This window comes from Lentzea sp., assembly GCF_035525475.1.
Taxonomy (GTDB): domain Bacteria; phylum Actinomycetota; class Actinomycetes; order Mycobacteriales; family Pseudonocardiaceae; genus Lentzea.
This window is the reverse complement of the sequence record NZ_DATLEC010000244.1, coordinates 1-53605: the sequence shown is the minus strand read 5'-3', so window position 1 is coordinate 53605 and position 53605 is coordinate 1. Positions and strand designations below refer to the sequence as shown.

The 53605-nt window shown below is 69.6% G+C and carries 50 protein-coding genes; 22 read left to right on the top strand and 28 right to left on the bottom strand.

The genetic code is table 11. The features are described 5' to 3' along the window. The 7 genes from VM306_RS36890 to dnaA form a co-directional block, all read right to left on the bottom strand. The coding region (locus VM306_RS36890; RefSeq protein WP_325523340.1) for a DNA gyrase subunit A at window positions 1-576 on the bottom strand (576 nt) is incomplete at its 3' end. Between the two features lie 54 nt (window positions 577-630). Next, window positions 631-2601 (bottom strand): DNA topoisomerase (ATP-hydrolyzing) subunit B, encoded by a 1971-nt coding sequence (gyrB, locus tag VM306_RS36885; protein WP_325523338.1) that lies wholly within the window; start codon window positions 2599-2601, stop codon window positions 631-633. 228 nt (window positions 2602-2829) lie between these two features. Continuing rightward, window positions 2830-3363 carry a DciA family protein gene (locus tag VM306_RS36880; RefSeq protein ID WP_325523336.1) on the bottom strand — a complete coding sequence of 178 codons (534 nt, stop codon included), beginning with the start codon at window positions 3361-3363 and terminating at the stop codon, window positions 2830-2832. A 118-nt stretch (window positions 3364-3481) separates the two neighbouring features. Next, window positions 3482-4588: a DNA replication/repair protein RecF gene (gene recF, locus VM306_RS36875; protein ID WP_325523334.1), complete on the bottom strand. Its 1107-nt coding sequence runs from the start codon at window positions 4586-4588 to the stop codon at window positions 3482-3484. A gap of 5 nt (window positions 4589-4593) precedes the next feature. After that, complete coding sequence (gnd, locus tag VM306_RS36870; RefSeq protein ID WP_325523332.1) at window positions 4594-5508, bottom strand: phosphogluconate dehydrogenase (NAD(+)-dependent, decarboxylating); 915 nt, start codon at window positions 5506-5508, stop codon at window positions 4594-4596. Between the two features lie 41 nt (window positions 5509-5549). Beyond that, on the bottom strand, window positions 5550-6674 hold the full coding sequence (gene dnaN / locus VM306_RS36865; protein ID WP_325523330.1) for a DNA polymerase III subunit beta: 1125 nt from the start codon (window positions 6672-6674) through the stop codon (window positions 5550-5552). A 691-nt stretch (window positions 6675-7365) separates the two neighbouring features. Further along, entirely contained in the window at window positions 7366-8952 is a 1587-nt protein-coding gene (gene dnaA / locus VM306_RS36860) for a chromosomal replication initiator protein DnaA (RefSeq protein ID WP_325523328.1), read from the bottom strand. Window positions 8953-9302: 350 nt separating this feature from the next. Here dnaA and rpmH point away from each other — a divergent pair, with 350 nt between their 5' ends. The 8 genes from rpmH (at window position 9303) to VM306_RS36820 (ending at window position 15201) form a co-directional block, all read left to right on the top strand. Beyond that, entirely contained in the window at window positions 9303-9446 is a 144-nt protein-coding gene (gene rpmH / locus VM306_RS36855) for a 50S ribosomal protein L34 (protein ID WP_030465619.1), read from the top strand. Between the two features lie 25 nt (window positions 9447-9471). Further along, window positions 9472-9813, top strand: a complete 342-nt coding sequence (rnpA, locus tag VM306_RS36850) for a ribonuclease P protein component (RefSeq protein WP_325523325.1) — start codon at window positions 9472-9474, stop codon at window positions 9811-9813. Beyond that, window positions 9810-10067, top strand: a complete 258-nt coding sequence (gene yidD / locus VM306_RS36845; protein ID WP_325523323.1) for a membrane protein insertion efficiency factor YidD — start codon at window positions 9810-9812, stop codon at window positions 10065-10067. Before rnpA ends, yidD begins: the two co-directional genes overlap by 4 nt. Window positions 10068-10070: 3 nt before the next feature. Further along, window positions 10071-11102, top strand: a complete 1032-nt coding sequence (yidC, locus tag VM306_RS36840; RefSeq protein WP_325523321.1) for a membrane protein insertase YidC — start codon at window positions 10071-10073, stop codon at window positions 11100-11102. A 30-nt stretch (window positions 11103-11132) separates the two neighbouring features. Beyond that, a complete protein-coding gene (locus VM306_RS36835) occupies window positions 11133-11690 on the top strand; it encodes a protein jag (RefSeq protein ID WP_325523319.1) in 558 nt (185 codons plus the stop codon). 936 nt (window positions 11691-12626) lie between these two features. Continuing rightward, on the top strand, window positions 12627-13274 hold the full coding sequence (gene rsmG / locus VM306_RS36830) for a 16S rRNA (guanine(527)-N(7))-methyltransferase RsmG (RefSeq protein WP_325523317.1): 648 nt from the start codon (window positions 12627-12629) through the stop codon (window positions 13272-13274). Between the two features lie 95 nt (window positions 13275-13369). Further along, entirely contained in the window at window positions 13370-14245 is an 876-nt protein-coding gene (locus tag VM306_RS36825) for a ParA family protein (RefSeq protein WP_325523348.1), read from the top strand. Then, a complete protein-coding gene (locus tag VM306_RS36820) occupies window positions 14242-15201 on the top strand; it encodes a ParB/RepB/Spo0J family partition protein (protein ID WP_325523315.1) in 960 nt (319 codons plus the stop codon). Before VM306_RS36825 ends, VM306_RS36820 begins: the two co-directional genes overlap by 4 nt. Window positions 15202-15289: 88 nt before the next feature. On the opposite strand, the gene VM306_RS36815 is transcribed toward VM306_RS36820, so the two are convergent. Continuing rightward, complete coding sequence (locus VM306_RS36815; RefSeq protein WP_325523313.1) at window positions 15290-16234, bottom strand: D-alanine--D-alanine ligase; 945 nt, start codon at window positions 16232-16234, stop codon at window positions 15290-15292. 16 nt (window positions 16235-16250) lie between these two features. Next, the gene (locus VM306_RS36810; protein ID WP_325523311.1) at window positions 16251-17567 is read right to left on the bottom strand and encodes a PLP-dependent aminotransferase family protein; all 1317 of its coding nucleotides are present in this window, start codon (window positions 17565-17567) and stop codon (window positions 16251-16253) included. Between the two features lie 134 nt (window positions 17568-17701). On the opposite strand from VM306_RS36810, the gene VM306_RS36805 reads away from it, so the two are divergent. Beyond that, the gene (locus VM306_RS36805; RefSeq protein WP_325523309.1) at window positions 17702-18334 is read left to right on the top strand and encodes a GNAT family N-acetyltransferase; all 633 of its coding nucleotides are present in this window, start codon (window positions 17702-17704) and stop codon (window positions 18332-18334) included. Between the two features lie 58 nt (window positions 18335-18392). On the opposite strand, the gene VM306_RS36800 is transcribed toward VM306_RS36805, so the two are convergent. From VM306_RS36800 to VM306_RS36760, 9 genes are all read right to left on the bottom strand, one after another. Next, on the bottom strand, window positions 18393-19532 hold the full coding sequence (locus VM306_RS36800; protein ID WP_325523307.1) for an N-acetylmuramoyl-L-alanine amidase: 1140 nt from the start codon (window positions 19530-19532) through the stop codon (window positions 18393-18395). A gap of 217 nt (window positions 19533-19749) precedes the next feature. After that, window positions 19750-20079, bottom strand: coding sequence for a thioredoxin (gene trxA / locus VM306_RS36795; RefSeq protein WP_325523305.1), 330 nt, complete (start codon window positions 20077-20079; stop codon window positions 19750-19752). 32 nt (window positions 20080-20111) lie between these two features. Further along, window positions 20112-21092 carry a thioredoxin-disulfide reductase gene (trxB, locus tag VM306_RS36790; protein ID WP_325523303.1) on the bottom strand — a complete coding sequence of 327 codons (981 nt, stop codon included), beginning with the start codon at window positions 21090-21092 and terminating at the stop codon, window positions 20112-20114. A gap of 78 nt (window positions 21093-21170) precedes the next feature. Next, window positions 21171-21914 carry a hypothetical protein gene (locus VM306_RS36785; protein ID WP_325523301.1) on the bottom strand — a complete coding sequence of 248 codons (744 nt, stop codon included), beginning with the start codon at window positions 21912-21914 and terminating at the stop codon, window positions 21171-21173. Then, window positions 21911-22528, bottom strand: coding sequence for an RNA polymerase sigma factor SigM (gene sigM, locus VM306_RS36780; RefSeq protein ID WP_089927514.1), 618 nt, complete (start codon window positions 22526-22528; stop codon window positions 21911-21913). The genes VM306_RS36785 and sigM overlap by 4 nt, the downstream gene beginning before the upstream one ends. A gap of 67 nt (window positions 22529-22595) precedes the next feature. Next, on the bottom strand, window positions 22596-24113 hold the full coding sequence (locus tag VM306_RS36775; protein ID WP_325523299.1) for a protein kinase family protein: 1518 nt from the start codon (window positions 24111-24113) through the stop codon (window positions 22596-22598). Between the two features lie 37 nt (window positions 24114-24150). Then, entirely contained in the window at window positions 24151-25791 is a 1641-nt protein-coding gene (murJ, locus tag VM306_RS36770; RefSeq protein WP_325523297.1) for a murein biosynthesis integral membrane protein MurJ, read from the bottom strand. Next, complete coding sequence (locus VM306_RS36765) at window positions 25788-28088, bottom strand: DUF6049 family protein (protein ID WP_325523296.1); 2301 nt, start codon at window positions 28086-28088, stop codon at window positions 25788-25790. Before VM306_RS36765 ends, murJ begins: the two co-directional genes overlap by 4 nt. Next, window positions 28085-28600, bottom strand: coding sequence for an NUDIX hydrolase (locus tag VM306_RS36760; protein ID WP_325523294.1), 516 nt, complete (start codon window positions 28598-28600; stop codon window positions 28085-28087). Before VM306_RS36760 ends, VM306_RS36765 begins: the two co-directional genes overlap by 4 nt. Window positions 28601-28669: 69 nt before the next feature. On the opposite strand from VM306_RS36760, the gene VM306_RS36755 reads away from it, so the two are divergent. Together VM306_RS36755 and VM306_RS36750 are read left to right on the top strand one after the other, a co-directional pair. Next, window positions 28670-30076, top strand: coding sequence for a CCA tRNA nucleotidyltransferase (locus VM306_RS36755; RefSeq protein ID WP_325523292.1), 1407 nt, complete (start codon window positions 28670-28672; stop codon window positions 30074-30076). A gap of 70 nt (window positions 30077-30146) precedes the next feature. Continuing rightward, entirely contained in the window at window positions 30147-30416 is a 270-nt protein-coding gene (locus tag VM306_RS36750) for a LuxR C-terminal-related transcriptional regulator (RefSeq protein ID WP_325523290.1), read from the top strand. Here the strand turns inward: VM306_RS36750 and VM306_RS36745 are convergent. Next, the gene (locus VM306_RS36745) at window positions 30345-31685 is read right to left on the bottom strand and encodes an MFS transporter (RefSeq protein ID WP_325523288.1); all 1341 of its coding nucleotides are present in this window, start codon (window positions 31683-31685) and stop codon (window positions 30345-30347) included. The two genes, VM306_RS36750 and VM306_RS36745, sit on opposite strands and share 72 nt — an antisense overlap. A 236-nt stretch (window positions 31686-31921) precedes the next feature. On the opposite strand from VM306_RS36745, the gene VM306_RS36740 reads away from it, so the two are divergent. Next, complete coding sequence (locus tag VM306_RS36740; RefSeq protein WP_325523286.1) at window positions 31922-32500, top strand: YqgE/AlgH family protein; 579 nt, start codon at window positions 31922-31924, stop codon at window positions 32498-32500. Window positions 32501-32519: 19 nt separating this feature from the next. Here the strand turns inward: VM306_RS36740 and VM306_RS36735 are convergent, their stop codons facing one another. Beyond that, a complete protein-coding gene (locus tag VM306_RS36735) occupies window positions 32520-32924 on the bottom strand; it encodes an SdpI family protein (RefSeq protein ID WP_325523284.1) in 405 nt (134 codons plus the stop codon). 249 nt (window positions 32925-33173) lie between these two features. Here VM306_RS36735 and leuS point away from each other — a divergent pair, with 249 nt between their 5' ends. Beyond that, a complete protein-coding gene (gene leuS / locus VM306_RS36730) occupies window positions 33174-35951 on the top strand; it encodes a leucine--tRNA ligase (RefSeq protein ID WP_325523282.1) in 2778 nt (925 codons plus the stop codon). A 21-nt stretch (window positions 35952-35972) separates the two neighbouring features. On the opposite strand, the gene VM306_RS36725 is transcribed toward leuS, so the two are convergent. Together VM306_RS36725 and VM306_RS36720 are read right to left on the bottom strand one after the other, a co-directional pair. After that, window positions 35973-36647, bottom strand: a complete 675-nt coding sequence (locus VM306_RS36725) for a hypothetical protein (protein ID WP_325523280.1) — start codon at window positions 36645-36647, stop codon at window positions 35973-35975. A gap of 93 nt (window positions 36648-36740) precedes the next feature. Beyond that, window positions 36741-37469, bottom strand: coding sequence for a TetR/AcrR family transcriptional regulator (locus VM306_RS36720; RefSeq protein WP_325523278.1), 729 nt, complete (start codon window positions 37467-37469; stop codon window positions 36741-36743). Window positions 37470-37580: 111 nt separating this feature from the next. Between VM306_RS36720 and VM306_RS36715 the strand changes: the two genes are divergently transcribed. Further along, entirely contained in the window at window positions 37581-39698 is a 2118-nt protein-coding gene (locus tag VM306_RS36715) for an MMPL family transporter (protein WP_325523276.1), read from the top strand. On the opposite strand, the gene VM306_RS36710 is transcribed toward VM306_RS36715, so the two are convergent. Both VM306_RS36710 and VM306_RS36705 read right to left on the bottom strand, forming a co-directional pair. Beyond that, window positions 39635-40708: a cytochrome D1 domain-containing protein gene (locus tag VM306_RS36710; RefSeq protein ID WP_325523274.1), complete on the bottom strand. Its 1074-nt coding sequence runs from the start codon at window positions 40706-40708 to the stop codon at window positions 39635-39637. The two genes, VM306_RS36715 and VM306_RS36710, sit on opposite strands and share 64 nt — an antisense overlap. An 81-nt stretch (window positions 40709-40789) precedes the next feature. Beyond that, window positions 40790-42739 carry a DUF2339 domain-containing protein gene (locus VM306_RS36705; protein WP_325523273.1) on the bottom strand — a complete coding sequence of 650 codons (1950 nt, stop codon included), beginning with the start codon at window positions 42737-42739 and terminating at the stop codon, window positions 40790-40792. Between the two features lie 112 nt (window positions 42740-42851). Here VM306_RS36705 and VM306_RS36700 point away from each other — a divergent pair, with 112 nt between their 5' ends. From VM306_RS36700 to ptsP, 6 genes are read left to right on the top strand one after another with little or no spacing between them, the layout of a single operon-like run. Beyond that, entirely contained in the window at window positions 42852-43817 is a 966-nt protein-coding gene (locus tag VM306_RS36700; RefSeq protein ID WP_325523344.1) for a LacI family DNA-binding transcriptional regulator, read from the top strand. Beyond that, window positions 43814-45223, top strand: coding sequence for a sugar ABC transporter ATP-binding protein (locus VM306_RS36695; RefSeq protein ID WP_325523271.1), 1410 nt, complete (start codon window positions 43814-43816; stop codon window positions 45221-45223). Before VM306_RS36700 ends, VM306_RS36695 begins: the two co-directional genes overlap by 4 nt. Next, a complete protein-coding gene (locus VM306_RS36690) occupies window positions 45220-46125 on the top strand; it encodes an ABC transporter permease (protein ID WP_325523269.1) in 906 nt (301 codons plus the stop codon). Before VM306_RS36695 ends, VM306_RS36690 begins: the two co-directional genes overlap by 4 nt. Before the next feature lie 31 nt (window positions 46126-46156). Next, a complete protein-coding gene (locus tag VM306_RS36685) occupies window positions 46157-47074 on the top strand; it encodes a substrate-binding domain-containing protein (protein ID WP_325523267.1) in 918 nt (305 codons plus the stop codon). After that, window positions 47071-47943 (top strand): ribokinase, encoded by an 873-nt coding sequence (locus VM306_RS36680; RefSeq protein ID WP_325523266.1) that lies wholly within the window; start codon window positions 47071-47073, stop codon window positions 47941-47943. Before VM306_RS36685 ends, VM306_RS36680 begins: the two co-directional genes overlap by 4 nt. A gap of 47 nt (window positions 47944-47990) precedes the next feature. Then, window positions 47991-49622 carry a phosphoenolpyruvate--protein phosphotransferase gene (gene ptsP / locus VM306_RS36675; protein ID WP_325523264.1) on the top strand — a complete coding sequence of 544 codons (1632 nt, stop codon included), beginning with the start codon at window positions 47991-47993 and terminating at the stop codon, window positions 49620-49622. Here the strand turns inward: ptsP and VM306_RS36670 are convergent. Next, window positions 49619-50038, bottom strand: coding sequence for a Rid family hydrolase (locus VM306_RS36670; RefSeq protein ID WP_325523262.1), 420 nt, complete (start codon window positions 50036-50038; stop codon window positions 49619-49621). The genes ptsP and VM306_RS36670 overlap by 4 nt on opposite strands. Before the next feature lie 49 nt (window positions 50039-50087). On the opposite strand from VM306_RS36670, the gene VM306_RS36665 reads away from it, so the two are divergent. Together VM306_RS36665 and VM306_RS36660 are read left to right on the top strand one after the other, a co-directional pair. Then, a complete protein-coding gene (locus VM306_RS36665; protein ID WP_414672499.1) occupies window positions 50088-50534 on the top strand; it encodes a MarR family winged helix-turn-helix transcriptional regulator in 447 nt (148 codons plus the stop codon). Window positions 50535-50589: 55 nt separating this feature from the next. Then, window positions 50590-51255: a hypothetical protein gene (locus tag VM306_RS36660; RefSeq protein WP_325523260.1), complete on the top strand. Its 666-nt coding sequence runs from the start codon at window positions 50590-50592 to the stop codon at window positions 51253-51255. Here VM306_RS36660 and VM306_RS36655 read toward each other — a convergent pair. The 3 genes from VM306_RS36655 to VM306_RS36645 are packed head-to-tail and all read right to left on the bottom strand — an operon-like array spanning window position 51252 to window position 53568. Beyond that, complete coding sequence (locus tag VM306_RS36655; RefSeq protein ID WP_325523258.1) at window positions 51252-52097, bottom strand: LysR family transcriptional regulator; 846 nt, start codon at window positions 52095-52097, stop codon at window positions 51252-51254. The two genes, VM306_RS36660 and VM306_RS36655, sit on opposite strands and share 4 nt — an antisense overlap. After that, on the bottom strand, window positions 52094-53110 hold the full coding sequence (locus tag VM306_RS36650) for a hypothetical protein (RefSeq protein ID WP_325523256.1): 1017 nt from the start codon (window positions 53108-53110) through the stop codon (window positions 52094-52096). The genes VM306_RS36655 and VM306_RS36650 overlap by 4 nt, the downstream gene beginning before the upstream one ends. After that, complete coding sequence (locus tag VM306_RS36645) at window positions 53095-53568, bottom strand: sigma-70 family RNA polymerase sigma factor (protein WP_325523254.1); 474 nt, start codon at window positions 53566-53568, stop codon at window positions 53095-53097. Before VM306_RS36645 ends, VM306_RS36650 begins: the two co-directional genes overlap by 16 nt. Window positions 53569-53605 lie beyond the last annotated feature (37 nt).

The window sequence follows — 53605 nt, the reverse complement described above, 5'->3', positions numbered from 1 at the left end:
GCACGTGGTGAGCCGAAGGGTCGGGTGGTCACCGGAGTGGAACAGCACCGACGCCGCAACCGGCTCACCGAGACGGTCCAGGAGCTTGACGTCGGTGAGCGCGTTATCGCTGTTCGGGAGCGCGTCGGGAACGACGTCACCGATACGGATCGTCGATCCATCCGCGGCACGGATGTGACTCTCCGCTGTCACGCAGTAACGCATTGCGGCTGCAGGGTCGTTTCCTGGTGACCCAAAGTTACCGTTGCCGTCGATCAGCGGATACCGCAGCGACCACGGCTGGGCGAGCCGCACAAGTGTGTCGTAGATGGCCGAGTCGCCGTGCGGGTGGTAGTTGCCCATCACGTCGCCGACGACGCGGGCGCACTTGTTGAAGCCGCGGTCGGGACGGAAGCCGGAGTCGAACATCGAGTACAGCACCCGCACGTGCACGGGCTTCAACCCGTCGCGCACGTCGGGCAGCGCACGACCCACGATGACGGACATCGCGTAGTTGATGTACGAGTTCTGCATCTCCTGCTGGATCTCGACCGGCTCGATGCGGTCGTGCTGCGGGGGCAGAGTCGTATCGGTCACTGTTCTCTTTCCTTCTCGCCGGAAACGCCAGGGTGCCCAGAAACCAAGACCGGACTAGATGTCCAGGAACTTGATGCTCTTGGCGTTGCGGGTGATGAACGAACGGCGTGCCTCGACGTCCTCGCCCATGAGCACGCTGAACAGCTCGTCGGCGGTGGCCGCGTCGTCCATGGTGACCTGTCGCAGGATCCGGTTGGCCGGGTCCATCGTGGTCTCCCACAGCTCCTCGGCGTTCATCTCACCGAGACCCTTGTACCGCTGGATGTTGTCTTCCTTGCCGAGGCGCTTGCCGCCGGCGAGGCCGTCCTTGATCACGGCGTCGCGCTCGCGGTCGGAGTAGGCGTACTCCGGCTCCGCGCGCTGCCACTTGATCTTGTAGAGCGGCGGCTGCGCGAGGTAGACGTGGTTGTGCTCGATGAGCGGCTGCATGAAGCGGAACAGCAGCGTGAGCAGCAGGGTGCGGATGTGCTGGCCGTCGACGTCGGCGTCGGCCATCAGCACGATCTTGTGGTAGCGCAGCTTCGAGAGGTCGAACTCGTCGTGGATGCCGGTGCCCAGCGCCGTGATGAGCGACTGGACCTCGGTGTTCTTGAGGACGCGGTCGATTCGGGCCTTCTCGACGTTGATGATCTTGCCGCGGATCGGCAGGATCGCCTGGTACATCGAGTCGCGCCCCTCCTTGGCCGAGCCGCCCGCGGAGTCGCCCTCGACGATGTAGAGCTCGCAGCGCTCCGGTTCGGTCGAGCGGCAGTCCTTGAGCTTGCCGGGCAGGCCGCCGATGTCGAGCGCGCCCTTGCGGCGCACCAGCTCGCGGGCCTTGCGGGCGGCGATGCGGGCCTGGGCGGACGACACCGACTTGGTGACGATCGTCCTCGCCTCGTTGGGGTGCCGCTCGAACCAGTCGGCGAGGTGCTCGTTCGTCGACTTCTGCACGAACGACTTGGCCTCGCTGTTGCCCAGCTTGGTCTTCGTCTGGCCCTCGAACTGGGGCTCCTTGAGCTTCACCGAGATGATCGCGGCGAGGCCCTCGCGGATGTCGTCACCGGTGAGGTTGGTGTCCTTCTCCTTGAGGAGCTTCTTCTCGCGCGCGTACTCGTTGACGACGCGCGTCAACGCGGCGCGGAAGCCCTCCTCGTGGGTGCCGCCCTCGTGCGTGTTGATCGTGTTCGCGAAGGTGTAGACCGACGGCGTGTAGCCCGTGTTCCACTGCATCGCGACCTCGACCTGGAGGTCCTCGCCCAGCGCCTCGAAGCCGATGACCTTCTGGTGCACGGCCTCGCGCGTGTGGTTGATGTGGCGGACGAAGTCCTCCAGCCCACCGGGGTAGTGGTAGACGCGTTCCTTCACCGCGGCCTTGTGGCCCTCGGCGTCGGCCTCCTCGTCCGCCTCCGAGACGCGCTCGTCGCGCAGGACGATCGTGATCCCCTTGTTGAGGAACGCCATCTCCTGCAGGCGGCGGGCGATCGTCTCGACGTTGTACTCGGTGGTCTCGAAGATGTCCGGGTCGGCCCAGAAGGTGATCGTGGTGCCGGTCTCGTCGGTGGCCTCGCCCTGGCGCAGCTCGTACGCGGGCTTGGAGTTCTCGAAGCGCTGGGTCCAGACGTACCCCTGGCGCTTGATCTCGACGTCGACGGCGGTGGACAGCGCGTTCACCACGGAGATGCCGACGCCGTGCAGACCGCCGGACACCGCGTAGGAGTCGCTGTCGAACTTGCCGCCCGCGTGCAGCGTGGTGAGCACGACCTCGACGGTGGGCTTGCCCTCGACCGGGTGGACGTCGATCGGGATGCCGCGACCGTCGTCGATCACGCGGACGCCACCGTTGGCCAGCAGAGTGACGTCGACTGTCGTCGCGTAACCGGCCATCGCCTCGTCGACCGAGTTGTCCACGACCTCCTGGACCAGGTGGTGCAGACCGCGCTCGCCGGTCGAGCCGATGTACATGCCCGGCCTCTTGCGCACTGCCTCGAGGCCTTCGAGGACGGTGATCGAGGACGCGCCGTACTCATTCTTCTTAGCTGACACGGGCCTGGAGTCTCCTCGCTGATGCGGGCGGGGCCCGCACGGTGATGGGTGACGCTCCCTGTGATTCTACCGGCCCACCCCGACAGAACGGGGTCAAGGACACCTTTGATTCGGTCACAGAAGCCCTCAAGAACCCCAGGACGGGTCAGGACGGCCGAAACGGGGGTTCAAATCCGCAGGTGAACGCTCATTGAGCCACAGAACGGCCGCTGAGCCCTTGCCAGGACCTCACCCGTAGGTGTCACGCGGACCGCGCCCAGGCGCGTGCCTGGGGCCGTGTCGCCAGCTGGGAGCGTCCGGACCCTTGATCTTGAGCTTCTTGACGACGCCGTTGCCGACGCCCGCGGCGATGCGCTTGATCAGCTCGCGCTGCAGGAGGCGCAGCTGGGTGGCCCACGCCGTCGACGACGCCTGGACCGTCAGTTCCCCGTCACTGAGCGCGATCGGTTTCGCGTGCTCGGCGACTTCCTCTCCCACCAGTTTCGCCCACCGGCCGAAGACCTGGCCACCCTGGAGCTGCTCGACCCAGCCGCGGTCCGCCGCGAGCCTGGACGCGATCCGCCCGAGCGGCTGGGGGTCGCGGTCGTCGGGGCCGGGGCCGGACCAGCGGCGACGCCGGCGGTTGACCGGACGGCCCTTCGACCTGCTCCCCGGCACCCGTCCGCGGGCCTTCGCGCTGGCCTTCGCGGCCTCCAGCGCTGCTCGCGCGAGGTCGGAACCACGGAGTTGTTCACCCTCGGGTGTGAACGAACCTGTGGACAAGTCCGCATTTGTGACGGAGTTATCCACACCATCCACAGACTTGTCCCCAGATGTGTGGGCGGACACACCCGATCGAGCTACATGTGGGGGCTTCGAACCCTCAGCGTCAGGCGTCGAGTCAGACACGCCGCACCTCCCCGCCGTGCACCTCGAACCGGGCACCGCTCAGCTCGTCGGGAACGTCCTCCGCCACCGCCGCGGTGACGAAGACCTGCTCGGCACCAGCCGCCACCTTCGCCAGCTGCTGCCGCCGGCCGCGGTCGAGCTCCGCGAAGACATCGTCCAGCACGAGCACCGGTTCGATGCCGTCGACACGCATCAGTTCGTACCCGCCGAGCCGCAGGGCGAGAGCGAAAGACCATGACTCTCCGTGACTGGCGTAGCCCTTCGCGGGGAGTCGGCCGAGCGTGAGCTCCAGGTCGTCGCGGTGGGGACCGACGAGGCACACGCCACGTTCGATCTCCTGCCGCCGCACCCGGTCGAGCTCGGCCAGCAGCAGGTCCTCGATGCTCTCCCTGTCCTCCGGCAGCTCGCCGACGCTCGACCGGTACGAGATGACCGCCGGGCGCGACTCCGGAGCGACCTCCGCGTACGCCGACGTCACGTGGTCCGCCATGTCGCGGACCAGCTTCATCCGCGCGGCCAGCAGCTCCGCGCCGTGCTGGGCCAGGTGCCCGTCCCAGACGTCGAGCGTTGACAGGTCCGCCGACCGTGAGTGCTTCACCGTCTTCAACAACGCGCTGCGCTGCTTGAGCACGCGGTCGTAGTCGCTGCGTACACCCGCATAACGCGGTGCACGCAACACGAGCATCTCGTCGAGGAACCTCCGCCGGTCGCTCGGATCGCCCCTCACGAGAGAGAGGTCCTCCGGTGCGAACAACACGGTGCGCAGGATCCCGAGCACGTCACGTGGACGGGGCACCGGGCCGCGGTTGATCCGCGCCCGGTTCGCCTTGCCCGCCGTGATCTCGAGCTCCACGAGCAGCTCGCGGTCGTCGTTGACGACGACGGTCCGCACCACGGCGCGCTGGGCGCCGTGGCGGATCAGCGGTGCGTCCGTGGCGACGCGGTGCGATCCCAGCGTCGCCACGTACCCGATCGCCTCGACCAGGTTCGTCTTGCCCTGGCCGTTGCGCCCGACGAGCACCGACACGCCAGGGTCGAACGCCAGGTCGGCGAGCTCCCACGAGCGGAAGTCGCTGACCTGGAGGTGCCTGACGTGCACTCGGACTAGCCCTGGGTGCTGCCGGAACCGGACGACGGACCGGCGAGGTGCACGGAGTGGCCACCGAACTGGTTGCGCAGCGCGGCGACGGCGCGCATCGCGGGCGAGTCCTCCTGGCGCGACTGGAACCGGGCGAAGAGCGCGGCGGAGATGACCGGGAGCGGCACCGCGTTGTTGATGCCCTCCTCGACGGTCCACCGGCCCTCGCCCGAGTCCTCGACGTACCCGCGCAGGTCGTCGAGCTCGGGGTCGGACTGCAGCGCGCGCACCAGCAGGTCGAGCAGCCACGACCGCACGACGGTCCCGCGCTGCCAGGCCGAGATCACGGCGGGCACGTTGTCCACGACGTCGGTCTTGTCGAGTAGCTCGAAGCCCTCGGCGTAGGCCTGCATGAGGCCGTACTCGATGCCGTTGTGGACCATCTTCGAGTAGTGGCCGGCGCCGACCTTGCCCGCGTGCGCGAAGCCTTCTTCGCGCGGGCCCTCGGGACGCAGCGCGTCGAAGATCGGCATCGCCTGCTCGACGTGCCCGGCGTCGCCGCCGACCATCAGCGCGTAGCCGTTCTCGAGGCCCCACACGCCACCGGACACACCGGCGTCGACGTAGCCGATCTCCTTCTGCGCCAACAGGTCCGCGTGGATGCGGTCGTCGGTGAACTTGGAGTTGCCGCCGTCGATCACGAGGTCGCCGGGCGACAGCAGCTCGGACAGCTCCTTCACCGTGTCACGGGTGATGTCGCCCGCGGGCACCATGACCCACACGACGCGCGGCGCTTCGAGCTTGGACACCATGTCCGCCAACGACTCCGAGTCGCTGACCTCCGGGTTGCGGTCGTAGCCGATCACCTCGTGACCGGCGCGACGCACCCGCTCGCGCATGTTGAACCCCATCTTGCCGAGGCCGACGAGTCCGAGCTGCACGGTGTTCTCCCCTAGACGTTTCTCGTTACCCGGTAAGAGGTTTAGCCGGGCAGGCGCACGGGCATCAGCAGGTACAGGTAGCCCGGCGCCACGTTCCCATCCTCGTCCACGGGCTTGAGCAGCGCCGGTCGGCTGGGTGTGGTGAAGGACAAGTGGACACGGGGCGTGCGGACCGCCCCGAGACCGTCGAGGAGATAGCCCGGGTTGAACGCGATCGTGACGGCGTCGCCGGTGTACTCGACGGGGAGCTCTTCCTCGGCCGAGCCCTCGTCGTCGCCACCGGCGGACAGGCGCAGGCCGCCGTCGACGAACTCGAGGCGGACCTGGGTGCCGCGCTCGGCGACGAGCGAGACGCGCTTGATCGCCTGGACGAGCGTGTCGACCTCGATGATCGCGGCGGCCGAGTGCTCGCTGGGCAGGAGCTGGCGGTACTTCGGGAAGTCGGCGTCGAGCAGGCGGGTCGTCGTGCGCTTGCCGGTGCCGGAGAGGCCGAGCAGGCCGTCGTTGGCGGCGAGCGACATCTCGACCTTGCTGCCGGCCCCGCCGAGCGTCTTGGCGGCGTCGCCGAGGGTGCGGGCGGGGACGAGGACGGCGACCTCGCCGAGGGACGCGTCCGGCTCCCACGGGAACTCGCGCATCGCGAGGCGGAAGCGGTCGGTGGCGACGAGGGTCAGCTTGCCCTCGCCGATCTCGACCCGCACGCCGGTGAGCATCGGGAGCGTGTCGTCCTTGCCGGCCGCGACGGCGACCTGGCCGACTGCCTCGCCGAAGACCTCCCCCGGGAGCTCACCGATCAGCTGCGGCATCGACGGCAGGGCCGGGTAGTCCTCGACCGGCATCGTCGGGAGGCTGAACCTGGCGCTGCCACAGGTGATCATCATGCGGGCGCCGTCGACCGCGATCTCGACGGGGTGGTTCGGCAGCGCCTTGGTGATGTCGGCGAGCAGACGGCCGGAGACCAGGGCGCGGCCGCCGTCGGCGATCGTCGCCGGGACACCGACCTGGGCGGAGACCTCGTAGTCGAACCCCGAGACCGTCAGCGAGTCGTCCGACTCCGCGTCGAGCAGCACGCCGCCCAGCACGGGAACCGGCGGACGGGACGGGAGGCTGCGGGCGACCCAGGCGACAGCGTCGGCCAAGCCGTCGCGTTCGACGCGGATCTTCATGAGGCGTCCTTTCCTCGACAGTCGGCAAGCCCCACCACGACAACGTGCCAGTGGGGGTTCAGGGAGCCTCGACCCTCGGCTGACCGAGGTGCGGAGCAACCACGTTAGAGCGTCCTGGCCCTTCCCGTCACTTCGGGGTTCGGGCACCGGTCCCCGGGAACCATCCACCGCTGTTTTGCTTTTGAGTTCTTCATGAGAAGAGAACAAAAGCAGTAACAGTAGGGGCTGTGGATACTGGGGACAGGCCTTGAACCCGCAGGTCAGGGGGTCACCCACCATGGGGACAAAGGGGGGATGGCACCCGGGGACAGATCGGCGCACCCGGGGACAACCAGTTGTGCACAGTTCTCGATCCACAGATCGTCCACAGTTGTCCCCGGGTGCGTCCCCGGGTGCGGGGCAGTTGTACCCGGGTGTTCAACAGGCTTCTGTGGCCGGATCGTGGCCTGGGCCACACACTTTTCCAGTTGTCCCCACCCCTTCGAGTGCGGGGGGCGAACAAAAACCTTCGCCGCGCGGCCGGAACCCCTCGACTCCACCCGGGTTCGAGCGCGCGCGTACGCGCCGTGTGCTGGTCGTATGTCGGTACATCTCTATGCGCGGCCGTCGGGCACCTACGGCGACCCGTTGCGAGCGAACGAAAAAGGGGCCCTCCTGGCAGGAGGACCCCTTCGTTGCCACCCGGGCGGGATCAGGGCATGTGGCGAGCGCGCTGCTTGATCCGCGACGTCAGTTCCTGCACCTGGTCGTAGATCCGCCGGCGCTCCGCCATCTCCTTGCGGATCTTCTTGTCCGCGTGCATGACCGTCGTGTGGTCGCGGCCGCCGAACGTCTGACCGATCTTCGGCAGCGACAGGTCCGTCAGCTCGCGGCACAGGTACATCGAGATCTGCCTCGCCTGTGCGAGCGCCTTCGTCTTACCGGGGCCGCAGAGGTCGTCGATCGACACCCCGAAGAACTCCGCGGTGACCGCCATGATCGTCGGGGCGGTGATCTCCGGCGCGTGCGAGTCGGGGATCAGGTCGCGCAGCACGATCTCGGCGAGCTGGATGTCGACGGGCTGGCGGTTGAGCGACGCGAACGCCGTGACGCGGATGAGCGCGCCCTCGAGCTCGCGGATGTTCCGCTCGATGCGGGACGCGATGAACTCCAGCACGTCGGCCGGGGCCGCGAGCCGGTCCTGCGCCGCCTTCTTGCGGAGGATCGCGATCCGGGTCTCGAGCTCCGGCGGCTGGATGTCCGTGATCAGACCCCACTCGAACCGCGTGCGCAGGCGGTCTTCCAGCGTCTCCAGCCGCTTGGGCGGCCGGTCGCTCGACACCACGATCTGCTTGTTCGTGTTGTGGAGCGTGTTGAACGTGTGGAAGAACTCCTCCTGCGTGCCTTCCTTGCCCTCCAGGAACTGGATGTCGTCGACGAGGAGCACGTCGATGTCCCGGTAGCGGCGCTGGAAGGCGACCTTGCGGTCGTCGCGCAGCGAGTTGATGAAGTCGTTGGTGAACTCCTCGGTCGACACGTACCGCACGCGCATGCCGGGGAACAGGCGCTGGGCGTAGTGCCCGACGGCGTGCAGCAGGTGCGTCTTGCCGAGGCCGCTCTCGCCCCAGATGAAGAGCGGGTTGTACGCCCTGGCGGGAGCCTCGGCCACCGCGACGGCCGCGGCGTGCGCGAACCGGTTCGAGGCGCCGATGACGAACGTGTCGAAGTTGTACTTCTCGTTCAGCCGGGTCTGCGACGGCGAGGGGTTCGCGGGCCGCGTGTACGGCATGTTCGTGTTCGGCGCCGCGGCCGCGGCGGTGTTCGCCGTGTTGAAGGTCGGCCAGATCTCGGTGACGGCGGCGAGCGCGTCGCCGGCCTCGTCGACCTCTTCCTCTCCCCCGTCGGCGCCCGTGCCCTCGTCCGCGAGGCCGGGCGTGTCGCCGTGGGGGATGCCCGGCGACAGGGACGGGCCGGCCGCCTGGATCGCGTGGACCGGGATCGGCGTGGTGGGCGGGCTCACGACGGGGCTCACCGGTTCCGGCGAGTCGACCTTCACCGCGAGCGAGACCGTGCGGCCGAGCCTGCGGGACAGTGCGGCGGTGATCGGGTCGCGCAGCGCGCGTTCGATCGCCTCTTTCGCGAAGTCGCTGGGGGCCGCGAGCAGGGCCGTTCCGTCCAGAAGACCGATGGGACGGGTGACCCGCATCCACGCGCGCTGTTGAGGGGACAGGTGGCTGGTCGCCAGTTCCTGCACCACCTCGGCCCACACGAGACCAAGGTCGACCTGCTGGTTGGACACCTCCGCGCTCCCCTCCCCTCCGCCGGAGCCGATGACTCCACATGTGGACACGGAGAATAGAGGTATCCACAGAGTTATCCACAACTGTGCACTAAAAGGTGCGTTGTGATGCCGGTCCGGTGGCGGCTCCCACGCCAGCTCCGACACGCGCGAAGGACGAACGGTAACAAGGCCCGGCACGCGTCACAAGACGTGGCATCTGCCACCCCGATTTGGTTGCCGCACCCGGGCATGCGTACTCTCGTAGGAGTCTCCCGCTTGCGACGGGCGCCTTTCGCGCGCCTACGTCCACTGCCATCGGGGGCAACCACAGAGGCTTTGTCAGCAGTGAAGCACCGGGAGAACCGACCGTGAGCAAGGGTAAGCGCACCTTCCAGCCCAACAACCGTCGCCGCGCCAAGACGCACGGCTTCCGGCTGCGCATGCGGACCCGCGCCGGCCGCGCCATTCTGGCCGCGCGCCGCAGCAAGGGCCGTGCCACTCTGTCCGCCTGACAGCGCTGGCAAGCGCAGCGTCGTCGTGCTCCCACCGGCCGCCCGGCTCACCCGCAGCCAGGACTTCGGCCTTGTGGTCCGCCGAGGCCGCCGCGCCGGACGACCCCGGCTGGTCGTCCACGTCCTGAAGCCCGACGTGCCCACCTTGGATTCGTCCAAGGTGGGCTTCGTCGTGAGCAAGGCAGTTGGCAACTCGGTGGTGCGCCACCGCGTGTACCGGCGTCTGCGCCACGTCGTCCGACCGTGCCTGGCGGATCTTCCGCCGGGAACTCTCGTCGTGGTCAGGGCGTTGGCACCAGCAGCCGAGGCGTCGAGCGCCGAGCTCGCCGCTGATTTCTCCTCCGCCCTGCGCAAGGTGCTGCGATGACCACGTTGCCCGCGAAGGTCGCGCTGCTTCCGGTGCACTTCTACCGGAAGTTCGTCTCACCGCTGCTGCCGCCGACCTGTCGCTTCTACCCGAGCTGCAGCGCGTACGCGGTGGAGGCGCTGACCGTCCACGGTGCGCTGCGCGGAACCTGGCTGACGATCCGCCGGTTGCTGCGCTGCGGACCCTGGCACCCTGGAGGCCTGGACCCCGTTCCGCCGAGGCGGCAGGTCCCCGACGTATCCACCGAGGAGTAGTCCGTGCTCAACTTCATCTACTACCCGGTGTCCTTCATCTTGTGGTGTTGGCACTGGGTGTTCGGCAAGGTCTTCGGTGAAGCGAGCGGGTTCGCCTGGGCGCTGGCCGTGATCTTCCTGGTCTTCACCCTCCGCGCCATCCTCTTCAAGCCGTTCGTCGGCCAGGTGCGCTCCATGCGGCGAATGCAGGAGTTCGCCCCGGAGATGCAGAAGATCAAGAAGAAGTACCCGAACGACCGCCAGCGCCAGGCCCAGGAGATGCAGAAGCTCCAGTCCGAGCACGGCGTGAACCCGCTCGGCGGCTGCCTGCCGATGCTGGTGCAGATCCCGGTGTTCATCGGTCTGTTCCACGTGCTGCGCTCGTTCAAGCCCGGCTGGGGCGAGGTCTACTTCTTCGACAAGCAGGGCGTCGACTCGTTCGTCAACGCCAAGCTCTTCGGCACCAACCTCTCGACGTTCATCACGATGCCGGCCGACCAGCTCGCGCAGTACGGCACCGAGCGCCTGAACGTCATCCTGGTGTCCGTGCCGCTGATGATCGTGGCGTCCATCGCGACCCACTTCACGGCCCGCCACTCGGTGGCCCGCCAGAACCAGGCCGCGCTGGACAACCCCCAGACGGCCATCATGAACAAGCTGACGCTCTACATCGTCCCGCTGGGCGTCCTGGCCGGTGGCTTCTTCTTCCCCGTCGCGATCCTGCTGTACTGGCTGTCCAACAACGCGTGGACCCTCGGCCAGCAGCACTTCGTCTACAAGCGCATCGACGCGGAGGAAGAGGAGAAGAAGGCCACCGTGGTGGAGACCCGCCAGGCCCTCGCTCCCAAGCCGGGCGTGAAGCCGGTCAACCCGAAGAAGCCGGCCCCCGGAGCGAAGCCCGCGAACGGCGCCAAGCGCATGCCGACCGCAGGCCCGAGCGGCGCCCCCAAGGCGACGTCGCCGGACGCCACCAACGGCAACTCCAACACCGAGATTCCCGGCCTGACTCCAGGTCGATCCACCAGCAAGAAGCCGGGCAGCAAGAAGCGCCGCTGATTTCGGGCGTTGCCCCGGAGAGGAGACATCGTGTCGGAGACCTTGCAGGCGACCGACGACGTGGAGGCGTCGACGCCGGCTGAGGCCGGGACCGAGGCCGAACCGCAGTCGCAGAGCAAGACCGAGGACCTGCTCGTCCAGGAAGGCGACATCGCAGGCGACTACCTCGAACGCCTGCTGGACCTGCTCGACTACGACGGCGACATCGACCTGGACGTGGAAGGCGGCCGCGCGGTCGTCAGCATCGACGGCGGCGAGGACCTGTCCAAGCTGGTGGGCCCCCGGGGCAACGTTCTCGAATCACTGCAGGAACTCACCCGCCTGGCAGTGCAGCAGGAAACCGGCGTCCGCTCCCGCCTGATGCTGGACATCGCCCAGTGGCGAGCGGGCCGCCGAGCAGAACTGGCAGAGCTGGGCCGCACCACCGCGGAAAAGGTGGTCGCCTCAGGCGAACGCGCCCGCCTGCACCCGATGACCCCGTTCGAGCGCAAGGTCGTCCACGACGCGGTAGCCGCAGTCGCCGGCGTCCACAGCGAGAGCGAAGGCGAAGAGCCGCAGCGCCGGGTCATCATCTTCCCCAAGCCCTGACAGGCACCCCGCTCCACCAACGGCCCCTGGTTCCCACCGGAACCAGGGGCCGTTTTCTGTGCGTGCCCACTCCGACGCCGAGGCGCCTCCGCGAGGGCGGGGTGCACCGAGGGCGGCGGTCAGGCCGCGCAACAGGCAAGGGGCTGAGGTGGGTTGCCGTGCCGAGACGAGATTCTGGCGGCACCGGTGGCGGCGCTGGAATGAGGGACGGACGGGTCGCGCTCGGCGGGCTCCCGGTGGCGTCGCACCGGACTGGCGCGCTGGCTGAGGAGAGCTTGGTGTTGCGGGTCTTCAACTCGGTCGACGTCAGGGATAGGTCAGGACGCACGGAGTGCGGGTGGGGTGCGGCCGGGCGCTGTCCAGGTGGGATGCCGAGCTGGTTCGGAGCACGCATCGGGTGGAGCGAGGCAACTGGAAGCTCAAGTGGGACGCCCAGGTAGGAGCCGAGGCGCCGAGAGTCGCCAGCCGAGGCGATGTCCGAAGTGGGAGGCGTTGACCAACGATCAGGCGCCGGACAGTGCAACCGCACGGGAAATCGCCGTCGACCCACTCCCCCGATGGCGATGCGAAGCGAGCCGTCCTCCTCATGAACCGCCGGGAGCCGGTCAAGCCCCAATCGCGATCGTCGCGCAGCGGCGATGAACACCCGCTCGTCGGCACTGCCCGAGGGGCCACCCGGCAAGGCGACCCAACGCAGCGAGGCGACAAACTCCGCTGGAACGCAACCACCGCCAACCAACCGTTCCACGTGAAACAACGACAAGAACCGCCCGCGCGCAACCTTCCCGCAAAGTTTCACGTGAAACGGCGCTCAGGATTTGGCGCACCACACGGTCGATCCGTCATGATGGCCACCTGGCATTCGCCAGCTTTCCACCCGGCCGCCGGATCGCCGCCGCCGTGTGGTTTCACGTGAAACGCTCACGGACGGAGAACATGGCCGGGGAGTTGCCCGACAACGCGAAGCTCGTCTTCGGTGAGCACGTTGACCGTGCCGCCGAGTTCGTCAGGCTCCTGGAGGAGCACGGCGTCGAGCGTGGACTCATCGGTCCCCGCGAGGTCGACAAGATTTGGGATCGCCACGTGCTCAATTCGGCGGTGATCGAGGAGCTGTTCGACAAGCACGAGCGCGTCGTCGACGTCGGTTCGGGTGCGGGGTTGCCGGGTGTGCCGCTCGCCATCGCGCGGCCGGACCTGAGGATCACGCTGCTGGAACCGATGGCTCGGCGGGTCGCGTGGCTCGAGGAAGTGAAGGAACTGCTGAGCCTCGACAACGTGACGGTCATGCGGGGGCGCGCTGAGGAAGGGCCGGTCCGGAAGCAGTTGATGAACTGCGACTCGGTGACGGCTCGGGCGGTGGCTCCGCTGGAGAAGCTGACGAAGTGGTGCCTTCCGCTCCTCCGGGGTGGTGGGCGGATGGTGGCGCTCAAGGGCGAGCGCGCGCAGGAAGAGCTCGATCGCGACGGCGATGCGGTCCTGAAGGCCGGGGGCGGCAACGCGCAGGTCGTCGTCGTGGGAGCGGACGTACTCGAAGTGCCTACGACGGTGCTCATCGTCGAGCGCCAAACGCGGAGGGATCGGTGAGCGTGTACCCGGAGTTCCACTCCGCCGATGTTCCACGTGAAACCGCGACCCCCAAACACCAAGCCAAGCCGACCAACAACGGAGATGACAGCGCCGTGGTGTGGACCCCGATTGCAGAAGAGGCGGCTCGTGCGGCAAGCGTGCTGCACCCCGACGAGTCACTGCTCCCCCGCCCGACTCACCGCCGGGTGATCACCGTCGCCAACCAGAAGGGTGGCGTCGGCAAGACGACGAGCACGGTGAACCTCGCCGCGGCGCTCGCGATCCACGGGCTCAAGGTGCTCGTGATCGACCTCGACCCGCAGGGCAACGCGAGCACGGCGCTCTCCGTCGAGCACCGGAGCGGCACGCCGTCCGTCTACGAGGTGCTGATCGGTGAGATCTCCATCGCCGAGGCGGCTCAGGTCAGCCCGACGTCGCCGAACCTCTTCTGCGTGCCCGCGACGATCGACCTCGCCGGCGCCGAGATCGAGCTCGTCTCGATGGTGTCCCGCGAGTCGCGGCTGAAGGAGGCCCTCTCCCCCGAGGCGCTCGACCAGCTGCAGCCCGACTACGTCTTCATCGACTGCCCGCCGAGCCTCGGCCTGCTGACCGTCAACGCGATGGTCGCCGCGCGGGAGGTGCTGATCCCCATCCAGTGCGAGTACTACGCGCTGGAAGGTCTGAGCCAGCTGCTGCGCAACATCGAGCTGGTGCAGCAGCACCTGAACCCGGACCTCTCGATCTCCACGATCCTGCTCACGATGTACGACGGCCGCACCAAGCTCGCCGACCAGGTGACCAACGAGGTGCGCAGCCACTTCGGCGACGTGGCGCTCAGGACCGTCATCCCCCGCAGCGTGAAGGTCTCCGAGGCGCCGGGGTTCGGGCAGACGGTGCTGACGTACGACCCGGGCTCGCGCGGGTCGATGAGCTATCTCGACGCCGCCAAGGAGATCGCGGTGCGCGGGGCCAGGAGGGGTGGCGCGTGACGGAGCAGCGCAAGGGCGGACTCGGGCGCGGTCTGGCCGCACTCATCCCGCAGGGGCCTCCGGCGGGGGCGCCCGCCCTCAGCCGGCCGGTCATGGCGGGCAACGGGACGAAGACGGCGGCACCGGTCAGCGAGGTCGCCGGAGCGGTCTACCGGGAGGTCCCGGTCACCGCGATCAAGACCAACCCCAAGCAGCCGCGCCAGGTGTTCGACCCTGACGCGATCAACGAGCTCTCGTTCTCCATCAAGGAGTTCGGGCTCATGCAGCCGATCGTGGTCCGCGAGCTCACCGCGGACACCTACGAGCTCGTCATGGGCGAGCGCCGGTGGCGGGCGTCCCAGCAGGCCGGGCTCAAGACCATCCCGGCGATCGTGCGGCAGACCGCCGACGACGTGATGCTGCGCGACGCGCTGCTGGAGAACATCCACCGCGTCCAGCTCAACCCGCTCGAAGAAGCGTCGGCCTACCAGCAGCTGCTGGAGGAGTTCGGTGTCACGCACGAGGAGCTCGCGGACCGCATCGGCCGCAGCCGCCCCGTCGTCACGAACACCATCCGGCTGCTGAAGCTCCCCCTCGCCGTCCAGCGACGGGTCGCGGCGGGCGTGCTGAGCGCCGGCCACGCGCGGGCACTCCTCGGTCTGGACGACGCCGGGTCGCAGGAGGACCTCGCGGCACGGATCGTCGCGGAGGGCATGTCGGTCCGCGCGACCGAAGAAGCGGTGACGATCGCCAAGAACGAGAAGCCCGCGAAGGCCAAGCCCGCTCCCCGCAAGCAGATGCACGCACCCGGTCTGCAGGAGCTCGCCGAACGCCTCTCGGACAACTTCGACACCCGCGTGAAGGTCGAACTCGGGCAGCGGAAGGGCCGGATCGTCGTCGAGTTCGGGTCAGTTGACGATCTTGAACGCATCATCGGCATGATGAGCCCAGAAACGACAATTCGGACATCGGAGTAGGCCCATAGGATCACCCACGGCTCTTATGTCACGGTGACGATGACGCCCCGCAGCTGAAAAGCTACGGGGCGTCACCTGTGAAAGAAGATCAACGAGCGACAGCGCGCTCGATCAAACCGGCGTAGATCTCGCCCAGCGACTGCCCCGCCGCCTCGACGGCCATCGGCAGGAGCGACGTCTCGGTCAGTCCCGGCGACACGTTCACTTCGAGGAAGTAGACGGTGCCGTCCTCGGCCACCACCGCGTCGGTCCGCGACACGTCCCGCAGCCCGAGCAACCGGTGCGCCGCGACGGCGAGCTCCCCCACCGCCTTGGCGGCAGCGGCGTCGAGCCGAGCCGGCGCGTGGAAGTCGGTCAGCCCCGCCGTGTACCGAGCGGTGTAGTCGTACACACCGGTCTCCGGAACGATCTCGACCGCGGGTAGCGCGAAAGGACCTTCCGGTCCGTCGACCACCGCGACCGCCACCTCCACTCCGGAGATGAACTGCTCGGCCAGCACGGTGTCGCCGTACGCGAGGCACCCGACCATCGCCGGCGGCAGCTCCGCGGCGTCGCGAACCACCTGGGCGCCCAGCGCCGAGCCGCCGTGGTCCGGCTTCAGCATCATCGGCAGCCCCAGCGTCGACACCATCGCGTCGAGCACCGGCTTGGCCCCCAGCTCCCGGAACGTCGCGTGCGGCAGCACGACCCACTCCGGCGTCGCGAGCCCGGCACGGGCCAGCTCGGCCTTGGCGGTGGGCTTGTCCCACGCCCGGCGGCACGCCCGCGAGTCGGTGCCCACGTACGGCACCCCGAACATCTCGAGGACCGCCTGCACCGACCCGTTCTCGCCCTCGCCGCCGTGCAGCGCGACGACGACGGCGTCCGGCCGGTCGTCACGCAACCGCGTCAGCAACGACGCGTCCGCGTCCCACTCCTCCACCGTCACGCCCACCGACCGCAACGCGGCCGACAGACGACGTCCCGAGCGGATCGAGACCTCACGTTCGTGGGAGAGCCCACCGGACAGCACAGCGACCATGCGGTCAGCCACAGCACAACTCCAAGGATCAGGCGGTGTCAGGCGACGGGGTCTGCGGACCGGACAGCTGACGGCCCGGCGTCGCCCCGAAGGTCACTGCCAGCTGCATCTCCTCCTCGATGACGTTCGCCAGGCGGCGGACGCCCTCGCGGATGCGTTCCGGGGTCGGATAGCAGTACGAGATGCGCAACTGCCGGGAGCCGAACCCGTCCGCGTAGAACCCGGTGCCGGACGCGTAGGCCACGCGGGCCGTCACGGCACGGGGAAGCATCGCCTTCGTGTCGATGCCCTCCGGCACCGTCACCCAGACGTAGAAACCGCCGTCGGGAATGTTCCACGTGGAACCTTGCGGCATGTGCTGTTCCAGCGCGGAGATCGCCGCGTCCCGGCGTTCCCGGTACGCCTCGCGGTAGGTCTTGATCTGACCCTTCCAGTCCTGGGTCGACAGGTACCGGGACACGACCATCTGGTTCAGGGTCGGCGGGCACAGCGTGGCCGACTCGGCGGCCAGCACGAGCTTCTCGCGCACCGCGTGCGGCGCCAGCACCCAGCCGACCCGCAGACCGGCCGCGAACGTCTTGGAGAACGACCCGAGGTACACGACGTTGTCCGGGTCCATCGACCGCAGCGCCGGGTACGTCTGGCCGTCGAAGCCGAGCAGTCCGTACGGGTTGTCCTCGACCACCAGGACGCCGTACGAGCGGCAGATCTCCAGGATCTCGGCCCGCCGGGACACCGCCAGCGTCACGCCGGCCGGGTTGTGGAAGTTCGGGATCGTGTAGAGGAACTTCACCCGCTGCCCGGCGCGCTCGCAGGCCTCCAGGGCCTCGCGCAGCAACGACGGCACGAGCCCGTCGGCGTCCATCGCGACGTGCACGACCTGCGCCTGGTAGGCGGTGAACGAGCCGAGGGCCCCCACGTACGACGGACCTTCGGCGATCACCACGTCACCGGGGTCGCAGAAGATCCGGGTGACCATGTCGAGGCCCATCTGAGAGCCGACGGTCACGACCACGTCGTCCGGGTGGCCGTTGATGCCCTCCAGCGCCATCACATCGCAGATCTGCTCGCGCAGCATCGGAACGCCGTGCGCCGAGCCGTACTGCAGCGCCACCAGACCCTCGGTGGCGACGAGCTGGCCGATCTCCGCGGACAGCGACTCCAGGGGCAGCGCGGCCAGGTGCGGCATGCCGCCCGCCAGCGAGACGACCTCGGGGCGGGACGCGACTGCGAAAAGTGCCCGGATCTCCGACGCCGTCATCCCTGCCGTGCGCGCTGCGTAGCGGCGGAGGTGGGGGTCAAGGCTTCTGGGGCCCTGCTTCGCGGGCTGTCCGGGCACAGTCATGTGGGACTCCTGAATAGGAAATGTCCCGAGCGAGTGTAACCGTCGTCCCGTTCAGGGCATGCGCCTTCCCGGTTCCGTCACATTCGCCTACCCTCATATGGGTTCACTGTGTGTGTTAACGGGTGGAGGTCGGGGTGTCCCGTCGCGTCGTGGGCGTCACGCTGGACAACCTGGAGCATCTTTCCAAGCACAGCAGGACGTGCGTCTTCTGGGAACTGGCTCCTCACCTGCGCGAGCAGGCGGAGGAGTACGGGGACACGGAGTTCGAGAAGGAAGCCTGGGTCTCCAGCGTCCTGCTCGAATGGGGTTCGTGCGGCCGGATGATCTACTGCGACGGCATCCCCGCCGGGTCGGTGTTCTACGCACCTCCTGCCGCGGTTCCGCGCGGCTCCGCCTTCCCCACGTCCCCGGTGAGCCCGGACGCGGTCCTCATGACGTCGCTGGACGTCCTTCCCGAGTTCCGAGGGGGAGGACTCGCGCGTGTGCTGGTGCAGGCCGTGGCGAAGGACCTGACCCGTCGTGGCGTGAAGGCCATCGAGGCGTTCGGCGACATGCGCCCGGACGACGAGGACGCCAGTTGCGTCACGCCCGCCGAGTTCCTCACGAGCGTCGGCTTCAAGACCGTGCGGCCGCACCCCCGCTGGCCCCGGTTGCGCATGGATCTCCGCAGCTCCATCACCTGGAAGGAAGACGTCGAGGCAGCGCTCGAACGCCTTCTCAACAGCGTCACCGTCTCCACGGCGGAACCGAGCTTCCGGCCGGTCTGAAGCGGAGAAAAGGCCCCTCGCCTGCAGGCGAGGGGCCTTTTCGTCAGCGGAACGCGGATCAGCCCTTGGCCATCTCGTAGCGCAGCAGGTCGTTGAACGTGAACGTGCCCGTCGGCTGGTCGTCCTTGCCGAGCAGGTACAGGCGCTTCACGGCCACGAGGATGCCCTCGGCCACGATGTCGCGGAAACCGGGCGTGGACAGGCGAGCGCGGTCCTCGGCGTTCGTCAGGTAGCCCACCTCGACGCGGACAGCCGTGCAGCGGGTGAGCCGCAGCAGGTCCCACGTCTTCGGGTGCGAACCGCAGTTCGACATCGTCGTGCGGGCGGTGACCTCGCGCTGGATGAACCCGGCCAGCGCCTCACCGACCGTGGACGACGGGCCGTTGCCCGTGCCGTAGTGGAACGTGGCCACGCCCTGCGCGTTCGGCGACGAGTTGCCGTCGCTGTGCAGCGACAGGATCAGGTCGGCGCCCGCCTCGTTCGCGAACCGGGCGCGCTCCGCCTCGTCCGGGCAGTTGTCCGGCCCGCGGGTGAGCAGCGCCTCCATGCCGGTGGCGGCCATCTTGCCCTCGAGCCTGCGCGCGAGGTCCAGCATCAGCTCGGCCTCGGACACCGCGCCGACCACGACACCGCGGTCCTGGCCGCCGTGACCGGGGTCGATGACGATCCGCTTGCCAGCCAGGCGCGACCCGGCACCGCGCAGCCGCTCCTGCTCGCGCAGCAGCTGCGGGCGGCCACCGCGGACCTTCGGCTGGAGCTGGCGCAACGCGCGCACCGTGTCCGGCCCGCACATGCCGTCCACGATCAGGCCGTAGTCGCGCTGGAAGTTCCTCAGCGCGTGCTCGGTCTGCTGGCCGAACACGCCGTTGGCGCGACCGGCGTCGTAGCCGAGCTCCAGCAGGCGTTCCTGCAACATCAGGACGTCGTCGCCGGTGGTCGGCTGCGACATCAGGAACGCGAGCGGCCGGTCCCCCAACCGGAACGTCGCGTCACGCAGCGCACGGTAGGTCGCCGGTCCGACGACACCGTCGATGATCAGCCCCCGCTGCTGCTGGAACGCGCGCACGGCGTGCTCGACCTGCTGGTCGAACACCGGCGGCGCCTGTGGGTCGGCCGGCGGAAGCAGTCCGAGCCTGGTCAGGGTCGACCGGATCTCGGCAACATCACTTCCGACGTCCCCGCGGCGGAGCAGCTGCATGCACCCTCGCTCGACTAGGGCGCCGAACCTGGTCGGCGCGTCAGTTGGGAAGTCCTCATTGTGCCCTGCTGCGCACAGTGATCGATGCAGGGCTGCTCGCAGTCGTACCCGGTTCACCGTCCCGGCACGAAACGAACGTGACCCGCTCGTCTTATCGATAGACGGGCGGGTCACGTTGCGCGTTGCAAAGGACTTGGTGTCCGTTGCGTCATCTTTCTCAGGCGAGAACGTCCCGCAGGTCGTTCAGCAGCGCGGCCTTGGGCTTCGCGCCGACGATCTGCTTCACCGGGCGGCCGCCCTGGAACAGGATCAGCGTCGGCACGGACATGATCTGGTAGTCGCGGGCGATCGACGGGTTGGCGTCGATGTCGACCTTGGCGACGGTGATCTTCTCGCCGTGCTCGGCCGCGATCTCCTCCAGCACCGGCGCGACCATCTTGCACGGGCCGCACCAGGTCGCCCAGAAGTCGACCAGGACGGGCTTCTCGCTGGTCAGCACGTCGTCTGCGAACGACTTGTCGGTCACCGTGACGGTGGCGCCTGCCATGTTGATCTCCCTAAAGGTCTCGCGGAAGGACTTCAGTTGCTCTTGCCGTAGCCGCCGCCGACGGCCTCGGCGGCGATCTCGGCGTGCTCCTCGCCGTGCTCGGCGAGCCACCGCTCCGCGTCGATCGCGGCGCTGCAGCCGGAGCCGGCGGCGGTGATCGCCTGACGGTATTCGTGGTCGACCAGGTCGCCGGCGGCGAACACGCCGTCCAGGTTCGTGTAGGAGGACTTGCCCTTGGTCAGGACGTAACCCTCCGCGTCCAGGTCGACCTGGCCCTTCACCAGCGCCGAGCGCGGGTCGTGGCCGATCGCCAGGAAGAAGCCGGTCACGGGCAGCTCGGACTCGGCACCGGTCACGGTGTCCCTGACCTTGATCGCCGACACCGTGCCGTCACCGAGCACGTCGGTGACCTGCGTGTTCAGCTGCCACCTGATCTTCTCGTTGGCGCGGGCGCGCTCGAGCATGACCTTGGAGGCGCGGAACTCCTCGCGGCGGTGGATGACCGTCACGGACTTGGCGAAGCGGGTGAGGAACGTCGCCTCCTCCATCGCCGTGTCGCCGCCGCCGACCACCGCGATGTCGTGGTCGCGGAAGAAGAAGCCGTCGCACGTCGCGCAGGCCGACACACCGCGGCCGAGCAGCTCCTGCTCACCGGGGATGTCGAGGTAGCGGGCCGCGGCGCCCATCGCGAGGATGACCGCGCGGGCGGAGTACTCCACGCCGTTCGCGACGACCTTCTTGACCTCGCCGGTGAGCTCGACGGACTCGACGTCCTCCGCGCGCAGCTCGGCGCCGAAGCGCTGGGCCTGCTCCCGCATCTGCTCCATGAGCTCGGGCCCCATGATGCCCTCGCGGAAGCCGGGGTAGTTCTCGACCTCGGTCGTCGTCATCAGGGCACCGCCGTACTGCGAACCCTCGAAGACCAGGGGCTCCAGCTGCGCACGGGCGGCGTACACCGCCGCGGTGTAGCCCGCGGGCCCCGATCCGATGATGATCACGTTGCGCACGCTCACGGCCCCAGCAACTCCTCGATCTCGTCGTCTGTCTGGCTCAACGGATCGTAGGTGCAGCTAATTCCGTGACATGAACGACTACCTCGGCTTGATGGTCTCGTCCTCGAGGACGCCCTCCGGCTTGTCCGGTCCGCACGTGGCCGGGTCCAGCACGACCAGCCGGTACTGGCCGAGACCGGCGGGCAGGATCGCCATCACCGCGTCCTTGCCCTCGAGCTTGATCGGGCTGATGCCGAGCGGCTTGCCGGAGCTCGTGATGCCGCCGCCCTGCAGGCAGCCGGCGAGGCGGTCGGGCGTCTCGAGCGGTCCGTAGTTCTGCGCCTTGAGCACCTCTCCGACCGCGGCGCCCAGCTCGGACTCCTTCACCGCGAGCGGCGGCTCCGCCGGGACGTTCGAGTTCGTGGTGGGCGACTGCTGCGCGGCGGGCGGGGTCTTCGCCTGGTCCCCGCCGGGGGCGACCGCGAACACGATGCCGAACGCGGCGGCGGCCGCGACCAGCACGCCACCACCGAGGCCGAGCCTGCGGTTGCGGCGCCTGCGGGCGTCGTCGAGCGACACGACCGGGGCGACCGGACGGGCCTCCGCCGCGAGGGCGGCGTCGATCCGGGCGGCCACGTGGTCGGGCATGGGGATCGGGGGCAACGCCTCCAGGTCCGCCAGCGTCGCGTCCAGCGCCTGGAGGATCTCCCGGGCCTCGGCATCCGCCTCGACCCTCGGGCGCAGCTGTGCGGCGACCTCAGGGGGCAGCACGCCCGCGTGCAGATCCGCGATGAGGTCGACAGACCACGGCGGACCCATCGGCACGCGCTCCATGCCGGTCATCGGCCCTCCCACTGACGTTGCTCTTGCACATTCACACCGTCAGCTGGGACGTTCGCATCTGCGATTCGGTTCCTGAGGTGCCCGAGAACTTTGGCTAGCTTGGCGCGGCCTCGCGCACACCTGCTCTTGACCGTGCCTTCGGCGATTCCGAGGAGTTTCGCCGTCTCCGCAACGGAATAGCCCTCGACGTCGACCAGCACGATCGGCGCCCGCTGCTCCTCCGGCAGCTCCATCAACGCCTGCTGCACCATCAGGCTGGTCTCGCGGTCGCTCATCGCGTCACGCGGGGCTACGGGCTCGCCGGGACCGGCCTCGGGCAGCGGCACTGTCGGTCTTGTTTGTCGGCGTCTCATCCGGTCGAGGCACGCGTTGACCACGATCCGGTGAAGCCAGGTGGTGACCTGTGACTCCGCGCGGAACGACGACGCCGCCCGGAAGGCCGAGATGAACGCCTCCTGGAGGGCGTCCGCGGCTTCTTCCGGGTCGCGCAGCGTGCGCAACGCCACCGCCCACATCCGGTCGCGGTGCCGTTTCACCAGCTCCGAGAACGCGTAGGGGTCACCTGCGGCGTGGGCCGAGATGAGATCGGCGTCCGAGCTGGCTGCGGCGGTCACGGAACGCACTTTAGCGAGCGTGATCACAGATCACCCGGACAGGGCTGCTCAGACCGCCCGGGTAGTTCTACTGGGCCCGCGTGTAGACGATTTCCCGGATTTCCGACTGGTTCTTGCCGCCGTCCACGCTCGACAGCTGCGTGATCCAGATCAGCACGTGCCCGGTCGGCTCGTGCTCGTTCAGCTGGATCTGCGTCTGCCCGTCCGACAGGTCCGCGACGCCGATGACCTTGGTCTCCTCGAGCGGCGAGTTCTGCGCGGACGCCACCCGGATCTCGACGTGCGTGCCCTTGCTGGGCGAGGTGATCGTGACCGAGGCCAGCTTCACCGGCTCGGCGAACGACGCCATCAGGCCGATGCCGGGCTTGAGCGACGGGAACTGCTGGAAGTAGTTGTCGGTGCGCCAGAACGTGGTCGCGTTGGTGTCGACCGCCCTGCTCGCCTGGTTGGCGTTGTCGGGCTGGTTCGTGACGTCGTAGACGCCGATCTGTCCCGGCTGCACGGGACCGGCGGCCACGGGGGCCGGCGCGGTCTGGCCGTTCGACCCCGGCTGGTTGATCACCACGGTCGGGCCGCCGCCCTTGGACGGCTCGTCGCTGAAGAAGCCGACGATCTGCACACTCAGCCAGACGATCACGGCGACCGTCGCCAAGGCGAGCACGCCGACGCTGATCCACAGCTTCTTCTTCTGCTGCTTGTCCTCGCGGGGGCGCTGCGTCGTCCACACGACCTGGTCGTCGTCGTTGCGCGACGACGACACGGCCGGGATCAGCGCGGTCTGGGCTTCCTCGGCCGCGATCTGGTCGAGGACCTGCAGGATCGCCGCGGACGTGCGGATGCCGCCCACCGACGTGTCCTCCAGCGACCGCACCGCGACGGACGACAGGTCGTGCGGCAGGTACGGGTGCAACGCGTTCGGCGCGACGACTGTCCCGTCCGGGCCGGTCGGGGCAGCGGGCACGCCCTGGGGACCGCCCGGCAGCGCCCACCGGCCGGTGAGCAGCAGGTACAGGATCGCGCCGAGACCCTTGACGTCGTCGCGCGCGATCGCGTCCGGCCGGGGGCCGGGGAACGCGAGGCGCAGGCGGCCGTCCGAGGTGACCCGGATGCGCTGCGGGTGGTCGGCGCCCAGCACGAGACCGGCGTGGTGCGCGCCCTCGATGGCGGCGCCCAGCGGTTCGAGCAGGCGGGTCGCGGCGCCCGCCGGCAGCGGGCCGTCCGCGATGAGGTCCATCAGGTCGGTGCCCTGGGTCCACTCGGCGACGACCATGCCGAGGATGCCCTCGTCCGGGCGGATGCCGGTGCCGGGCGTCAGCACGTCGATCACCCTGGACACGCCGGGGTGCGTGAACGACGACGCGTGCATCGCGCGCTCGACCGTCCGGCGGGCTCTGGCGGCGGCCTCGTTGTCCGCGAGGTCTCCCAGCAGGATGGTCAGCGCCACGTCCCGGTTGAGCTGACCGTCTCGCGCACGCCACAGCTCCGCGTTCGACCTCGCGTCCGCTCCGGACGTCGCGAGCAGCCGGTAGCGGCCATTGCCTATGACACCGCCGGGAACAAGGGCGGCGTGGACTCCGCTACTCACGGGCACCAGGCTACGGTAAGTCGGTCACGGCCTGGAGTCATCGGCGCCGCACCAAACGGTTGATCTTGTTGATCGCCGGCTTCATCTCGGGTACGCGGAACGCGGCCAGGAGGCCGAACGCGAGCGGCAACCCGATCAAAGTCACCAGAACGACCTCGAACCAGGCGGCTACGACCGGGTTGGAGAAGTCGATCAGGTCGAGAAGCAGCATGTTCGCGCCCTTGGCGACGGCGAAGGCGACCGCGGAAGCCACCACCGTGAGGCACACGGTCCAGATGGTGAAGCCGGTGCGCAGGCGGCCCAGGCGGATGCGCAGCCAGACCTGGCCGACCACCGCGCCGAACACGAAGCTCAGCGACATCGCGAGCGACACCCCGACGGCGAGCTGCTCGGGCTCGGCCACGGCGAGGAAGAAGTAGAGCAACCCGATGCGGACCGCCACGATCAGCGCCTGGATCAACGTCGGCGTGCGCGCGTCCTTCATCGCGTAGAAGACGCGCAGCTGCAGCAGCGTGACCGCGTAGGGCACCAGGCCGAACGCCGACAGCGCGAGCGCCAGGCCGACCGCCGTGCCGCCCTCCACACCCGACTTGCCGAACCCGAAGGCGGCGAGACCGATGGCCACGCCGGACACGGTCATGAGCACGCTGAACGGCATCAGCAGGATCGACGACATGCGGTTGCCGAACAGCAGGTCGCGCACGATCTCTTCGTTGTCGTCGTTCGCGGCCGCCCGGCTCATCTTCGGCATCAGCGCGGTCAGCAGCGAGACGCCGAGCACGCCGTAGGGCACCTGCGCGATCAGCCACTGGAAGTTGAACGCCGTCAGCGCGCCGTCGCCGTGGGTCGCGACCTTGGTCAGCACCGTCATGCTGGCGAAGCCGAGACCGACGTAGAGCAGCACCCAGAACGCGAGGCTGCCGAACTCGGCGAGCCGGGAGTCCCAGCCGAACCGCCACTTGAACCGGAAGCCGGTCTTGCGCAGGGCCGGGATCAGCACCAACGCCTGCACGGCGACACCGAGCGCGGTGCCGAGGCCGAGCACCAGCACGTGGCTGTCGGTCATGGAGACCGGGTTGAGCGTGATGTCGCCGGGGAGCATCCAGTAGACGCCGAGGACCAGCATCACGACGACGTTGTTGAGCACCGGGGCCCAGGTGGGCAGGCCGAACACGTGCCGCGCGTTGAGCACGGCACTGATCAGCGCTGTCAGGCCGTAGAACACGATGCCCGGCAGCACCAGGTAGGCGAACGCGGTGACCAGGTCGCGGTTCGCGTTCTCCGAGTCGGCGATGAACAGCGAGGTGAGCAGCGGCGCGCAGGCCACCGCGATCACGGTGCCGACGGCGAGGATCGCCGTGCCCATGCTGATCAGCCATTGGGCGTACGACTCACCGCCGTCGCCGTCCTCCTTCTCGGCGCGGACCAGCAACGGGATCGCGACGCTGGTCAGGATGCCGCCGAGGAGCAGCTCGTTGATCATCGTCGGCAGCGTCGAGGCCGCCTGGTACGAGTCGTTGAGGGTGCCGATGCCGAGTGCGGCCACCAGCAGGACCTTCGACAGCAGTCCTGTGGCGCGGCTGACGATCGTGGCGATCGCCATCGAGCCGCTCGCCCTGGCGACCGACGGTGCCTGGTTCTGCTGCCCTGGTTCGGTGGTCGTGGCTGTCTCGCTCACGCGCTCGACTTCTCCGGTGTCACGTTCTCGATGGACGGTGCGCCGCCGCTCTCGCCGTTGCGAGCGCGAACCCGCTTGTAGATGCGCCGCCCGGAAAGCAGGACGAGCGCGATCCCGGCGATCACGGTGACGATCACCGTGATCGTGCCGTAGGCGGACGACGACACCTCCAGCTTGACACTGTCACCGAGAGCGACGCCCTCGGGAGTGGTCAGCCGGACGTTGACGGGGAACCGGCCGGAGCGCAGCACCTCGACGGGGACCCGCACGACGCGTTCGCCGCGGGCGGGAAGCACCTGGTCGGCGAGGTCGAGCTTGCGGATGCCGGGGGTGTCGGCCAGCGCGATCCGCACGGTCACGCGCACGTCGAGCTTGTTCGTGATCGTGACCGGGATCGGGCTGTCGCCGGAACCCAGCAGGATCGGGCTGCTCGGCTGCGTCACGCCGACCATGCCGGTCAGGCCGTTGATCTCGCTCTGGCTGATGTCCGCGGCGGACCGGGCGCCCTGGTCGTTCGACCGCCACGCGCCCGACATCGCGCGCAGCAGGCCGAGCCACAGCGGGTCGGCCAGGTCGGCGGGCGAGGCGTGCTCGCTGTCCTCCTGCTGCATCGCCGCGACCAGGCCGTTGAGCTGCACGCTCTGGTTCGTGACGGCGTCGGAGACGAGCGGGGAGATCTCCCGCGCGCCGGCCTCGGCGGGGTAGGCGATCTTGGCGTTCGTCACCGGCGGGGCCGCCTTGGTGAGCTCCTCGAGCCCGGTCTGGGCCGCGTAGCCGCCGCCGACCAGCTTCTGGGCGGTGGTCAGGAACTCGGTCATCTCCGAGATCGGGGCGTTCCACCGGCGCGGCGGCGTGACCAGCACGTTGCGGCCGTCGCCCTGCCACCCGGCGCGGTAGACCAGCACGGCCAGCGCGTTCTGCACGGACACCGGCTGGCTCTCGACCGGCGAGGTCACGCCGGACAGCGTGCGCGGGCGCGACTCGCTGCCCTGCAGCGCGTCGGAGACCATCGAGTCGATCTTCACCGCGGTCACCGGGTGCTGACCGCCGATGACGACCGGCGCGGTGCCGGGAGCGTCGGCGACACCGGTCGGGTCGAGCAGCAGCGACTTCACGCCGGCGTAGCGCTTGTCCGGCTGCGGGGTGACCAGCTCGTCGAACGTCGACTGGTCCAGCACGCCGTCCTCCGGCCACACCAGGTCGGGCAGCGGCTGCACGCCCAGGACGTCCTGGACGAGCTCGGGTCCGCCGGTCACCGCGAGCGTGCGCATGGTGCCGAGCTTCGCCCTGTTCAACGCCACGAGGTCGGCGTCGGCGTACGGCAGCGCCACGACGCAACGGCCCGTGACGGCGAGCTTGAGCCGGTCGAGCCACAGCTTGGCCTCGACCTTGCCCTTGCCCTCCGTGCCACCGCGCACCGTGTAGCCGGTGCTCATGGCCTGGACGGTGTGCAGCAGGTCGGGGTCGATGGCGAGGCACATGCCCGTGCTCATGGACGAGATCGCCTGCTCGTAGGCCTGCAGCAGGCCGTACAGCCTGCCGTTGACCGAGAGGGACGTGGTGAGCTCGTCGTCGATCAGCTCCGACTGCCCGGCGGCGCCGAGGCGGACCAGGCGCGGGCGGTCGGCGATCGGCCACAGGACGGTGAGCTTCGCGGGCGTGCCCGGCTTGCCCTTGGTCTCGCCACCGGGCACCCCGAGCACGGGCAGCAGCGTCGACAGCGCCGCGAGCCGCGCCTGGCCGCCGTAGTCGGGCCTGCCGTTGACGTTGGCGAGGATCGGGTAGATGCCGGGCTGCTCGACCTGCAGCGACGTCGGGTCGTCACCGCGCAGCGGCACCTGCAGCGTGAAGTCCTTCTGCTGACCGGCCTCCAGCGCGTCGGCGATCTGCGTGAACTTCGGCTGCACGGCCTCGGCCGCCGCCGGTTCCCGCAACGCCTTGCGCAGGTCGTCCTCGCTGTCGAGCGAGTCGCCGCGCTCCAGGCGCAGCACGATGTCGGAGACCTTGCGGTCACCGACGTTGACGATCGAGCCGGTGATCGTGACGGAGCCGGGTGAGTCGCTCGTCACGAACCGGGGGGTGAGCTGGGCGATGTCGAGCCGCAGGAACTGCGGCTGCTGCTGGCCCGGCTGCGCGGAGAGGGACCTGGTCGCCCACACCTGGGTGGCGGGGGCGGGCAGGAAGGGCAGCGCGTCGATCTCGTCCGGCTGCGACTCCTCGACGGCGCCCGCGGGAGGCGTGGCTGTCAGCAGGAACGCGGCGACGGCGACTGTGCAGAAGAACTTCCTCACGCTCACGCCGACTCCGCCCCGTTCCGGCAGCGGCCGGAGAGCAGTTCGGCTGCTCGGCGGACCAGACGGCGCTCATCGGCATACGCGAGTCGCTCGTCCAGCTCGCCGAGTGGCACCCACGCCACCTCGGTGACCTCCACGTCTTCGTCGGAAAGCTCTCCCCCCAGCGCTTCGAGGAGGAAGTGGTGAACCGTCTTGTGCACCCGGCGGTCGTCCGCGACGAACCAGTAGTCGATCGACCCCAGCGGACGCAGCACCCTGCTATGAATACCGGTCTCCTCGGCGACCTCGCGCACCGCGGTCTGTTCCGCGGTCTCGCCTGCCTCGATGTGACCCTTGGGCAAAGACCACAGCAACCTGCCCCGCCGGTCAAGTCTCCCGATCACCGCGGCCCGCCGCTCCCCGTCGAGCACCAGGCCACCCGCCGACGTCTCGTCGACGGTCTTCAGCTTCCGGCCCCGCCGCTTCTTCCGGCGCCCCGGCTTGGGGCTCCCGGAACGTGAGGCTGACGGAGACATACGGCCGATCGTACTTACGAACCTTGAGTACGCTGGTTTCTCGTGTCTCGATAGCTCCAGCAGAATGCGGTGGTGGAAACGCCCGCCATCACACCAGTCGTCGCCGAGCTCGCCGCCCGGTTCGCCGCCGGCGGCAAGCGCCTCTACCTCGTGGGTGGAAGTGTGCGCGACGCCGTGCTGGGGCGCCAGACGAACGACTTCGACTTCACCACCGACGCGCGACCTGCGGAGATCCAGAAGCTGCTGAGCGGCTGGGCCGACGCGCAGTGGGACACCGGCATCGCGTTCGGGACGGTCGGCGCGTCCAAGAAGGGCGAGATCATCGAGATCACGACCTTCCGCGCGGACGTCTACGACGGCGTCACCCGCAACCCCGAGGTGACCTTCGGCGACTCGATCGACGGCGACCTCGTCCGGCGCGACTTCACGGTCAACGCCATGGCGTTCGACATCGCCGCCGCCGAGTTCGTGGACCCGACCGGAGGCCTCCTGGCCGCCCGCGACGGCGTGCTGGACACACCGGCGACCCCGCAGGAGTCGTTCGGCGACGACCCGCTGCGGATGCTGCGCGCCGCCCGGTTCGTCTCGCAGCTCGGCTTCACCGCGGCGCCGCGGGTGGTCGAGGCGATGCGGTCGATGGCAGGCCAGCTCACCCGCATCACGCCGGAGCGCGTGCAGGTCGAGCTCTCCAAGCTCCTGTGCGGGGCGCACCCCCGCCGCGGCATCGAGCTCATGGTGGAGACCGGGCTGGCCGACGTCGTGCTGCCCGAGCTCACGGCCATGAAGCTGGAAATCGACGAACACCATCAGCACAAGGACGTCTTCGACCACTCGCTGGTTGTGCTGGAACAAGCAATTGATCTTGAAGATGCCGATCAGTCACCCGATCTGGTGCTGAGGATCGCGGCGCTGCTGCACGACATCGGCAAACCGCCCACCCGGAAGTTCGAGCCTGGCGGTGGCGTCTCGTTCCACCACCACGAGGTCGTGGGCGCGAAGATGGTCCGCAAGCGCTTGCGGGCGTTGCGGTTCTCGAAGGAGATCACCGAGGACGTCGCCAAGCTCGTGTACCTGCACCTGCGGTTCCACGGCTACGGCAACGGCGAGTGGACCGACTCGGCGGTGCGCCGGTACGTGACGGACGCCGGTGACCTGCTGACGCGGTTGCACAAGCTCGTCCGTGCCGACTGCACGACGCGCAACAAGCGCAAGGCGAACCTGCTGCGGCGGACCTACGACTCGCTTGAGGAACGCATCGCGCGCATCGCGGCCGAGGAGGACCTGGCGCGCGTGCGCCCGGACCTCGACGGCAACGAGATCATGAAGCTGCTCGGCCTGCCGCCGGGCCCGCAGGTCGGCGCCGCGTGGAAGTTCCTCAAGGAACTCCGGCTCGACAGGGGTCCGCTGGACCGCGACGAGGCCGAGGCCGCTCTCCTCGGCTGGGCGCGCGAGCAGGGCATCACGCCGTCCCCGTGACGCCTGGTGATGGCATGACATCCCCGCGTTAGCGATGTGTCAGCGCGGGGATGCACCATGGAGTCTGCTCATGGGGGTGATGCAGATGTTCTCTTGGGGACTTTCCACGAGTCCTGCCGCACACGACCTGGACGTGCTGACCGACGGGCAACGGGTCGTGCTGCGGTGTCTGGCCCGTGGTCACGAGGACCACGAGATCGCTCGCGTGCTCGGCCTCGGGCTGCAGCAGGTGACCGACGAGGTCGCCGACATCCTGCGGCGGCTGGAACTACCCGATCGGGTGGCCGCCGTCGTCTTCGCTCACGAGGCCGGGATGCTGCACCTGCCGTTTCCGCGCTAGCAGGAGCAGGTAGGCGGCGAGGCCGACCAGGTAGAGGCCGGCGGCGGTGAGCAGGAGGCCGGGCGAGCGCCCGTCCAGGGGGACCACCGTCGCGGTGATGGTCACCGCGGTGACCTGCGTGACGTTGAAGAGGGTGTCGTACAGCGCGAACACGCGCCCGCGCACCTCGTCGCCGACGTCGTGCTGCACCGCGGTGTCCACGCACAGCTTGACGACCTGACCGGCGAAGATGACGAAGAACCCGGCCGCGAGGATGGTCGGCAGCGTCATCGGCAGCCCGAGCCCGACCTGCGCCGCGGCGGTCAGCAGCAACGCGCCGCAGATCGTGCGCTTCGTGCCGAACCTGTCCACGATCCGGTCGGTGAGCACGCCGGCGAGCAGGATGCCCGCACCGCCCGCGACGGCGATCTCGCCGAGGCCGCCGATGCCGGCCTTGAGGATGCCGACGTCCTCCAGGCTGTAGCGCATCAGCAGCAGCGTGATCATCAGGCTGATGGCGAACCCGGCGCGGTGCGCGAGCAACGCCGCGAGACCCGCCGTGACGCTCGGCGTCTGCAACGTGGCCCTGCCGCCGTCCACCAGCCCGCGCGCGACGGCCCTCATCGCGGTGTGCGGCTCGTCGACCTCGTCCGGCCCGAGCACGCCCGGCTTGAACCGGCTGGCGATGAACGCGCCGAGCAGCAGCCCGACGACGGCGATGCTGGTCGTCCAGCCCGATCCGCCGTCCCCCGCGCCGAGCACCGTCCTGAACCCGATCGCGCAGGCGGCGCCGATCACGGCCATGATCGCCCCGGCCGTCGTGGCCAGCGCGTTCGCCTCGACGAGGTGGTCCTCGGGGACGAGGTGCGGCAGCGAGGCGCTCAGCCCGGAACCGACGAACCGGCCGATGCCCATGACGACGAGCGCGGAGACGTAGAGCGGCAGCCCGCTCAGCCCCGCTCCCACGGCCAGGGCCGTGAACAACACGAACGTGGCCCGCAGGACGTTCGCGACGACGATGACCTTCTTGCGGTCCCACCGGTCGAGCAAGGCGCCCGTGAACGGTCCGACCAGCGAGTACGGCAGCAGCAGAACCGCGAACCCTGCCGCGATCGCCGCCGGGTCGGCCTGCCGTTCGGGGTTGAAGAGCACGGCGCCGGCCAGACCGGCCTGGAAGAGCCCGTCACCCCACTGAGAGGCGAGGCGGGTGGCGAGGAGCCTGCGGTACGCGGGGATGCCGAGGAGCCGGCGCGATCCCCAGTGGTGCTTCTCCACCGCGAGCGTTGTCACTTCTGCACCCTATGCGCGCTGGGTGAAAACCACGAAAGCCGGACCTCGCGGTCCGGCTCCCGTGGATCGGATGCCAGGTCGCCTCACGGCGCGTTGCACTACGCGGCTCCAGCCGAACGGTATTCCGCGAAGGCAGTTGTCTGTTGAGCCCGGGGGACACAAAGACATCCGACAGTTGAGTCTAACGGGGCGCGGCCCTGAGTTGTTCCGGCGATCACGGGTGATTTCATGGTGACGTGCGTCCCGATGCCGAAGTTGAAGTCGAGCCAGGCTCCCTCTTGGTTGCCGCTCCGAGCCTGAACGACCCGAACTTCTCGCGCACCGTCGTGTACATCATCGATCAACGCCCCGAGGGAACCCTCGGGGTCGTGCTGAACCGCCCGTCCGAGGTAGCGGTGCACGACGTGCTGCCGCCGTGGGGGCAGCACGTCAGCAAGCCGCGGTGCATCCACATCGGCGGCCCGGTCGAGCAGAAGACGGCGTTGTGCCTGGCGGCTCTGAAGGCGGGCACCGACCCGTCCACCGTGGAGGGTCTGGTCGGCGTGCAGGGTCCCGTGGCGCTGATCGACCTGGACGCCGAGCCGGACGACCTGGTGCCGCTGGTCCGGGGCCTGCGGGTCTTCGCGGGCTACAGCGGCTGGGGCGAGGGCCAGCTGGCGGCCGAGATCGACCGCGGCGACTGGATCGTCGTGACGGGCCTGGCCGACGACGTGCTCGCGGGGCCGAACGTCGACCTGTGGGGCCGGGTGCTGCGCCGTCAGGGGATGCCGCTGGCGCTGCTGTCGACCTACCCGAAGGACGTCCGCGACAACTGATTCACGTGAAACGTTCGGATCACAGCCCGGCGAGCGGGGAACAACCGCCGCCACCGCAGGCGCAACCACCGCAGCCCTTGGGCTTGACCGGCTCCGGCACCAGCGCCGCCGCCCGGCTCCCCACGATCCCGCCGGCGAACGCGATGACCAGCGCGCCGACCAGTCCGATGATCCCGGCGGTGACGGCCAGGTCGGCCATGACGAACGCCATGGCGCCCGACACGATCGCCACGACACCGGCGGCGACGTTCGGCACGCCCGCGACCCGGTTGGCCAGCGCGAACGTCTCCTCGTCGCGGACAGCCGCCGCCGTGCGCACGCCGACGAACCGGTTGCGCCGCAGCTTGCCCTGCAGACCCAGCAGACCGACCGCGCCGAGAGCGACGCCGAGCACACCCAGGACGACCGACAGCACGATGTTCACCCCATGAGGGTAAGACGGATCCGCGCCGCGCCTCGCGGTCACCCCGGTTTGGTGTGCCGCACGCCACCGCCCTGTGCAGGTGGCTTGCGGTGCGCTGATACCGTTGAGGGCATGAGCACGGCCCGCCTGCTCCTTATCTAGCCGCGACGACCTGTTCGGAAGACGGTCGGCGCGGCCACCCTCCATGCCCGTCTGGGCTGGGGGGTTTCGTCATGTCAGGGGCAGGATCGATGTGAGAGGGACGTTGAGATGAGCACGGACGCGGCGGAGATCCCCGCCTACCGCTACACCGCCGAGCTGGCGAACCAGATCGAGGAGCGGTGGCAGCGGTACTGGGAGGACCACGGCACCTACCACGCGCCCAACCCCGTGGGGGCGCTCAAGGGTGACGTGCCCGCGGACAAGCTGTTCGTGCAGGACATGTTCCCGTACCCGAGCGGCGCCGGCCTGCACGTCGGCCACCCGCTGGGCTTCATCGGCACGGACGTGTTCGCGCGGTACCACCGCATGAACGGCCGCAACGTGCTGCACACGATGGGCTTCGACGCGTTCGGCCTGCCCGCGGAGCAGTACGCGGTGCAGACCGGGCAGCACCCGCGCAAGACCACCGAGGACAACATCAACACCTACCTGCGCCAGATCCGCAGGCTGGGGCTGGGTCACGACGAGCGCCGCCGCATCTCGACGATCGACCCCGAGTACTACAGGTGGACCCAGTGGATCTTCCTGCAGATCTTCAACTCCTGGTACGACGCCGACGCGCGCAAGGCCCGGCCGATCGCCGAGCTGATCTCGCAGTTCGAGTCCGGCGAGCGGGACGTTCCCGGTGGTGGCGCGTGGTCTGAGCTGTCTTTTGCCGACCAGCAAAGGATCTTGGGCGAATTCCGGCTGGCCTACATGTCGGAGGCGCCCGTCAACTGGTGTCCGGGACTGGGTACTGTGCTGGCGAACGAAGAGGTCACCGCGGACGGTCGCAGTGAGCGTGGCAACTTCCCGGTGTTCAGGAAAAACCTGCGCCAGTGGATGATGCGCATCACCGCGTACTCGGACCGGCTGATCGACGACTTGGACCGGCTGGACTGGCCGGACAAGGTCAAGGCCATGCAGCGCAACTGGATCGGGCGCTCGCATGGCGCCCGAGTCCGATTCGCGGTGGGAGACGAGAACATTGAGGTCTTCACGACCCGTCCGGACACACTGTTCGGTGCGACCTACATCGTCCTGGCACCGGAACACGAGCTGGTGGACCAGGTTGCGACGCCCGATCGCGTGGCAGACATCACCGCGTACCGGCGCGCGTCGTCCCTGAAGTCCGAACTGGACCGGCAGGAGAACAAGGAGAAGACCGGCGTCTTCACCGGGGCGTACGCCACGAACCCGGTGAACGGTCAGCAGATCCCCGTCTACATCGCCGACTACGTCCTGATGGGCTACGGCACCGGCGCGATCATGGCCGTCCCCGGCCAGGACCAGCGCGACTGGGACTTCGCGACGAAGTTCGACCTGCCGATCATCCGCACGGTCCAGCCGTCGGAGGGCTTCGAGGGCGAGGCCTACACCGGTGACGGACCCGCCATCAACAGCGGGTTCCTGGACGGGATGACGATCGACGACGCCAAGAAGACGATCATCGGCTGGCTGGAGGAGAACGGCCACGGCCACGGCACCGTCCAGTTCAAGCTGCGCGACTGGCTGTTCAGCCGCCAGCGCTACTGGGGCGAGCCGTTCCCGGTCGTCTACGACGAGGACGGCACCGCCATCGCGCTGCCCGAGTCGATGCTGCCGGTCGAGCTGCCGGAGGTGGACGACTACTCCCCCCGCACGTTCGCCCCGGACGACGCGGACACCGAGCCGTCGCCGCCGCTGTCGCGCGCGACGGAGTGGACGACGATCGAGCTGGACCTGGGCGACGGTCAGAAGACCTACCGCCGCGACACGAACACCATGCCCAACTGGGCGGGTTCGTGCTGGTACCAGCTGCGCTACGTCGACCCGGTCGAGACCGAGCGGTTCGTCGACCCGGAGAACGAGAAGTACTGGCTGGGCCCGCGCACGGCCGAGCACGGCCCGACCGACCCCGGCGGCGTCGACCTGTACATCGGCGGCGTCGAGCACGCGGTGCTGCACCTGCTGTACTCGCGCTTCTGGCAGAAGGTCCTGTTCGACCTGGGCCACCTGTCCGGCGACGAGCCGTACCGCCGCCTGTTCAACCAGGGCTACATCCAGGCGTACGCGTACGTCGACCCGCGCGGCGTCTACGTCCCGGCGGACGAGGTCGTCGAGGAGAACGGCAAGTACTTCCACAACGGCGAGGAAGTCCGCCGTGAGTACGGGAAGATGGGCAAGAGCCTGAAGAACGTCGTCACGCCCGACGAGATGTGCGAGCGGTACGGCGCCGACACCTTCCGGTTCTACGAGATGTCCATGGGCCCGATGGACGTGTCACGGCCGTGGGCGACCAAGGACGTAGTAGGCGCACAACGCTTCCTGCAGCGCCTGTGGCGCAACCTGGTCGACGAGACCGACGGCTCCCTGCGCGTCACGGACGAAGAGCCGTCAGTCGAGGCGTTGCGGCTGCTGCACAAGACGATCGCCGGCGTCCACGACGACTACGCCAACCTGCGCTACAACACGGCGGGCGCGAAGCTGATCGAGCTGAACAACTACGTCACCAAGCACTACACCGCCGGCACGCCCCGCGCGCTGGCGGAGCCCCTGGTGCTGATGCTGGCTCCGCAGGCCCCGCACGTGGCCGAGGAGCTGTGGACGAAGCTGGGCAAGACCGGCTCGCTGGCGCACGGCCCGTTCCCGGCCGCCGACGAGCAGTACCTGGTCGAGGACACCGTCGAGTACCCGATCCAGGTCAACGGCAAGGTCCGCTCGCGGGTCGTCGTGTCGGCGTCCGCGTCGCAGGACGAGATCAAGGCGGCGGCGCTGGCCGAGGAGAAGATCGCCGAGCTGGTCGCCGGTGGCGAGCCGCGCAAGGTGATCGTGGTGCCCGGCCGCCTGGTGAACGTCGTCCTGTAGCCCGTCCGGGAGCTGGTGCGGCTACGGCCGCGCCAGCTCCGGCCACGACTCCGGGGCCGGGCCGAACGCACGCCGGGCTGCCCGGACGGCCAAGGCGGCCATGGCGGCGTTCGCGCCGCCACCGATCAGCGCGCCGATGCCGAACGGGACCGCCCGGCCGAGCACGACGATTCCCTGCTTGGTGCCGTACTTGGTGACGAAGTTCTTGCCGAGGACTTTGTTGATCTGCTTCAGCGTTGCCATGGGCACGGCGTTGACGAGCTGGCGAGCCCAGTGCTGGCCGGTGCGCTCGGCGACCTTGCCGATGGTCTTGGAGCCGGACTCGCCGAGCAGGATCCCCAGGACGAGCGTCCGGCGGCGTTCGACCTCGTCGAGCGGGACGCCGTGGACCTCGGCGATCGAGAGCACGAACAGCGCGCTCAGTTCGAGTGACGAGAAGGCTTCGCCCGCCGACAACGCCAGCGCGATCCCGGTGCCGACTCCGGGCGCGGCCGCGGCGCCGCCCACCGCGGCTCCGGTGCCGGCCAGGGCGCTGACGTACATCTTCTCCAGGGTGCCGACGACCTCCGCCGGTGTCGCCTCCGGGTTGCGCTGGCGGGCGCGCGCGATGTTCTTGCGGACCAGCGGTGTCTGCAGGCCTATGGCCTTGTCCAGCAGGTCGAGGATGGCCTGACCCGGCCCGCTCGACGTCGGCACCGGTCCTTCGAGGGCCGCAGGTTCAGGGGAATCTGCTGGGTTCGTGGCGTCGACCATGCGTCGTATGTCGCCGAACCCCCGATCGGCGCTACATCAGCGACCGGCTGAGTCCGTCGTCTCCGCGAACCCGATGTCCATCAGCATCTGGTCCAGCATGCTGTCGAACATCGGCTCCGGGTTGGTCACCGCGAACGGGAACCGCCCGAACACCTCCAGCGCCACGTGCCCGTACAGCCGCACCCACGACTGCACCACGTGGTAGATCTTGCCCAGGTTGAGGACGTCGTCCCCCACCCGCACGCCGTGCGCCGACGCCGCGTCCATCAGCACCTGCTGGAACCGGACCAGGTCCTCGTGCAGCGCCTCGGGCACCTCCTCGTCCGCGTGGTTCGCCACCTGGTTGGACGCGATCAGCCCGCCCGCCAGGCGCAGGAACACCGAGCCGAACTGGTCGGCGCCCAGCGGGTCGCGGGGTGAGGCGAACACCAGCGCGAACTCCTGCGGGTGGGCCAGCGCCCAGCGGCGGAAGGCGTGGCACACGGCCCTGACCTGGCATCCCACCTGGCCTGACGTCTCCGCGGCCAGGTCGGTGTGCAGGGCCGTCGCCATGTCGTCGCAGATGTCGTCGCACAGCTGCCGCAGCAGGGCGTCGTGGGAGTCGTAGTAGCGGTACAGGGCCGGCGCGGTGATGCCGAGTTTGCGTGCAATCGCACGGAGGGTAACCGCGTCACGGCCGCTCTCCACCAAAAGAGTGCGGGCCGCCTGCCGAATTTCACGCTCGGTCTCAGCGCGGAGTCGTTCTCGGCGAGTGGCCTCGGTCATATGTCACTCCATCGGGTTGTAGACCCTGTCCACGGCCCCGTACGGTTTCAGTGAACGGTGTTTACGCAAGTTCACGGGATTGCAGAACGGTAACCCAGGAGGCCGTCGCCGATGTTCGCGAAGTGGGGCTCGATCGCATATCGCCGCCGGTGGGTGGTGCTGGTCGCGACGGTGCTCCTCGCCGTTGTCGGCGGCGTGTGGGGTCTGGGGGTGTTCGACAAGCTCAGCCAGGGCGGGTACGAGGCTCCTTCCAGTGAGGCGGCGCGGGCCGACAAGGTAGCCGAGGAGGCGTTCGGGCGGCAGAACGGTGACGTCATCGTCATCTACCGCGGCGACTTCACCAACCCGCTCGAGCTCAAGAAGGTCGCCGACCACATCAGCGGCTTCCCCAAGGACGACGTGCTCAAGACCGTCGGACCGGTGCCGTCCGACGACAAGCAGCAGGCGCTCGTCGCGATCACGCTCACCAGCGGTGACTCGAACGAGCAGATCAAGCAGTTCCAGGACGTCGAGAGCCAGCTCGCGATCGACGGCTTCACCCAGCAGGTCGGTGGGCTCGTGCCCACCCAGAAGGCCATCAACGACATGTCGCAGGACGACCTGACGCGCGCCGAGATGTTCTCGTTGCCGCTGGTCCTGCTCCTGCTCGTGGTCATCTTCGGCGGTCTGGTCGCCGCGTCGCTCCCCGTCGTCGTCGGCGGTCTCGCGATCATGGGCGCGCTCGGCGTGCTGCACGCCGTCGCGATCTTCACCGAGGTCAACTCGTTCGCCGTCAACGTCGCGTCGCTGCTCGGCCTCGGCATGGCGATCGACTACGGGCTGTTCATGGTCGGCCGGTTCCGCGAGGAGCTCGCGCAGGGACGCACGACCGAACAGGCCGTCGGCCGGACGGTCGCGTCCGCCGGTCGCACCGTCGTGTTCAGCGCGACGCTGCTGGTCATCGCGCTGGCCGGCCTGCTGCTCTTCCCGCACGGCTTCCTGAGGTCCCTCGCGTACGGCGGCGTGGCGTCGGTGGCGATCGCGGCGCTGGTCTCGCTGACGTTGCTGCCCGCGCTGCTCGGCGTGCTGGGCGAGCGGGTCGACAAGCTCGCCATGCCGTGGCGCAAGAAGGAGCCCGGCGAACGCGGCTGGCGCAAGCTCAGCGGCGCGGTCATGAAGCGGCCCGTGCTGATCGCCCTGCCGATCATCGGCGTGCTGGTCGCGCTCGGCTCGCCGTTCCTCGGCGTCCAGTTCGGCCAGGTCACCGAGAAGGTGCTGCCCGAGGGCAACACCGTGCGCGTCGCCACCGAGAACATCAACCAGAACTTCTCCGCGCTCTCCGCCACCGGCTTCCGGATCGTCGTCAAGGGTGGCGACCAGGCCGCGGTGCAGGAGTACCTGGGCAAGGTCGAGGACGTCCCCGGTGTCGGCGAGGCCCAGCCGACCGGTTCCGGCAACGGCGTCACGTCCGCGTCCGCCGGCCTGGAGAACGACGCGCTGAGCGAGCAGTCGAAGCAGGCGTTGAAGGACGTCCGCGCGCTCACCCCGCCGAGCGGCGCCGAGGTGCTGGTCGGCGGCAACACCGCCACGGTCGGCGACTCGCTCGACGCCATCGCGGCGGGCCTGCCGTTGATGATCGCGCTGCTCGTCGGCGCCACGCTGGTCCTGATGTTCCTGGCGTTCGGCTCGGTCGTGCTGCCGATCAAGGCCGTGCTGATGAGCGCGTTGTCGCTGTCGGCGACGTTCGGCGTGCTGGTGTGGATCTTCCAGGAGGGCCACGGGGCCGGCTGGCTCGGCGTCACGCCGGGGCCGCTCGAGTCCGGCATCGTCGTGCTGATGGCGGCGATCGTGTTCGGCCTGTCGACGGACTACGAGGTCTTCCTGCTGAGCAGGATGGTCGAGGCGCGCGGCCAGGGCGCGACGACCGAGGAGGCCGTGACCACCGGTCTGGCCAAGACCGGCAGGGTCATCACCTCGGCCGCGCTGCTGCTGATCGTCGTGACGGGCGCGTTCGCGTTCTCGCAGGTCGCGATGATGCGGTTCGTCGGCGTCGGCATGATCCTCGCGCTGGCGCTCGACGCCACCGTGGTCCGGATGCTGCTCGTGCCCGCCGTGCTCAAGCTCCTCGGCAACGCCGCGTGGTGGTCACCCGGTCCGCTCAAGCGGATCCAGGAACGCCTCGCGCTTCACGACGAGCCGGTGGACGACCCGTTCGACGACGAGGTCCGCGAGCGGGTCTCGGTCGGCTGAGCGGCGAAGGCGATCATGGCCGCGTCGAACTGGCGCGGCCTCGCCTCCTCCAGTTCGCCCGTCTTCATCCGGTACGTGGCGAGCACGGCGTTCGAGCTGTCCAGCACAGTCGTCGTCGCTCCGGTCGCGAGGAAAACCCTCGAGTCACCCGGAGCGATGGCGACACCCGGCGAGTCGATGGGCAGACGTTCGCGCACCGTCATGGTGGCCGCGTCGACGACCACGACCTCGCTCTCCTTCGGCAGCGTCAGGTAGACCGTGGCGCCGTCCGGCGTGACCGCCATGCTGCCCGCTCCCCTGCCCACGTCCGCAGAGCCGACGACCTGGTTCGTGGTCGTGTCGATCACCGACACCGTGCCGGGCGTCTTCTCGCCGAGGCGCATGGTGCTCACGTAGAGGCGCTTGCCGTCGGGTGAGATCGCGAGGAACTGCGGCAGGCCGCCGACCTGGATCGTCGAGGTCTGGAACGCCGCCGCGGTGTCGACCAGGCTGACGGTGCCGTCCTGCGCGTTCGCGACGTAGAGGACCTTGTTGTCCGGGTGGACGGCGAGGCCCTGCGGCTGGCCGCCGACCTTGATCGCCGCGACCAGCCGGAAGTTCGCGGGGTCCACCACCGCGACGCCGCCGGCGGCCGAGACGTAGAGCCGCTGCCCGTCCGGGCGCATCGCCGCGTGCGAGAGCTGGACCTGCGTGAAGATCCTGTCGAGGATCGCACCGGAGTGCGGGTCGACCACGGTGATCGCGCCGGTCCAGCCGCTGACCACGTAGAGCCGCTGACCGTCCGGCGACACGGCGATCCCCGTGGCACGGCCCCCGGTGTCGGCCTTCGCGAGAACGGCACCGTTCCTGGTGTCGACGATCTGCACGAGACCGGTCCTGCCGACCACGTAGGCGAGCGGTGCCACCGACGCGGTGGAGGTGGTCGTGTAGTCGTGCCGTTGCTGAACACCCATCGCCGCGAAGGCCGCTGAGAGCGTCAGAACCGCGGCCACGAGGCGTGGCTTTGCCATGCGGCCGATGGGACCACTTCCGGGTGCTTTCGATCCACTTCGGTCACTCGGCCGAGCGAAATCTTCGCCTCGTCGTAGTACTCAGTTCGGGGTGTTGGCCGAGGCCACCAGCTTGGCGTACCGGGTGCCCGCGGTGAGCAGGACCAGACCGGCGCCGAGGAAAGCCAGCACGCGGGCGATGCCGTCGAGCGCGGAGAGGTCGAACAGCACCAGCTTCACCACCGCGGCACCGACCAGGATCAGGCCGCAGATCCGCAGCGCCTTGTTGCCGATCCCCTTGACCAGCAGGAACAACGCGGCGATCGTCCACGACACGGTGACCACGGAGTGTCCGAAGAGGAACCCGGACTCGTCCGGCGACACGAGCAGCGCCGCGCACAGCACCGCACCCGCCGCGCCGTAGAGCAGCACCAGGCCGGAGACGATCCACGGGAACGGGTGCCTCGCCGGCTCGCGCAGCACCTGCATCTTCAGCGCGGCCCACGGCGCGACGGCCGCGTAGATCCCCAGCACCACGGCGGTGACGAGGCCGGCCGCGTAGTCGCCGGGCGAGACGTCGTTGAAGAAACGGGGTTCCTCGACCAGCCACGTGATCGGCACGGCCAGTCCGACGGCCATGAAGAACCCGACGACGCCGAACGCGATCGACCCGACCAGCGCGCTCTTCTTGTTCAGCCGCGCCGCGAGGAACGCCAGCAGCACCGCCTCGGCCAGCACGATCGCCGTGCGCACGTTGCCGTCGAGCGCGATGACCGTGGTCTGGAACAACGCGAGCATGCCCGTCGCACCGGCCGCCGTCGTGAACGCGCGCGGCAGGTCCGGGATCATCCAGATCGCGAGCAGCACGGCGGCCACCGCACCGGCGAGCGCCGAAGCGGAAGCCCTGTCCAGCAAAGTCGTCGCGAACAACGCCGGCAGCGCGGAACCCGCGACCAGTGCGATCGCCACGACGTCGTCGCGCCGCTTCCTGATGGTCAGCAGCGCCACCACGATGCCGACGACGGTCGTCGCCGCGGCGACACCGACCACGGTCCACTCGTAGCTGCGCGGGATCGCGCCCGCGGTCGTGACCACCGAGGCGATGATCGCCGGGAAGCTGCCGGCGATCGCGAGACCGGGCCAGCTGCGCTGGATCTGCACCGGCGTGGCGGCCATCTTCAGCACCAGCAGGAACCCGACCAGCAGGACCGTGAAGCCCTCGGTCAGCACCGGCGAGCAGACGGCGCAGGCGGTGACGACGGCGACCGCGAGCGCCTGCGAGTCCCAGCGCAGCGCGAGCACGACACCCGTCGCGGCGACGGCGAGACCGACGACGAGTCCCACGCCGGCGGGGAGGTAGTGGTAGAGGCTCGTGGCGGCGATGACGTCGAGGTAGAGACCCGCGAAACCGGTGAAGGCCAGGGCGAACGCCCCCACGCGCCCGGCCGGGGTGCGGTGCAGCCAGAGGCCGATGGCGACCAGCGCGCCGCTGAACACCGCGCCGCCGATGACACGCGGCACCGGGCCGAGCCAGCCGCGCTGGACGGCGAGGACCAGCAGCAGCACGAAGCCGAGCACGGTGATCGCGCCACCGACCCAGGCCAGCAGCTTCGCCCCGGCGCCGTCCTTGCCGAGCTTCTCGAACAACGTCTCGCGCGGCTGGGGCGCGGGCCACGGCTGCTGCCGCGGAGGGTGCGGCCACTGCGCCCGGGGAGGCGGCCCCTGCGGGAACGACTGCTGGGGGAACGACTGCTGGGGGAACGCCTGCTGCGGGAACGGCTGCTGGCCGTGCTGCGACCACGGGTTGGGTGGCCCGGACTGCACGGGCGGCGGCGCCTGCTGCGGGATCGGACCTGGGACCGGAGCCTGAGGAGCCGGCGCCTGGGGTGCGGGTGGAGGCGTGACCACCTCGGCCACGGCGGTCGCCGCGGCCGCCACCGGGCCCGAAGAGTGCTCCCGCATCTGGGAGCTGATCGTCACCAGCCGCTGCCCGATGGCCGCGAGCTCCAGCGCGAGGCGCTGCTCGTCCCCGAGGCGATCCTGTCCGTCCATGTGATCAGGGTGAGGCAGCGCACGTCCGGTGACATCCGTACACCTACTCATCCACCGGTCCCAGCTTGACTACATAGATGTGTAATCGATTAACTAGGCCCTCGTGACGACCATGAAGGACGTCGCGCAGCACGCAGGCGTCTCCACGGCCACCGTGTCGCGCGTGCTCAGCGGCCATGCCGCGCCGACTCCCGAGACCCGTGTGCGGGTGCTCGCCGCGGTCGAGGAGCTCGGCTACCGGCCCAACGCCCTGGCGCGATCCCTCAGGACCACCAGCACGCAGACCCTCGGTCTGGTCATCAGCGATCTGCTGAACCCGTTCTTCGCCGAGATCGCGCGAGCGGTCGAGGACGAAGCCCGGTCACACGGCTACTGCGTCGTGATCGGGAACGCCGACGAGAGCGCCGAGCAGGAGGCCACGTACGTGCGCACCCTGCTCGACCGCCGGGTGGACGGCCTCCTGCTGTGCCCCGCGACCGACGACCCCGGTCTGGTTCGCGAAGTGAGCGCAGGCGGCGTTCCGCTAGTCCTGCTCGACCGGACGGTCAGGGGCGCCACATGCCCCGTCGTCCGCGCTGACGGCAGCGAGGCATTGACCTCGCTCGCCCGGCGGCTCGTCGGCGCCGGCCACACCCGCATCGGAGTGATCGCGGGTCCGCCGAACACGTCCACCGGAAGAGAGCGGACCGACGTGCTCACGGGGTCGCTCGGCGGCCTCGCGCAGGTCGTCCACGGCGACTTCCGCCGGGAGAGCGGCAGCCAGGCCGCCTCGAAGCTGATCGACGACGGCGCCACGGCGCTGATCGCCATGGACAACCTGATGGGCCTCGGCGCGCTGGGCGAGATCCGGGCCCGCGGCCTGCAGATCCCGCACGACGTCGCGCTCGCGGTGTTCGACGACCAGCCGTGGTTCCCGCTGCTCGACCCGCCGATCACGGTCGTCGCGCAGCCGACCGTGGAGATGGGCAAGGCCGCCGCCCGCAGCCTGCTCGCCCTGATCGACGGCCGCCAGCCCGACGACGTCCGCCTGACCGCGAAGCTCGTGCTGCGCGGCTCGCTCGGGGAGGCCGAGCTGTGAAGACCCTCATCACCGCCCGCGGCATCACCAAGCACTTCGGTGCCACCAAGGCACTCGACGGCGTCGACCTCGACATCAACTCCGGTGAGGTCCACGTCCTGCTCGGCGAGAACGGCGCGGGCAAGTCCACGCTGGTCAAGGTCCTCGCGGGCATCCACGGCCACGACTCCGGCACGATCGAGGGCAGCGCCAGCCTCGCCGTGATCCACCAGGAGCTGGCACTCGTGCCGGAGCTCAGCGTCGCGGAGAACCTGTTCCTGAACCGGCTCCCGCGCAGGTTCGGCTTCGTCGACCGCGCCGCGATGCGCCGCAGGGCACCGGAGCTGTTGCGGAGGGTCGGCCTGGACGTCGACCCGGACGCCAAGGTCCGCGACCTCGGCATCGCCCAGCAGCAGATGATCGAGATCGCCCGCGCGCTCGACAAGGACACGGGCGTGCTGATCCTCGACGAGCCGACCGCGGTCCTCACCGACACCGAGACCGACCGGTTGCTGCAGATCATGGCCCAGCTGCGGGACAACGGCGTCGGGCTCGTCTTCATCACCCACCACCTCGACGAGATCCAGCGCGTCGCCGACCGGATCACCGTCCTGCGCGACGGGCGCAGCGTCGGCGTGCTCGGACCGCGCGCCACCACGCAGCACATGATCGAGCTGATGGTCGGCCGCCCGATCGACGAGCAGTACCCGCGCACGCGCCAACGCGCCGGTCAGCCGTTGCTGCGCATCTCGGGCCTGACGAAGAACGGCGTGTTCCGAGACATCAGCATCGAGGTCCACGCGGGGGAGGTCGTCGGCATCGCCGGACTGGTCGGCGCCGGACGCACCGAGGTCGCGCGAGCGGCGTTCGGCGTGGACGGCTACGACCACGGCACGGTCGAGGTCGACGGCACACCGTTGCGCCGCCACGACGTCCAGGCCGCCATCAAGGCAGGTCTCGGGCTCGTGCCGGAGGACCGCAAGGGCCAGGGCCTCGTGCTCACCGCGACCGTCGGCCAGAACCTCGAGCTGGTGACGCTGGAGAACCGCGACCGGGAGCGCCTGCACGACATCGCGGGCAAGCTCCGGATCAAGGGCCGCGTCGAGCAGCCAGTGAAGGAGCTCTCCGGCGGCAACCAGCAGAAGGTCGTCATCGGCAAGTGGCTGCTGGCGGACCCGAAGGTGCTGATCCTCGACGAACCGACCAGGGGCGTCGACGTCGGCGCCAAGGTCGAGATCTACGAGCTGATCAACCGCATGACCGCGCAGGGCCGGGCCGTGCTGCTCGTGTCCAGCGACCTGCCCGAGGTGATCGGGATGAGCGACCGCGTCGTCGTCATGGCGCACGGCCGCGTGGCCGGTGAGCTGCCCGGGGGCGCGACCCAAGACCAGGTGATGGCACTCGCCGTGCAGGAGATCTCCGCATGACCACGATCAGCATCCGCAAGTACGCCGGCGAGAACGGCGCCCTCGCAGGGCTCCTGATCCTCGCGCTGGCCCTCGCCGTCTCGAACCCGGCGTTCCTCACCGCCCAGAACCTGGTCAACGTCGGCGTGCAGGCCGCGGCGATCGCGATCCTGGCGTTCGGCATGACGTTCGTGGTCGTCGCGGGCGGCATCGACCTGTCGGTGGGCAGCATCGCCGCGCTGGCCGCGATGGTCGGCGCGCTCACCGCCGGACCGGTCGGCCTGGTCGTCGGCGCGCTGTGCGGTCTCGTCAACGGCGCGATGATCAGCTACGGCAAGCTGCCGCCGTTCATCGCGACGCTGGCCATGCTGAGCGTCGCCCGCGGCCTCACGCTGGTGGTCTCGGGCGGCCAGCCGCACAACACCGACGAGCTGGTGACGTTCCTCGGCTCGAACCTCGCGCCGATGCTCCCGTTGCCGCTGCTGCTGATGCTCGCGTTCTTCGGCATCACCGGGTTGATCCTCACGCGCACCAACCTCGGCCGCCGCATGTACGCGATCGGCGGCAACGAGGAGGCCGCGAAGCTCAGCGGCATCGACGTCCGCAGGCAGAAGCTGTGGATCTACGCCCTGTCCGGTCTGTTCGCCGCCGCCGCGGGTCTCGTGCTCGCGGGACGGCTCTCCTCCGCCGGTCCGCAGGCCGCGGCCGGCTACGAGCTCGACGCCATCGCCGCCGTCGTCATCGGCGGTGCGTCGCTGTCCGGTGGCGTCGGCCGCGCCACCGGGACGCTGGTCGGCGCGCTCGTGCTCGCCGTCCTGCGCAACGGACTCAACCTGCTGCAGGTGCACCCGTTCTGGCAGCAGGTCGTCATCGGTGTGGTGATCGCTCTCGCCGCGCTGCTCGACTCACTTCGCCGTCGCTGAGTACAACCCGCAACAGGTAAGGAAAACGCTGATGAAGGTGACCCGACGGATCGCGCTCACCCTGGGAGCCGCGGCATTGGTCGCGACCGGGTGCGGTGGCACGGGGGCGTCCGGGGGGAGCGACATCACCATCGGGCTCGCGGTGTCCACCCTGAACAACCCGTTCTTCGTGCAGCTGCAGCAGGGCGCGCAGGAGATGGCGGACCAGCTCGGCGCCAAGCTGACCGTGGTCGACGCGCAGAACGACGCGACGAACCAGGTCAACCAGGTGCAGACGCTGGTGACCCAGGGCGTCAAGGCGATCATCCTCAACCCGGTCGACTCCAAGCAGTCCGCGCCCGCCGCGAGGGCCGCCGAGATGGCGAACATCCCGCTGATCTCCGTCGACCGCTCGGTCGAGGGCAAGGTCGCGTCCGAGGTCGCGTCGAACAACGTGCAGGGCGGCAGCCTCGCGGCCATCGAGCTCGGCCGCGCCACGTCCGGCGAGGTCGGTCACCTCAAGGGCATCCAGGGCGCGTCGGCGTCCCGCGACCGCGGCCAGGGCTTCGAGCAGGGCCTGAACAGCGGCAACATCAAGGTCGCCGCCACGGCCGTCGCGGACTTCGACCGCGCCAAGGGCCTCAACGAGACCACGAACCTCCTGCAGGGCCATCCGGAGCTCAAGGGCATCTTCGCCGAGAACGACGAGATGGCGCTCGGCGCGATCAAGGCCCTCGGCGCCCGTGCCGGCAAGGACGTCGTGGTCGTCGGCTTCGACGGCACGCCCGACGGTCTGAAGGCGATCCAGGAGGGCACGCTCACCGCGTCCGTCGCGCAGCAGCCGAAGCTCCTCGGTGGAAAGGCCGTCGAGCAGGCGGTGCACGCCGCGAAGGGCGAGGCCGTCCAGCAGGTCGTGGACGTCGAGGTCAAGGTCGTCACGAAGCAGAACGTGGCAGAGTTCATCAAGTGACGAAGCCTCTTCTCGTTCTCGGGTCCGCCAACGCCGACCTCGTGGTCGAGGTCGGCAGGCGGCCCGCCGGCGGTGAGACCGTGCTCGGCGGTGACACCGTCGTGCTGCCCGGCGGCAAGGGCGCGAACACCGCCGTCGCCGCCGCTCGCGTCGGTGCCTCCGTCGCACTGGTCGGCGCCGTCGGTGACGACGGGTACGGCGCGCTGCTGCGCGAGTCGCTGGAGTCGTCCGGCGTCGACACGTCGCTGGTGAAGACCTCCGCGCGGCCGACCGGCATCGCGTACATCACCGTGACGCCGGACGGCGAGAACTCGATCGTCGTCTCCCCCGGCGCCAACGCCGACGTGTCGTCGTCCGATGTGGACGGTCTGTCGTTCGGCGGCGCCCGGATCCTGACGTGCTCGCTGGAAGTGCCGCTGGAGACCGTCGTCCACGCGATCGGCGTCGCGTCCGCGGCCGGTGTGCGGACCGTGCTCAACCTGTCGCCGGTGGCCGGGCTGCCGGCGGAGACCCTGCGGCAGCTCACCGTCCTGATCGTGAACGAGCACGAGGCCGCGCAGCTCGCGGCGGACTGGCGCGGTCTCCTCGACCTCGGTCCCGCGTCGGCGATCGTCACGCTCGGCTCGCGCGGTGCGGCCGTGGTGGAGAGGACGGGAGTCGTCGAGGTTCCGGCGGTCGAGGTGGCCGAGGTCGTCGACACGACGGGCGCCGGTGACGCGTTCGCCGGTGCGGTGTCCGCGCGACTGGCCAACGGGGACGACATCGTCCAAGCTGCTCGTTACGCGGTGAAGGTCGCCGCGCTGTCCGTCACGAAGCCGGGCGCGCAGCCGTCCTACCCGACCGCGGCCGAGGTCGGCTCACCGAATTGACACGGCGAGCTGTCGGCCCGTCACCGCTGAAGGGTATGGTCTAGACCATGTCGAGCGCGCGGCTGAGCGGTGTCGGTGTGAGCAGCGGCCGGGCAACCGGTCCCGTGGTGAGGGTCGCCGAGGCCCTGCCCGAACCCCCGGTGGGCCCGCGACCTGCGGACACAGCCGAGGAGGCCGCCCGCATCCGCCCGGCGACCGAGGCCGTGGCGCAGCGCCTGATGGAGCGCGCGAAGACCGTCGACGGCGACGCCCGCGCCGTTCTGGAGACGACCGCCGCGATGGCGGGCGACCCGTCCCTGATCAAGTCCGCCGAGAAGCTCGTCGCCGACGAGTCGCTGCCCGCGGCCCGTGCCGTGCACCAGGCGGCGCAGAAGTTCATCGCCGCACTGCAGGCCGCCGGTGGCTACATGGCCGAACGCGCCCGCGACGTCCAGGACGTCCGCGACCGCGTGGTGGCCGAGCTGCTCGGCATGCCCGCCCCCGGCGTTCCCGACCTGGCCTCGCCGTCCGTGCTGGTGGCACGCGACCTGGCGCCCGCCGACACCGCGGGCCTCGACCCGGCGAAGGTCCTCGCCCTGGTCACGGAGGAGGGCGGCCCCACCTCCCACACCGCGATCCTCGCGCGTTCGCTCGGAATCCCGGCCGTCGTCGCGTGCCGCGGTATCCTGGCGTTCGAGGGCACCTCTCTCGACGTGGACGGCGACACCGGCCAGGTCCGCGAGTCGGACGGCAAGGTCCGCGCGGCCGGCGCCGGCAAGAAGGTCACGTGGAACGGCGTGGGTGTCCTCAAGGACGGCCACCGCGTGAAGGTCCTCGGCAACGTCGGCTCACCTGCTGACGCCGCCGCCGCTGCCGCCGCGGGTGCGGAGGGCGTCGGCCTCTTCCGCACGGAGTTCTGCTTCCTCGACGCCGCGGAGGAACCGACCGTCGCCGAGCAGACCGCCGCGTACGAGGCCGTGCTGGCGCCGTTCGCGGGCAAGCCGGTCGTGGTGCGCACCCTCGACGCGGGCGCGGACAAGCCGCTGGCGTTCCTGAGCCCTGAGCCCGAGCCCAACCCGGCACTGGGCGTCCGCGGCCTGCGCGTCGCCTTCGACCGCCCCGAGGTCCTGGACCGCCAGCTCGAAGCCATCGCCGCGGCGGCGAAGTCGTCCGGCGCCGACGTCTCGGTCATGGCCCCGATGGTCGCGACCGCCGCCGAAGCCGCCTGGTTCGTCGAACGCGCCCGTGCCGCCGGCATCGCCCGCGCGGGCGTCATGGTCGAGGTCCCGTCGGCCGCCCTGAGCGCCCGCGAGATCCTCCAGGTCGTCGACTTCATCTCCATCGGCACCAACGACCTGGCCCAGTACGTCTTCGCCGCCGACCGCCAGCTCGGCGGCGTGGCAGCGCTGAACGACCCGTGGCAGCCGGCGTTGCTGCGCCTGATCGCCCTGGTCGGCGAGGCCGCCACCGCCACCGGCAAGCCCGTCGGCGTGTGCGGCGAAGCGGCGGCCGACCCGCTGCTGGCGTGCGTGCTCATCGGCCTCGGCGTGACGTCGCTGTCGATGAACCACACGGCCCTGTCCAGCGTCGGCGCCCGCCTGGCCACGTCCAGCATGGACATCTGCCAGCTCGCGGCCCGCGGCGCACTCGCGGCAGCCGACCCGGCCTCGGCCAAGCTCGCCGCCCGCGCTCCTCACTAGTTCACCGCGGTCACGCGGATCTCGACGCGCATCTTCGGGTGACCGAGGGCGGTGACCCCGCTCTCGGTCCAGATGGGCCTGCGCTCACCCATCCGCGCGCGGAACTGCTCGACCATGACCCGGTTGTGGTCGTCGAACGAGTCGTCGCCGAGCACGTGGTACGAGTTGACGTGAACGACGTCGCCCCAGCTCGTGCCTGCTTCCCGCAGCGTCCGCTCGACGTTGTCGAAGGCCCGGACGATCTCGGCCTCCAGCGCCTCGGGGAACTCGAACGCGTCGTCCCAGCCGCCCTGCCCGGACGTCTCGACCCGGTCGCCGATCCGCACGGCCTGGCTGTAGTGCATGTCGTCCCGCTGCGTCTCGCCGTACCCCGGCGTCGCGAAGAACTCGACCATCTCTGCCTCCCGTGACTTCATGCTTGAAGTCAACCGTACACGACTTCAAGCGTGAAGTACGATCCGTGCCGTGGAGTGGCTGAACGCGGAGGAGAAGGAAGCCTGGACGGGGCTGGTCTCGTTGCTGCTGCTGATGCCGGGCCGGCTGGAGGCCCCGCTGCAGGAGTCGGGGCTGAGCCTCTTCGACTACCTGGTGCTCAGCCACGTCTCGGAGGCCCCTGACCGCCGCATCCGCATGAGCGAGCTGGCCCACCTGGCGAACGGCTCGCTGTCACGGCTGTCCAACGTGGTCAAGCGCTTCGAACAGCGAGGCTGGGTCGTCCGCTTCCCCGATCCCGACGACGGCCGGTACACGCTCGCCTCGCTGACCGACGAGGGCTTCGAGGTGGTCGAAGCCGCCGCGCCCACGCACCTGCGTTCGGTCCGGCAGTTCGTGCTCGACCCGCTCACGGACGAGGACCGCCAGGCGTTGACGCGGATCGCCGCGAAGCTGCGCGTGACGATCCCACCGCCGTAGCGCATCACTCGATCGTGTGATCAACGACAGCGTGGCGCACCCCGTTGTTGGTCACATGACGCGCTTCATCACCAAGGACGGCAGACGCATCCCGCTGAACAACAGCGGAGGGAAGAAGGGCGCCGGTGCGGTGGCGGCCGGAGTCCTGGCGCTGAGCGTGGCCGCGGGTACCGGCGGCGTGACGCTGCCCAGCGCTCCCGAGGTCGGTTCCGGCGGATCATCGTTGCGGCTCAGCGCGCGCAAGGCCGAAGGTCAGAAGGCCGCACGCAAAGGGGACACCGAGGGTGCCTGGCAACGCATGGGGATGCGACAGCTGAAGCGCACGGCCAGGCAGCAGGCCGAGTGCGTCGCGGTGTCGTTCGGCGAGGTCCGCGAGTTCTTCACCCGGAACCGGTGCACCTCGCTGGAACGCGCCCTGTTCGCGGTGACCGACGGCGCCGGCAACACCGCCGTGATCTCGGTGGTCTGGGTCGGCCTCGCCTCGACCGGCGACGCCCGCGACTTCCAGACCGTCATGAACAGGCACGGCAGCGGCGACGTCCACCCGCTCGGCAGCCACCTGCTCGGCCTGGCCGACATCCGCTTCACGGGCCTGCGCTACGGCAGCGACCGCGACGGCAGGTCCGTGACCATCGCGGAAGCCGAGACCGCCGGCGGCCAGGTGGGCCACGACACCCTGGACGCACTCGCCGAGGTCGCCGCCTACCTGCCCCGCGTCTAACGAGCCGCCCGCAGCTCGTCCAGAACCGCCCTGATCAGCGGATGCTCCTCCGACCCGCGCCGCACCGCCGCCACCACCCGCCGCAACGGCGCGACCCCGGACACCGGCACCCCGCGCACGGCGTTGCGCGGAGCCAAAGCCACCCCGGCGCCCGCCGCCACCAGAGCCTCGATCGCCCGGAAGTCGTCGGACGTGTGCCGGATCCGCGGCGTGAACCCGGCCTGCGCGCACGCCATCTCCACCACGTCCCGCAACGGGTTGCCGGGCAGCGTCACGACCCAGTCCTCGTCGGCCAGCGCCGCCAGGTCCACCGGCCCGGTCGACCCCCACCCCGGCGGCAGCACGGCGTCGAAGGGCTCCGTGTACAGCGGGAACCTGGTCAGGCGCTCGGTGGTCCGGTGTTCCTCGGTGATTGCCACGTCGATCTCGCCGTCCAGCAACAGCCGCACGCTCTCGTGCCCTTCGGCGTCGCGGACCGAGAGCTCCACCGACCGGGACTTCAACGCCGCCAGCGCGGGCGCCACCACCTGCGTGATCGCCGACGCGAACGCCGCGACCTCCACCCGGCCGGCGAAGCCCGAGGCCAGGGCGTCCAAAGTGGCCTGAGCGCGTTCCAGTTCGGCGGCGACGACGTGGGCGTGCGCGACCAACAGCGAGCCTGCCGGTGTCAGTGAGACACGGCGTCCTTTGCGCAGCAGCAACGGATGTCCGGCCTCGGACTCAAGGGCGGCCAGCTGCTGCGACACCGCTGACGGCGTGAGGTGCAGCGCTGCTGCTGCGGCCGTCACGGTGCCGTGGTCGGCGAGCGCGCGCAGCACGCGGAGCCGTCGTGGGTCGATCACCGCTCAATGATGGGGGATTCCACTTCGCCGTTCACCGGGATGTCCAGCGGCACGATCGGGTCGATGGTCGTCCTGTCCAGCAGCAGGTACTTCTCCTCGAAGATGGGCAGGCCCGCGGGCATGCCGTACCGGGGTGTGGTGCTCACGTCCCGCCTCAGGACCGGCAGACCGGTCTCCGGGTTGACCACCAGCTGGGTCTCGACGTCGGGGAACTGGAAGGTCGGAGGCGCCGTGATCGCCACGCCGAGGCCCCTGCCGGCCTCGCCCATCGGCACGTCGTCGCGGAACCGCACGCCGTCGAGCGTCTTGAGCAGGTCGAACACCGCTCGCCGCTGGTCGTCGCTCACGTTCGCGGCCATCAGGTCCATCGCGAGCGTCGCGATCCGGTACGCGTCCTTGGTGCCGACGAGGTTCTCCAGCATCTTCTTCAACTCGGCCGGGTCCGTGGGCACCGAGTCGAACGAGTCGAGCCGCACCTGGCTGTGCAGGGACATCTGGAACCCGGAGACGGCGGTCTTCTGCAGGGCGGGCTTCATCGGCCCGATCCGCACGGAGCGGCTCCCGCCGAGCTGCGGCACCGTCGCCGGCCTGCCCGCCATCTCCCACCTGTCGTTGCCGTCGATCGAGAAGGTCCGCACCTCGCCGTCCTTCTGGAGGACCGCGACCTCGGCGCTGAAGCTCAGCCACCGGTCGTTCTTCCAGTCCATGTCCACGAAGTACGGGTTCGCCGCGTCGCCGACGACCATCGTCATCCTGTGCTGCGTCAGCACGTGCCACCACTGCGGAGGAGCGGCCGGCTTCAGGGGTCCTGCCGGCCGGGGGAGCAGAACGACCACGAGCGCGATCACCGCGCCGACGACCAGCAAGGGGGCGAACCGCCGGAGGACCTGCGGCCTGGACCGCCTCGACCACGGCAGCGCGATGATGCGGACCAGGTCGCGTTCCATCCGCTCGGGGTCGACCTCGGGAGTCCGCGGCTTGGCCGCGGCCAGCTTCTTCATGAGGTCTTCCATGACTCCCTCGCACGGTCGTGGGTCTGCGTCGAGAGAGCGGCCTGCAACCGTCGTCGCGCACGGTGCAGCCGCACGTAGAAAGTCGCCGTGGTGCAGCCAAGCACCTTCGCGGCCTCAGTCGGCGCAAGTCCGTGCCACGCGATCAGCGTGAGCACTTCCTGGTCGACCTCGGACAACGACGACAACGCCGCCCGCAGCTCGACCACCGCGAAGTCGTCGTCCGCCGCGACGTCGTCCAGCTCGTCGTGCCAGACCTGCCGACGAGCCGTGCGCACCAGGTTGCGCGCGATGCCGAGCAGCCACGGCAACGCGTTCGGCGGCATCTGGTCGAGCTTGCGCCAGGCGATCGTGAAGGTCTCGCTGGTGATGTCCTCGGCGAGCCGAGCACCCGCGTGACTCGCCGCGTACGCGAGCACCCGTGGGTAACACTCGCGGTAGACGGCGGAGAAATCCTCCACGATCGCCCTCCCTCTTCACGAGGTAGTGCGCCGACCG

Bases quoted from the DNA above. Each gene is read 5' to 3' on its own strand.
- ptsP (WP_325523264.1), top strand. From the start codon at position 47,991: ATGTCGAGCGCGCGGCTGAGCGGTGTCGGTGTGAGCAGCGGCCGGGCA.
- VM306_RS36710 (WP_325523274.1), bottom strand. From the start codon at position 40,708: ATGGCAAAGCCACGCCTCGTGGCCGCGGTTCTGACGCTCTCAGCGGCC.
- VM306_RS36660 (WP_325523260.1), top strand. From the start codon at position 50,590: ATGACGCGCTTCATCACCAAGGACGGCAGACGCATCCCGCTGAACAAC.
- VM306_RS36810 (WP_325523311.1), bottom strand. From the start codon at position 17,567: ATGACTGTGCCCGGACAGCCCGCGAAGCAGGGCCCCAGAAGCCTTGAC.
- VM306_RS36720 (WP_325523278.1), bottom strand. From the start codon at position 37,469: ATGACCGAGGCCACTCGCCGAGAACGACTCCGCGCTGAGACCGAGCGT.
- VM306_RS36705 (WP_325523273.1), bottom strand. From the start codon at position 42,739: ATGGACGGACAGGATCGCCTCGGGGACGAGCAGCGCCTCGCGCTGGAG.
- yidD (WP_325523323.1), top strand. From the start codon at position 9,810: ATGACCACGTTGCCCGCGAAGGTCGCGCTGCTTCCGGTGCACTTCTAC.
- VM306_RS36670 (WP_325523262.1), bottom strand. From the start codon at position 50,038: ATGAAGTCACGGGAGGCAGAGATGGTCGAGTTCTTCGCGACGCCGGGG.
- VM306_RS36690 (WP_325523269.1), top strand. From the start codon at position 45,220: ATGACCACGATCAGCATCCGCAAGTACGCCGGCGAGAACGGCGCCCTC.
- rsmG (WP_325523317.1), top strand. From the start codon at position 12,627: ATGGCCGGGGAGTTGCCCGACAACGCGAAGCTCGTCTTCGGTGAGCAC.
- VM306_RS36715 (WP_325523276.1), top strand. From the start codon at position 37,581: ATGTTCGCGAAGTGGGGCTCGATCGCATATCGCCGCCGGTGGGTGGTG.
- VM306_RS36700 (WP_325523344.1), top strand. From the start codon at position 42,852: ATGAAGGACGTCGCGCAGCACGCAGGCGTCTCCACGGCCACCGTGTCG.
- leuS (WP_325523282.1), top strand. From the start codon at position 33,174: ATGAGCACGGACGCGGCGGAGATCCCCGCCTACCGCTACACCGCCGAG.
- VM306_RS36650 (WP_325523256.1), bottom strand. From the start codon at position 53,110: ATGGAAGACCTCATGAAGAAGCTGGCCGCGGCCAAGCCGCGGACTCCC.
- VM306_RS36800 (WP_325523307.1), bottom strand. From the start codon at position 19,532: ATGCAGCTGCTCCGCCGCGGGGACGTCGGAAGTGATGTTGCCGAGATC.
- VM306_RS36685 (WP_325523267.1), top strand. From the start codon at position 46,157: ATGAAGGTGACCCGACGGATCGCGCTCACCCTGGGAGCCGCGGCATTG.
- trxA (WP_325523305.1), bottom strand. From the start codon at position 20,079: ATGGCAGGCGCCACCGTCACGGTGACCGACAAGTCGTTCGCAGACGAC.
- dnaN (WP_325523330.1), bottom strand. From the start codon at position 6,674: ATGAAGATCCGCGTCGAACGCGACGGCTTGGCCGACGCTGTCGCCTGG.
- VM306_RS36760 (WP_325523294.1), bottom strand. From the start codon at position 28,600: ATGTCTCCGTCAGCCTCACGTTCCGGGAGCCCCAAGCCGGGGCGCCGG.
- VM306_RS36785 (WP_325523301.1), bottom strand. From the start codon at position 21,914: ATGACCGGCATGGAGCGCGTGCCGATGGGTCCGCCGTGGTCTGTCGAC.
- VM306_RS36750 (WP_325523290.1), top strand. From the start codon at position 30,147: ATGGGGGTGATGCAGATGTTCTCTTGGGGACTTTCCACGAGTCCTGCC.